This is a genomic window from Cylindrospermum stagnale PCC 7417 (assembly GCF_000317535.1).
GTDB classification, from domain to species: Bacteria; Cyanobacteriota; Cyanobacteriia; order Cyanobacteriales; family Nostocaceae; genus Cylindrospermum; species Cylindrospermum stagnale.
This window is the reverse complement of record NC_019757.1, coordinates 6,863,874-6,921,544: the sequence shown is the minus strand read 5'-3', so window position 1 is coordinate 6,921,544 and position 57,671 is coordinate 6,863,874. Positions and strand designations below refer to the sequence as shown.

The window sequence follows — 57,671 nt, the reverse complement described above, 5'->3', positions numbered from 1 at the left end:
GTTGATAAAAATCCAAAAATGACGTTTGCCTGTGGTGATAAACTTTCATTTAAAGATGCGGCAATAGACGAAATATAGTTAATCCAGGCTGTAGAAATACTGTTGGCAATCAGCCAACCGATGCTAGTGGCCAGCAACCACAGCCAACCGGATAAATATCGCCGCAGAATTAGGGCTTGATTGGCGGCGAAAATGACTGCAAACAGAATGTTGCTGAGATATCCAATCAACATCGCCGACTGGGCAGAATCTGGTGGTGACAAGCTGGCGAGAATGATTGTTTCTAAAGCTATACTAGCAATTCCACCTGTGACCCACCCCAGGACAGTGATGAAGGTAAACTGGATCAAGAACCGACGGCGCTGGGAGCGGGGGATGAAAAACTTGCCTGTATGAGGTATGTTTTGATCATCGGCGGTGGTGGGGGAACTGTTGGAGTCGGTTGACATATAAAGTTAGGTAAAGCTGCAACTAGCGCTTTTGAAGCCAGCCTCCTGAAAAAGCGTAATCTCAGAATGATAAGCTAAACAGTGGCATAAATTAAGTGACTTAGGATGAAGTGTTAAATGGGTGTTTCCTTAACGGCTCCTCATCTCCTGCGGGCTGCTCGTGGTGAAGTTGTAGATCGTCCCCCGGTATGGATGATGCGACAAGCGGGACGATATATGAAAGCTTACCGGGATTTAAGGGAGAAGTATCCTTCATTTCGCGATCGCTCGGAAATTCCAGAAGTAGCGATTGAAGTTTCCCTACAACCTTGGAGAGCTTTCCAGCCAGATGGAGTGATCTTATTTTCTGACATTGTCACTCCTTTGCCTGGTTTAGGCATTGACATGGACATTGCAGAAGGTAAAGGCCCGATTATTCACTCGCCCATTCGCACATCTGCACAAGTCGATCACCTGCATCCCTTAGATCCAGAAGCAGCCCTGCCGTTTATCAAAACAATTTTGCAGGCATTGCGTCAGGAAGTGGGCAATCAATCAACGGTGTTAGGCTTTGTGGGTGCGCCGTGGACATTGGCAGCTTATGCGGTGGAGGGTAAAGGATCGAAAACTTACTCGATCATCAAAAATATGGCATTCACAGAGCCAACGATGTTGCATCAGTTGTTAAGCAAATTGGCTGATGCGATCGCCATTTATATGCGCTATCAAATTGATTGTGGTGCTCAAGTTGTGCAAATGTTCGATTCTTGGGCAGGACAATTGAGTCCTCAAGATTATGATACCTTTGCTCTGCCTTACCAAAAAAGGGTTTTCCAGCAAGTCAAAGCAACTCATCCCGATACGCCTTTGATTTTGCTCGTTAGCGGTAGTGCAGGTGTGCTGGAGAGAATGGCACAATCCGGTGCGGATATCGTCACTGTAGATTGGTCAGTGGATATGGCAGATGCACGGGCGAGATTGGGTAAGGATGTTAAAGTCCAGGGAAATCTTGACCCAGGTGTGTTATTTGGTTCTAAAGATTTTATTCGCGATCGCATTTTGGATACGGTTCGCAAAGCCGGCAATTGGGGACACATCCTCAATCTCGGTCACGGTGTACTACCAGAAACACCAGAAGAAAATGTCGCTTTCTTCTTTGAAACAGCAAAAAAACTGAATGCACTTGTATAACCGAGTGTTTCCCCGCTTCTGTAGGGGCGGGGTTTCCCCGCCCTCTCTCTCTGTAGTTGTTAGTTTTTGCATTTACCTGAAACAGCAGCGTGAGGTGAGGAGTGTAGTCTGACCATATTTGAGCGTAGCGAAAACCGGAAAGACTACGACGAGACGAACAAAATATTTTGTCTTGGATAACACACCTATCAAAATATCTGTTACTATGAATATGTAAACACGGTAAGGTCGATACCATGTATAGAGCGATTAAAGTGAGAATTTATCCAACTGACGAGCAAGAGTCTTATCTATCTCAGTGTTTCGGTAACACTCGATGGTTGTGGAATTATATGCTTAATGCCACGACTACCGCTTATAAAGAAACAGGAAAAGGACTTTCTAAAGCAGCTATGGATAAGTTGCTTCCTCTTTTAAAAAAAGAATATGAATGGTTAGGACTTGCGTACAGTCAAGTATTGCAACGAGTAACATTCAACCTTTCTAGCGCGTTTGTTAATTTCTTTGAGGGGCGTGCTAAATTCCCTAACTTTAAATCTAAACATGGTTTGCAATCAATTCAGTATCCCCAAAACGTAAAACTAATACCACAGGACTCTGTTGTTAAGTTTCCCGGTAGTTTGGGATTAATGAAAACTGTGTTTCACAAAGAACTACCTGATGCAAAATTCACTACTGTAACAATATCCAAAAATGCAGACGGTAGATACTACGCTTCTATTCTTTTTAATCAAGCTGATAATCCAGTAGTGGCAATTAGAGACGCTATTGGAGTTGACTTAGGATTAAAGAATTTTGCTATAACTTCAGAAGGCTCAAAATATGACCTACCCAAAAAACAATTAGCAAAGTTAGAAAAGAATAGAAAACGCCAGCAGAAAAAGTTAGCTAAGAAGACAGATAAAACTTCTAACAAACGTCGTAAAGCCAAACGCTTAGTTGCAAAAGTCTCTAGCAAAATAGCTAGAGTTAGAGAGGATTTTCTGCACAAGCTATCTCGCAAAATAGCATACGAAAACCAAGTTATTTGTGTAGAAGATTTAGCAGTTAAAAATATGGTGAAGAACCATAACTTAGCAAAAGCTATCAGTGACCAGGGATGGGGGATGTTTCAAACCATGCTCAAATACAAAGCCGAGAAATTTGGTCATACCTATATTGAAATAGGTCGTTTCTTTCCATCTTCTCAACTTTGTAGCGAGACTCTACTACCAATCCCAATGCTGCAAAAAGGTTATGATTCATTGGGTGTAAGATTTGTAGATTGCCCTCACTGCCAGAAACAGCATGATAGAGACATCAACGCTGCAATAAATATTAGAAATGAAGGATTGCGAATTTTGGAGTTAGGGACTAGCTCTTCTGCCCTTGGAGGGGATGTAAGACCAAAGTCTTCGGGACGTAAAAAATCTACGAAGGTCGAGGCAATCCCTGTTGAATTGGGAAGCCTACACTGTACCGAAAGGTCAGTGTAGGTAGTTCACTCTCAACTAACAACCAAAATTTTAAACTTCTATGAACAAGAAACGAATTTTAGTAACCGGCGCAAGTGGCTGTATAGGTCACTATATAAGTGAAGCCTTAATTAAAAACACAGATCACGAATTGTATCTGTTAGTGAGAAACCCCAGTAAACTGCAAGTTGATACCCAAGCACGTCCTGGTATCCATGTTTTGCAGGGTGATATGCAAAAAATTAGTCAATTTGCCGAGTTATTGCCCACCATTGATACGGCAGTACTAACGGCAACATCTTGGGGCGGCGATGGTATATTTGATGTGAATGTCTTCAAAACTCTAGAGTTGCTGAGTCTGTTAAATCCAGATAAATGCGAACAGGTAATTTATTTTTCTACTGCTAGCGTTTTGGACCGCCACAACCAACTACTGAAAGAATCCGGGCAAATAGGTACAGATTATATCCGTACTAAATTCCATTGTTTACAGCAGTTAGATAAATTAGCGATCGCCCCGAAAATCACCACTGTATTTCCCACCCTAGTTTTAGGCGGCGATGACAAAAAGCCTTATTCTCATCTAACATCTGGTATTCCAGAAGTTACCAAATATATTAACTTGATTCGTTTTCTACAGGTGGACGGTAGTTTTCACTTTATCCACGGGCGAGATATTGCCACTGTAGTCGAATATTTAATTAATGAACCACCCAAAGAAGACGAACCACGCCGATTTGTTTTAGGTCAATCTGAGTTAAGTGTCAATCAAGCAGTAGAAGAAGTCTGCGCCTATTTGGGTAAAAGGATTTACTTTCGCATTCCCCTGTCTATCGCCTTAGCTAATGTGCTGATTAAAGTATTTCGCATTCAAATGGCTGCATGGGACAGGTTTTGTATGAACTATCGCCATTTTACTTACGACAATATTATCAATCCTGATAGTTTCGGCTTGCCAAATTACTGTGCAACCATGACCGATGTTTTGAAAATTAGCGGCGTCGAAACGGGTAATCCAAAAAATAAATGAGATATAGAACAGGCGGGACGCCTATTCTACGAAATATTTTCCGGCTTTAAGGCGCGACGGGCTAATTTGGCGTAAGTTTTGACTGTGGTGTAAGGCATCTCTAAATCATCGGCTATCACCTGCAATGATTCGCCCATATCCCGCCGTGCGAGGATGGTTGCCCATGTTGCAGCAATTTTATCAGTGCGATCGCCACCTGTCCGTTTTCGTTGTGCTGTAAATAGCGCCGTCAGTTGATCAATTCGTTCTCCCAGCATATTTGTCAGCAACTGACTGGATGTAGCAACTTCCGGTTTTACCAAGTCTAAGCGAGTTTGCCCTAGTCCAAAGGTGGTTTTGTGTCCCGTTCCACAATAGGGAGCGAGTTCTACCAAAGCATAAAACAACTGAGTAAATTCAGTATTAGCCAAAGCCGTTTTACTCAAACCACAGGAAACTGTCCCTGTAAACCCAGTCACTGAACCCCGTTTACCTGCTGCCACTTTCACAGATTCCAAGCGGTGCTGATGGATGATCACCCCTTCATCAATCCAGTTGAGAAATGCCTCTTGTTCTACAGCCATTCCCGAAAAATCATTCCAGCGTCGCAAGTAGCTGTGGAAAAGATTAACCGGAACGGGAAGCGGGAAATGATGACCTTTGCGACGAAAGCTAGTAGGTGAAACAAAGCTGAGACTAACGTTAGAATGTTTTGCTGTAGCTGAGTTCAACAGTTGAGCATAAGTGGTAGCTGGATGGGCAACACTCACCTTTGTTATCAGCAGCGGAGCATCTTTTAAGTCTAGGGTTTTTGGCAATTGGCTTAACCATTGACTGAGAAATTGCACCACTCTTTGAGAAAGTCCGTTAACGTGCCAGCGATAAATTTGGTTTGCTTGCAGTTGCAATTGTCTCCCACTGGGGAGGAGTTGACCTTCTAGTGAAGAAATATTAAAGGGTTTTTCTGATTCCCCATCATGGAGATAGGCGGAAAGGTCTGGGTTAAATTGCCGCACTTGGTCAAGAAACCAAGCATGGAGTCCAATTGTGTATTGAGAGTAAAGGGAACTGGAAGTAGTTGGCTGAAGGTCAAAAACCAATCCTACTAGCTCTGTGTCATCTGCCAATGTGGGCATAGAGGAAAAAGACTCTGATTTTGCCTTGGCTTTGCGACTGGTGGATGCAGCTGCTCTTGGCATCGCTGGATATTATATGATTTTGCCTATTTTACTCTATTTCCGTCCCCCATTGGAGATTATTTTTAATTAATTGGATAACTGTATTAGGGCTTATATCAGGTCTGTTTAAATACTTAGGATCTACCCACAGATCCTAACACCCCACCCCGCAAGCAGAGCTACCGTGTACACACAAGTTATCCGAAAAAACCTCACCCTGTCCTAACGGACATCCCTCTCCTTGCGAAGGAGAGGGACAGGTTTTGCTACGCAAAACCAGGGTGAGGTTTTGTTTCCCGTGTTCGCACAACCATAAATTTCATAGAGAGACTTGTGTGTACACGGGTAGGCAAGCAGTGAGGGGAAACAAAACGCAAAGGAAGGCGGGGTGGGTTTCTTTGCCTACGGCACGCTCCGCGAACGGGAATATAAAGTAATTTGCCGAACATGATATTACCCTCGTTCCAGGCTTTTTTAATGCGTCTCTTTACTACCCGTAGGGTGCGTTCCCTAACGCACCAATTAGCATTTTTAATCACTCAAACCATACGCCATATTCACTATTTCCTGTCCGTTAAGTCCTTAGTATGTTTGTGCAAAAATCTGGTAAATTTCTGTTTCAGTCCCCTTGCGGGGAATTAGTTAGCGGAAAGACTTGATGAAGTCTGCCCAGAGTGGCAGTCAGATTAGTTTCAGTCCCCTTGCGGGGAAGTAGTTAGCGGAAAGGTGGGTGGGTATCGCACCCTACTCTAGATTTACATGTTTCAGTCCCCTTGCGGGGAAGTAGTTAGCGGAAAGCTAAAGCTTTTTTGTATGCTGCTATTAAACAACATATAAAATGTTTCAGTCCCCTTGCGGGGAAGTAGTTAGCGGAAAGCACCAGCAATCCCATTCACCTTGTGAAAGATGATGGCTGTTTCAGTCCCCTTGCGGGGAATTAGTTAGCGGAAAGAGTATGGGCAGGGGGCGACTGCTGACCAAAAAAGGAGTTTCAGTCCCCTTGCGGGGAATTAGTTAGCGGAAAGCTATCATCAGATATGCCTTGACCGTATAGCTAAAGTTTCAGTCCCCTTGCGGGGAATTAGTTAGCGGAAAGCCTTTAAGCTCAGTAGCACCCGATGAGACTCTCTGCTGGTTTCAGTCCCCTTGCGGGGAATTAGTTAGCGGAAAGTTCTAAGTTGACTAAGTCCCTAACTTTTTCCCCAATATTGTTTCAGTCCCCTTGCGGGGAATTAGTTAGCGGAAAGGGCCAAGCCAGCACTAGCTATTGAAGTGGAATCAGAATGTTTCAGTCCCCTTGCGGGGAATTAGTTAGCGGAAAGTCCATATTCTCAGCCTTCGCAGTAGCTATAGATTGTTTCAGTCCCCTTGCGGGGAATTAGTTAGCGGAAAGATCGCCTGCGCCTCGACCAATCTACTAGGGTTAATCTGTTTCAGTCCCCTTGCGGGGAATTAGTTAGCGGAAAGTTATGCTGTATCCAAAGGTAAAAAAGCTGCTTTAGGTTTCAGTCCCCTTGCGGGGAATTAGTTAGCGGAAAGCGTAACGATAAATCCTGCCACCGTAGGCGCTATTAATGTTTCAGTCCCCTTGCGGGGAATTAGTTAGCGGAAAGGCGATCGCCCAGTCGTTTTCATCCTCACTAATAAGTTTCAGTCCCCTTGCGGGGAATTAGTTAGCGGAAAGGCAATCTGTTAAATCCGCGATCGCTACAATTGCTCCAAAGTTTCAGTCCCCTTGCGGGGAATTAGTTAGCGGAAAGGCGCGATCGCCTCAAACGGCTAGAAGGCGGATTGAGGCGTTTCAGTCCCCTTGCGGGGAATTAGTTAGCGGAAAGTGCAGAGTACGGCGACGTATTCCCTTCTAGAATCATTCGTTTCAGTCCCCTTGCGGGGAATTAGTTAGCGGAAAGTCCGCCCTCTGGAAACGAGACTAGAAGCAGACTCTAGAAAGGAATTTGGCAGACCTCAAAATACTGAACAAAAATTGAGTGCAAAACACTGCCAACCGAAACTATAGAAACCTTCAAGCTATTGAATTGTCAAGGTTCTGGCGATTTGGCGAACCCCCCAGGGTTTTTGCCCCCGCTGCGGTTTGCCAAAAAACTGCTGATGTAACTAAGTTTAACAGCCTATTTGTTACTTTACCAAAAAATTGGCTGGGAATAAGGACTAAAGTCCTTACTACGAACTTGTTAATTTTGCTGTGTTCATAGTTTTTCTGAATCTTGATAAAGCTGAAATTCGGCAGCGACATCAGCTGTAATACTTTGCCGCAAATCCCAAGGACTAAGCACTTCAGCCTTTGGACGCCATGCCCGTAAACGCATCATTACATTATTATCCCCATGTCGATAGTTCACCCGGTAGTAGGCATCTTCGTGAGAACGGGCTGCAAGAACTTTCAATAATGCCTGCTGTTGTGACAGTTGCGGTGTGTGCTGTCGAATCAGACGTTGTGCTTGCTGATAGGAAATTGCTGCAAAAGTTTCATGGCGAAAGGTATGCTGAATATAGCGGTCATGATACTGACGGTCAAATCTCAAAAGCATCAGTTGAGACTGTAAGTAAAAATCAAAACCCCAAGCTTTAGATAATTGCCCTTCAATTTCTTCTGGATTCGGTAAAGTTGCCTGATTGTAGCGCTGTTGTAGAATTTGGGGAATGGCAGTATTTGTCCACTTGATGGGGGTAATTTGTTGAATTCTGTCAAGACGATAATTATACCAATCAGTTTTTCTATCAGGACTTTGCCCAAAAGCACACAGGTAAACTGCACGTTGTACATAGTAGATGCAGACTGGGTAAACTAAAGATTCGACAACATTTCCTAACCTGGCGCTGTTGTAAGTTAGTTTGATGGGTGGGACTGGAGTTTGTCCCCAAATTTCTCTCAATTCGTGTTGCCAGTCCTCTACTTGATCTATAGTGGTGCGGGGGCTGACATAATCAAGTTTGAAAAAGAACCGCCGGACACCGCAGATTTCCTGGGAATGATTTTGGGCAATGCTTGCTAAGTCTTCTTGATTGAGAAAATTCAGTTCATAACTATTGAGATTGGTAGAGGTTAATGCTGGATTTGCAGAGATGGGACGAGATGGTAACTTTTTGACGCGGTGATATTTGTGCTGTCGATATTCCAGCCAACCTAGTTTTTCCAGAATTTCTAAATCTGCTTGCAAAGAACGACGAGTTACGCCAAACAACCGCTGCTGTAGTAGTGCGTCTAATTTTTGGGAGATATTAACATGAGTAAGAAGCGATCGCTTCCATTCTGACTCATTCAATCCCGTTTTGGCATCAAACAACCATGCAGCGGTAGTTTTGGCACAAAGGCAATTGGAATCATGCAAGTCAGGGATGGCTTCTCCTCTAGGATGATTTTGATCAAAGAAAGCATCTCTCCAATCGGCAAAAGTAAAGGAATCGTCAAGCACCAAGCGGGTTTCATCCGAACCATATAGCGATACCTTCGGTGAGCAAAGCTAACGCAACCATACCCACAAACGAATTGCCCGCAGCAGGTTTTGTTTAAGGCTACCGCGTGCTAACCATTGCAGCAATTCTACTTGGGGTACATCTAAAAAAATTTGCTCGGACACTTGCTGACACCATCTCTCTTAAAACTTGATACATATAGTTTCTCTTTGCCATTCTTTCCAAGGGGGTAAAAAAGATTTAAAAGCCCCCCTTTCCAAGGGGGGTTGGGGGGATCAAATTTGTTGCCACCTTAGAGGTAATTGGTATGAATCTAGTCTCACACCAGCATAAAACACATTGGAACTAGCTTCTTCCAGCACCGTGTATGATGTAACCATTGGTTGGAAGATAGCAGCAATGAGTACTTACAAAATCGAGTTAAAAGACGGAATATTACGGATTAATTTTGGCGAACCGGCGCAGAATGACCAAATTGTGAAGGATGCGGCGGCACGGTTGGAAGAAATGGCCCAGTCGGGAGAACTGGCTGGTGGCCAGCTATTGAAGATTAATGGGCCTGTTTCTATCCCCGTAGCATTTGTCTTGGCCCATAAGCTTGCTCATATATATGGTGCGATCGCCTTTTTTGACCCAAAATTAGGTAAATATGTGGTTTCTATTACTCATAATCCAGCGTATAAATTAGGGGACTTGCTTGATTAAATTCATCACCTCTTTTATTACTCTGGAGAGAGAAAATAAACAAAACTTTTGCCTGTCTCGCCAAAATTAATTTACTTTTTTCAAAGAAAAATAAAAGTCTTGATTTCAGAGACTTTTAGATTTTCATCTGACGAAAAAATAAAAGACGGTTAAGCAATAAAGCTGCAAGGTTGTTGCCCTCATTGGTTTTTATCCAGCGCCTTAATTTATGAGTACTTACCAGATAAATTTAGAGGGTGACATCTTAAAAGTAGGATTTGGCGCTACCCTAGCCACAGGTGATCAAATTGTCCGTGATGCAGACACAAGGCTAAATGAGATGATTGCTTCCGGGGAATTACCAGGTGGTACACTGATTAAAATCAACGGACGCACATCTGTGCTAGTTAGTCAAGTTTTAGCGGCTAAATTATCGAAGTTGTATGATGCGATCGCATTTTTTGACCCCAAGATTGGCGATAAAGGACTGGATAGGTACGTAGTCACTATTAGTAATAACCCTGAGTACAAAGTTGGGGATATTTTGGATGTAGTCCGGACAAAGCAGCAGTCAAATATCAAAGTTGTGCTGTGTGGATTTGCGAATACAGGTAAAACTTGTTTTCGGGATGGTTTAAAACAGGCGTTATTGCAGATTTCCCATGCACCAGAGTCTTATATCATCTCAGGTTGTCCAGATGGAGATGGTTCTTGGTATGGGGAAACTGCACGCCGCGATTTAGATTTAGCGCAGACATTAAAAGCGGAATACAAAGCCGGATTTACCCCTGAATTCGCGCAACTGAAAGCGCAGGAAGTCAAGGGAATTAATACACCAATATTTGTCTTTGATGTAGGTGGCAAAATTTCCCCAGAAAACCGTTTGATTATGGCTGAAGCCACTCACGCAGTGATTTTGGTGAAAAATAAAACTGAAATAGCACCTTGGCAAGAATTATGTGAGTCGTTGAATTTACAAATAGTAGCTATCATTTTTAGTGATTATCACGGAACACATGACGTGATACATTCAGAAATGTCCCCTCTTCAGGGAAGCGTTCACCGTTTGCAGCGAGGGGAGAATGTTGCAGAACGCTTAGTGGTACAGGCTTTGGCGCGGTTGTTGGTGGGGTTGTGTGGGGAGTAGATAGCCAAGAGTGTAAAGTAAAACCTGAGTATTTTAACAAACATAGTTATCTGGAAATTAAAACATGAGTAACCTAAACGATTACAAAGTTAAGCATCTTTTTTTACTGGTTGGTGAAAATCCTTTACCTAATTATATAGCTGCCAGAACTTTACTAGAAAATGATGGCACAGTTTAGCTAGTGTTTACACATTCTACAAAAGAGCAAAAAAAATGTATTGAAGAAGGATTAAAAAATCAAAATCACATAAAAGTGAATATTGTTCCTATTGATTTAGTTAAATATGAATCAAATGCTTATCATATTTGCGACCGAGTTCAAAAAAAAGTACCGAAGAATGACAGCGTTGGACTAAACTATACAGGTGGTACAAAGGCAATGGCCGTTCATGCCTATAGAGCAATTTATGAAAAAAGACCTGATGCTTTTTTTAGCTATCTTGATCCACGAAGCCTAAAAATATGTATTGATAGAGAAAACAACCAACCTCTTGAATTTGATGTTCCGCTTGAACTTTCTCTCAAAGAACTATTCAAGCTACATAACAATAATTATTGGCTTGATCATAAACCCCCTCTTTTTCAGGCATTTTTGCCAGACACAATAGCAGAAAATTTTGTTGAAATTTATTCAAATATAAATTTAGCAGAATCATGGAAGAAATGGCTGAAAGAAGAACTTCATTCCTTAACAAAAAAAGGCGAGTTTTGGAAAAGAGAAGAAGACCTCAAACAAATACAAACACGTGGTATTACGATTAAATATTTACCTCCAAAAATTAGAGACATACTTCGTACCGATTTATATGCATCTACCGATGAGCTTCGCCTTGACATAACTCAAAAAAGGGGGTTTAGCAGCCTAACACAAGTCTGTGAATGGTTAGATGGCACATGGCTAGAAAGTTATGTATTACAGCAAATCAAGAAAATTGAATATGACTTTAATATCAAACAAAGCGGTATGTCTTTTTATATTAAAGACCCTGAATATAAAAGAATAAATAAAATAACATGGGAAGACGAGCCGCGTTTTGAGTTTGATGTTGCTTTCATAATAGGGTATCAGCTATTTGCTATATCATGCACAACAAGTAAATCTCATAAGTTGTGTAAGCAAAAACTATTTGAAGCACATTTACGTGCTAGGCAATTAGGAGGTGATGAAGCACGAACAGCTTTAGTTTGTTGTTCTGACACACCAGGATATATTGAAGATGAAATAAAATTTTCTATACGTGACAAAAAAATTCGCGTATTTGGAAGAGAAGACTTAGCTAATCTTGCTGGCGGTATTGAAACCTGGATTAAGCTCAATAATCAGAAGGTAGGTGGATGAGTAAGTATATTGTAACAATACTAGATTCTACTGGCATTCAGTCCTATATTTTCACCAGTAATCGCTTACGAGAAAATATTGGCGCTTCTTATCTCGTAGAGCAGGCAACTGGTAATTGGGTAAAAGATAAATTAGAAGAATTAGGAGTTCCCAAACATAGGCAAAATGAACCTATAACCAATAGTGGCTTAATCGCAGAATTGGTTTATGCAGGTGGTGGAAATGCCATGCTGTTATTTAAATCAATGGAGGATGCAAAGCGGTTTACTCGTCATCTAAGCAGACACATTTTAGAATATGCGCCTGGAATAAATCTTGTAGCCGCACACAAGGAATTTGACTGGAATGAATTACTATATGATGTAGTTCAAAATCTGATGGATAATGAACTTGAACAACAGAAAAGAGCCAGAGTTCCTTCCGTGCCATTACTAGGATTAGGAATAACTGCATCCTGTAACTCAACTCAGTTAGTTGCTGTAAATACAAGCGCAGATTATATCCAAGCAGATGAAGAAGATATTTATCTTATTTCTTCGCAAACTCAAGCAAAATTAAAAGCTGTTTCTTCAAAACATGGAGAACCAGCAAATAAAGCTCTTAAGAAATATTTTGGTGATATCTTAATAGAAAAAAATCTTCAATTTCCCTATCGGATGGATCATTTAGGTAGAAGTCAACATGAAAGCAGTTACTATGCTGTAATTCATGCCGATGGAAATAGTATGGGTAAAAGATTTGAAGCTTGTGGTGAAGAAGGGAAGAAATGCAATCCACAAGATCCAAATCGAGGCTATATCGATTGTATGCGTAATCTTTCTAAAACTGTTAAAAAAGCTGGATTATCAGCAATGCAAACAGTAGTCCAAACCCTTGCCAACTCTATTGAAAATGGAGAACTTATGGGTAAGTTTTCCATCAAAGATAATTATCTGCCTTTCCGTCCTCTGGTGTATGGCGGCGATGACGTTACTTTTGTATGTGATGGTAGATTAGGTTTAGAGTTAGCAGCAATTTATCTAGAAGCATTTCAAGAACAGAAAGTTGCTGATTTCAAAGTTTTAACTGCTTGCGCTGGTGTATGTATTGTCAAATCCCATTATCCTTTTGCTAGAGCCTATGAAATGAGTGAGGCTTTATGCAGTAATGCCAAGAAATTTTTACGTAAACAAGAAGACAAGGAATTTTCGGCTATTGACTGGCATATTGCCTCTAGTGGTTTATTTGGTTCTGTTGGTGATATTCGTCAACGAGAATATCAAGTTGCAGAAGGTGATTTAACAATGCGACCTGTCATGATGCAAAATGAAACCAATCAATGGCGCACATGGTCTAATTTCAGAAATTTAGTTAAAAATTTTAATGAAGATAAAGAATGGAAAGGCCGTCGTAATAAAGTTATTGGATTACGAGAAAAGCTACGCGACGGACAAGAAGCAACTCGACAGTTTCTCAAAGCCTATAGGATAGATACTTTACCACCAGTTAAAGAAGTATCTGATGAAATTCAAACAAGTGGGTGGGTCAGCGATAGTGATTCGGAAAATGAACTACTACGATGTGGTTACTTTGATGCTATAGAAGCAATGGAATTTTACTTTCCCTTAAATAAAGGAGAATCAGGTGATTGTCTACAAACTGAAAATTAAACTATTGAGTGATACTACCTTTGGACGTGGAGATGGGGTAGCAGGTTTAGTTGACCAAGAAGTTGAACATGACGCTTATGGATTTCCTTATTTGCGAGGACGTACTTTAAAAGGTTTATTGAGTGAAGAATGCGATAACTTGATAGCTGTATTACCTGAGAATAGTCGCCAACATTGGGAACAAGTTGCTTGTCACTTATTCGGTAAGCCAGGAAGTATCCTCAATACTAATTCATATATGCACATTGGGGATGCTTGTTTACCAGAAGATTTGAGGAAAGTCATAGCGTATCAGATGAAAACAGATAACAACCTAACTAAAGTCGAGATTTTAGAATCCTTAACAACTATTCGCTGCCAAACTGCAATTGATATGAAAACAGGAACGCCAGATAGGAAAAGTTTGCGATCATCGCGTGTAATACTGCGCGAACTCAAATTTACTGCTCATCTAAGTTTTGACGTTCAACCCAATGATGATGCTTTAACGTTGTTATCAGTTGGTACTTTAGCTTTAAGGCGGGTAGGAAGTGGTAGAAATCGCGGACGTGGCCATGTGCAGTGCCAATTATTTGACTATACTAACCAAGAGATTATAGATAATTTTATACAGCATTTTATCTAATGAAAGAAGATAGAAAAATGAAAGCAATTACCTTTTTACTAAGAACTAAACAACCTATTTTAGCGACTTCATTTCAAGGTGATCCAAACAGTGATGTCTCCTATTCATACATTCCTGGAAGCATGATTCGGGGTGCATTGATTAGTCGGTATCTGAATAGTTATGGATTGCAAAATTCTGATATCTTAATTGATCCAAAAATTAGGGATTTGTTTTTTGACGATTCAACTCGTTACTTAAATGCATACATCAGTAGTCAAGAAGGAAAAAGGACATATCCTACATTACTTTCTTGGCGAAAAGAAAAAGGTGTGGAATTTAACAATGAATCTGATAGTAGGATGATATTTTATGACTTTAGTATAGCTAGACCTAAACTAGATTCACCGAAGACAGTAGGAGAAGCTTTTTGGGTTGAAGAAAGCGGATACACTACACTATATCACGTTGCTCGCAGAATTAACATTCACAACTTGCGCGATCGCTCCAAAGGTCGTTCCACAGAATCAGAAGGTGAAATCTTTCGCTACGATGCTATAGATGCAGGACAAACTTTTCAAGGAGTTATCTTGTGTGACGAAGCCAATGAAGAGATTATCTGCAACTTACTATCTCCCTCAGATATCTGGTTAGGGGGTTCTAGAAGTGCTGGTTATGGTCATGTGGAAATTTCACAAGTAAACTCCTGTGATTCTTGGAATGAAGTCGGGATTCCTTCAGAAAATAGGATTAGTGATAATATTCTGAAAGTTACCCTCCTCAGCGATTTAATTCTACGCGATGAATGGGGTCAATATGCTGCGATACCGCCAACTAACTTACTTTCTGAAGTACTAGAAATATACCTAGATAAGCCAAGAAGTGCTTACATGGATAGCATTTTTATAGGAGGTTTTAACCGCAAATGGGGTTTACCTATACCACAAGTACTAGCAGTTAAAGCAGGAAGCGTCTTTGTATATGAAAATGCTCAAATAAATCCAGAGAAAATAAATATTTTAGAAACAGAAGGTATAGGAGAAAGGAGAGAAGAAGGTTTTGGTAGGGTAGCTGTTAACTGGTGTACAGAAAAAAAAATTACAGCTAAAAAGCCACAAATTAAAGTAACCTTGACAAAACCTCAATTTAAAACTCCAGAATCTTGTGAGTTAGCACGCGAAATCGGAGAAAGAATCTTACGGCAAAAATTAGAACAATTACTCCTAACACAAATTGAACTGCATAGACTCCAAGTAAATCAAATGACTAATAGCCAGTTATCGCGATTAATAATAGTTGCGAGACAAGCATTAGATAAAAACAGTCGTGAACCCCTGGATAGTCTTTTCAGTCAACTGACTCAAAATGCCCGTAGCCAATATGAAGGAACTAAATTAGGAAACCAATCTTTAAAAAAAACAATTAAGCAGTGGTTAGATTCTCCAAGAAAATGGATGGGAACTGAAATACAAGACATTCTAATTGGTGACGAAAAGTGCAGTTTAAGTGACTCTCTAGCTATGGAATATACTCTACGTCTAATTATGGCAGTAGCTAAAAATGCAACTAAGGAGAAGGCTGATGAGCAATAAACGCTTAAAACGTAACCAACGTATTATCCTTGAACGCATTATCATCACAGGAACTCTAATATTAGATACCCCAACCTGTTTGGGTAATGGTGATGCAGATGGGTCTACAGATTTAATGTTACTGCGTGACAGCATTAGTTCTAAAGCACTTCTCACAGGTACGTCTATCGCTGGTGCATTACGGAACTATTTACACGAGTATCAATATGGTTATGGTCAAGATGAGAAACATCAAAATGACAACTTATCTACGTATCTATTTGGTGGAAGTCGCAAAGATAAAGATGGTGAACAAAGTCCTCTCATTATCCATGACTCGATTAGTAATGAAATTCCCCGCGTAGAACTCAGGGATGGAGTAAGAATTGATATTGCAACAGGGACAGCAAAAAATCAGGCAAAGTACGATTTGGAACTCTTGGCAGCAGGAACCGAATTCCCTCTTTATTTTGAGTTGTTAATTGAAGAAGGAAAAAATAAAAATCAACTACTTGAAGCTTTGGTTATTGCTTTACAAGGGCTAGAAAAGTCTGAAATTAATATTGGCATGAAAAAACGCCGAGGATTTGGTCGTTGTCATATTGAAAAATGGCAAATTTGGCAGTTTGATTTGAATGATTACAAACATAGGTTAGCTTGGTTAACTTTTGACAGAGATGATTGGAAAGAGAAGTACACTCAAGATATTTTAGCTATAGAAGGTAAAATTGTAGATATCTTTCAAGAAAAAATAAGATCAGACCAACGCCATCGGTTTCATCTGAAAGCTACTTTTAACTTAATTGGTTCTTTACTAATTCGTTCTGGTCAATTTTCTACAGAAACCGTACCAGATGTAGTACATATAAAATCACACCGTAATGGTAAGGTTGCATCAATTTTACCAGGAACAAGTTTTACGGGAGTTTTGCGGCATCGAGCAGAGAAAATAGTAAAAACGCTGGGAATTTCAACAACTTTTATTTATGACATATTTGGTATTTTCGAAGAAAATATTCAAGATGCTCAATCAAGTCGCTTAGTGGTAAATGAAACTGTAATTGAACAAGCAATCCCTTTAGTACAAAATCGAATAGCAATCGACCGCTTTACAGGTGGCGCATTACATGGTGCATTGTTTGACGAACAACCGATATTTGGCGGAAAGGAGACAATAGTTACTTTGGATTTAGAATTACGTCAACCGAATAATGCTGAAATTGGCTTACTGTTACTTTTACTAAAAGATTTATGGACAAGTGATTTACCAATTGGTGGTGAAAGCAGCATCGGAAGAGGGAGATTACAGGGAATTAAAGCAGAAATGAGACGATTTACACCAGATAACGGTGAAGATTATTGGCAAATCATTAAAGAGGAAGACAAGTTACAAATTAGTGATGTGAATAATTTAGAAAAATTTGTGGGTGATTTAAATAAAATAGTTAATCAGGTAGTAGCATGAATCAAAAATTATGTCAGACTATCTCTGTCGATGAGATTAGAGACGATGACCAAAGCACTCTAATAAATTGGTTGCAAAAAGAAGCTAAAGAATATCAATTTAAGTATCTTTTGGCTTATGCTGAGGATGGAATAATTTGGGGACATTTTGATGAAGACGAAAATTATAAAATAATTACTGCTGATATAGTTTTTCATAAAAATAATTTTGCTGTTGATTTTGCTAACCTTCGATTACTCACATTGCAACAGTGTCGAATATTTGGAGAGAACGGAGAAATTTTACTTTGGAAATCTCATAAAAATTGGCAAGCACGACTTATCAAAGATAATCCATCAATAGAATATATTCATGAAGAACAAATTCTTTGGGGAACTCAAATAGAGAAAGGTAAAAATGGAGAGGATGGTGAAAAGCATGGATTTACTTTACTTTCTGATGGTTCCCAAGGGCTAAAACACGCTGTTCCTTTAACTAGTTTAAGCAGTTATTTTAGTCCAACAGATAAAAAGAAGCTTTATCGTCCAGTCCGTTTAGTAATAAATCACTACATTAAATACGACGATGAAACAGGTATTGCCAGAATTTTTCTCAGTCGTCTTGTATCACTAAAAGCAAAAGCAGGAGTTAAATGATGACTATCAAACATATTCACCATGTACCGCAAGATAAGAAAGCAGTTGCACCATATAATTTTGTGGAACTTCCAGACCAAATAGTCAAAGCTGAACTAGAGGAAAATTGTAAGCTGCGTGATAATGATCGTTACTATCAGGATAGACATACTGGTAGAATACAATGCAATTTAAATACTTCTTCACCTCTATATATTCGCTGTGGACTAACACCAGAACAATTTAATTTTGTACAAGAACAACTTAGACAAGAAAGAGAAGTTAGTGATTATCCTGATTTTTTCTATAATCCAGTGACGAATAAACCTGAAATTGCAGGTAGTAGTTTACGAGGAATGTTCAGGACGCTGATAGAAATAATCAGTTTTAGCAAAATTGACAAAGTTTCTGATGCCCAAAAGTTTTTCTTTCGTGCGGTAGCTGCTGATAAAGATGACCCGCTTAAAGATGAATATATAAAGTATTTAGGAAATCAGGGTAAAAATGTAAAAGCTGGTTATTTTCAACAAAAAGGGGACAAATGGTTTGTACGTCCTGCCAAAAGTATTGATAATTATCCATTTGTTTGGGTCAAAGAGAAATCGGTTATTAATGCTAGGATTTCTGGATATATTCCTATCGAAAATATATCAGATTATAAACCTCAGTATTTTATTAATATAAGTTTTGAGGATATACAAACTAAAAATGGTCGTAAATTTGCTCAAAAGATAAGCTCTAATAGTCAGGATTATGATTACAATGGTGTTTTACTAACTAGCGGCAATATGCTGGAAGGTGCAACAAGACTGCCAGATGAAGTAAACCGTAAAAATCATTGCCTGATTAGAGAACCAAATCCTGATGCAGAATTAATACCAATTGATGACGATGCCATTCAAGATTATAAAAAATCATTAACACCTTTTCAGAAGCAAGAACCACCATTTGATCCAGAAATGGGTGTACTTAAACAGGGTCGTGCTATCTTTTATTGTCAACATCAACAAGGACAATCTATAAAATTATTTGGTCAAAGTCCTAATTTCCGTATTCCATATTATCCAAAAGGGCATATAAAGACAGCATCTGCTGTTGATTTTATTCCAGCAAATTTACGGGAATCTTCAATTATTGATATTGCAGATGCAATTTTTGGTTTTGTCAGATCAGAAAAACAAACTCAAGGAATTCAACAAAGTCGCGCTGGTAGAATTTTTATCAGCAACGCGGAATGTCAAACAGATAATAATGATATCTGGCTAGAAAATTATCCAATCACGCCTAAAATTCTTGCTAGTCCTAAACCGACAACATTTCAGCACTACTTAGTGCAATCAGAAAATACAAATGCTGTCAAGATAAATCTGAACCATTATGCTAGTGAGCCAACTAAAGATACTGTCATTCGTGGTCATAAACTTTATTGGCACAAGGGGAGTGAACCAGAAATTAAACATCTAAAACCAGATGAAGCTTCAGCTACTCAACTTACTCAAATAAAGCCAATTAAACCAGGAGTAAATTTTGAGTTCACTATTCATTTTGAAAACTTGAGTGATGTTGAACTGGGTGCTTTAATGTGGGTACTTGATATTGCTCAAGACAATAAATATCGGCTATCGTTGGGTATGGGTAAACCTTTGGGTATGGGTGCAATTAAAATTACCCATGAGCTTTATTTAAATCAACGCACAAATAGATACGCTCAATTATTTAGTGGTAATAACTGGAATCTTGCAGAAACAGTTCAACAAGCATCTAAGTACAAAGATGAATTTGAGAAATATATACTTACTCAACCTCAACTCACGAAAATTGGACAATTTAATAAAATTCCCAGAATTAAAATGTTGTTAGCTTTATTAACTTGGGAAGAAGATCCATCACAAGATTATTTGGAACAAACACGATACATGGAAATTGAGCGTGAACAAAAGCCTCGTCTTGGATATGACCACAATGAATATAAAGCAAGAAGAGTTTTACCCACACCTTTACAGGTGATTCAGGAAATTCTACCTATCCTAGAGTTTACAGAAGGTCAAATTATTGAAGGGACTGTAACCAACATTGAAAAGCAATCGGTACAAGATGGTAGAAGAACTAAATTAAAAACTACTATCACTTATGAAATTAAAGGTTCTGATTGTCCATCAAAAGAAGAAGTGAATAAACAAGAAGTTACCCTTTTTATAGGAGATATTGTCAAAGTAAAAATTGAAAAATTTCAAGGTACAAGTGTGAGGAGAGTAAAAAGGGTTGAATAATACTACTAATCGGTGCGTATCCTAAAACTATAGCCTCTGCATCAAACCAGCGCAGGCCATGACCCTAGCTTCAAACCAAACCAAGCCAAGCAGCGATTCCCCTTTGAACAATTTCTCAACTACGACTTTCCCGCACAAGGTCGCTAAGAACTGGTTAATGGCGAAATTGTGCGGATACTACCAACAAGACAGCAAGACAACAACGCAGACTTTATTGCCAAAAAATTTGATAGAGAGATGGCACGTCTCAATCTCAACTAGGCATTGCACCGAGATGTTGGTAAAAAACTGTTGTTTGTCCTTCACTCATGCTTGATTTATCGCTACCGATAACGGCTTTTTTGCTTTGGGTAGCAAATTATCAAACCCAGATAGGGCGAGACTTTTTAGAGCATTTTACTGTAAATTACCACGCATCTCGGCTCAATCCCTAATAGGTATTTGGAGCGCATTTTTGAGGTGATTTAATTACAGCATTGTTCAGGTAAATGAAGTACACGGGTAGGGGCACAACATTGTTGTGCCCCTACGATAATCTGTACTTTACCAAGTTGCAATCTGCTGTAAGTTTTAAATAAAAACTTTAGCTTTAAAACAAAACAACTTTACTAAAAAGTCAATTAGTCTTTATTTTTAGTTACAGTTAGATAACAATCAAAGTGTGAGGAGTGATACTATATGCGAGTCTTGCTGGTGTATCCGATATTTCCGAAAACCTTTTGGTCTTACGAAAAGATTTTGGCATTAGTCGATCGCAAGGTTTTGTTACCACCCTTGGGTTTAGTAACGGTGGCGGCGATTTTGCCCCAAGAATGGGAATTTAAGTTGGTCGATCGCAACATTCGCCCAGCAACAGAAGCAGAATGGGCTTGGGCAGATATAGTGATTTTCTCTGCCATGATTGTCCAGAAACAAGATTTACTCGACCAAATCAAAGAAGCGAAAAGACGCGGTAAGTTAGTGGCGCTGGGTGGCCCCTACCCCACCTCTACACCCCATGAAGTGGAAGCCGCTGGGGCAGATTTTCTGATTCTGGATGAAGGGGAACTGACTCTACCCATGTTTGTCGCAGCTGTTCAACGGGGAGAAACTTCTGGGACTTTCCGGGCTACAGAAAAACCTGATGTCACCAGCACACCTATACCCCGCTTTGATTTATTAGAGTTTGATGCTTATGACATGATGTCGGTGCAGTTTTCGCGGGGTTGTCCTTTCCAGTGCGAATTCTGTGACATTATCGTTCTCTACGGACGCAAACCACGTACTAAAACCCCAGCACAACTGTTAGCAGAGTTAGATTACCTCTATGAATTGGGTTGGCGGCGGGGTGTGTTTATGGTGGATGATAACTTTATTGGCAACAAGCGGAATGTTAAATTGTTGCTGAAAGAGTTAAAAGTCTGGGCGGAAGAACATCAATATCCTTTCAATTTTGACACTGAAGCTTCAATTGACTTGGCACAAGACCAAGAAATGATGGAGTTGATGGTTGATTGCGGCTTTAAAGCTGTGTTTTTGGGCATTGAAACACCAGATGAAGATAGTTTGCAATTGACGAAAAAGTTTCAAAATACCCGCAGTTCTTTAACTGAGTCGGTGGAAACTATTATTAGAACTGGGTTGCGCCCAATGGCTGGGTTTATTATTGGTTTTGATGGCGAAAAAGCCGGTGCAGGCGATCGCATCGTCCGCTTTGCAGAACTGGCTGCAATTCCCTCTACCACCTTCGCCATGTTGCAAGCGCTACCCAACACCGCTTTGTGGCATCGCCTGACAAAAGAAGGTAGATTGCGAGAAAATCAAGACGGCAACATCAACCAAACAACGTTGATGAACTTTGTCGCCACCCGTCCCCTAGAAGACATTGCGAGAGAATACGTTGAGGCATTTTGCGCTTTATACGATCCAATTGCATACTTAGATCGCACCTATCGCTGTTTCTTGATGTTGGGTTCCCCCAAATGGACAGCACCAGCTAAAAAGCCAGAGTGGATAGTTGTCAAAGCACTGCTAACTGTGATTTGGCGACAAGGTGTCATCCGGGAAACTCGCTGGAAATTCTGGCACCACTTGTTTAGCATTTTTAAGCGTAACCCCAAAGTACTTGAGCAATATATCTCTACTTGCGCCCACAACGAGCATTTTCTAGAGTATCGCCAAATTGTCCGCGATCAAATTGAAAGTCAGCTAGCTGAATATTTAGCGCAAGGGCCAGAAAAGCCTTATGTGCTGGTGAAAGAAAAAGCCGAGGCTGTAGTTAGTTAGAGTCAAAGGCGATGCCCAACCTAGGCATCGCCTACGCTTTTTGATTTAGTTTTCTAGGTAGCGATCGCCTATCAAGATTAGGAATCAAATTTTAAAAAGTGTTTAAAACTACAAATTTAAGTATTACTACGCAAGTACTAACACTTAAATTTTATGGAAAATTTAATAATCATTGCTCAATATAAGGTATATGTAAGGGTTGAAGTTAATCGAGTAAGCTTAATTGTGTCACAAGTTATCACCAAAGCTTTTGAAATCGAATGTTCTCCTAAGCAACTAATTTGGAGTGAAATCGCTCATCGAATTGGAGAACTGGGACTACCAGGAACACCAATCCGGCTGATATTAACAGCACTCAGAGAAAATAAGTTAGTATTTGAAAGCAGTTTTTTGGAAACAGATAGAAAACCTGTCTGGCCTTCCTTATTAAATATTCGTCCTCGTCAAATATCTTCGGCTAAACCTTTTGTCGCTGTTAGTATTATCCCGACAGGAGTCCGTGCGGAAATAGGAGGTTTTGCTGGTGATGCTACCCCAAGTGTTAATCTTTTAGCCAAAGCTTGTGATTATTTAGTTGTTAATCCCAATTCGGTTACAGCTTCTGACCTCTATTATGCTAGTGACAATGTTCTTTACCTAGAAGGAAATTTAATTTGCCATCTCTTGTTGGGGCATACTACTCTGATACCAGAAACTCGCACCAAAATTGGTGTGATTATTGAGAAAACCCAAGAGAAATTTTTGAACAATATCCTTAATGCCCTCAATGCTTTGAGAACTGTTGGAGGAATCAATATTGATCCTGTGGTGGTGACAGGTGGACAAGTGAGAACCAAATGCACTTATTCCCCCTACGGTCATGCCTCTGGAGAATTTGAGGGCATTGATGAGTTGATGAAGGCATTAGATATTGTTGCTCAGACAGACACTAATGCCGTTGCTTTTTCCACCACCCTCTTAGTTGAGGATGAAGTTCGACAGCAGTATTACAACAAAGAATCTATACCAAATCCCTGGGGAGGAGCAGAGGCAATTCTTACCCACATGACAACAAATTTTTATCCTTTTACTGCTGCCCATTCACCATTATTGCTAGATGAAGCTCATACCATGTTTGGGACTCTAGGCGACCCACGGGATGGTGCAGAGTTAATCTCTAGTTCATTTCTCTGTTCGACTTTGAGAGGATTAACCCACTCTCCACGTCTAGCAAAATTCGACACTCCATTGCCATCAGGATGTCAGGGAATTTCTGTAGAAAATGTCTCAGCAGTTGTGATGCCAGAGAGTTCGGTAGGCAATATTCCCTTCTTTGCCTCTCTTGAGCAAAATATTCCAGTTATTCTGGTTCGGGACAATTACACTCAGTATGAAGTAACTCCCTCCATTCTGGGAATTGACCATGAACGAAGAAAAATTTACTACGTGAATAGTTACATGGAAGCCTCTGGGTTACTCCTCGCTTTACGACATGGAATTGCCCCTGAAGCAACTACACGTCCAATACCCCCAATAGAGCCAATTTTTCTTTAAAATCGAATTTTTTCAGTCACTGCTAACACTTGTTAGCAAAACGCAAAACCGAGGGAGGGGAGCATCCCACTTGGGTAAATTTATTCCTGCGGAGAATAGCAAAGTCAGACTGGCTTGACTCAACAGGATTTTTACAATTTTGGGATGCTCTTAAACTTAGTAAATTAAAGGTCAAACAGCAGGCTTATGGAACCTATAGCGAGCGACATGGATGGCAAATTGTCCACTTATAAGATGATTGCATCTCATTCCCCAGAAATAAAAGTTCGGCTCCACACTCCTGCTCATCAAGGAGTTCGGGGAGTATCTGAATATTTTGGCGATCGCATCTATGCTTACGATTTACCCTTTTTTAACCGTGATAAATTTGACAATGTAGAAAAGCATATTTCTAGTTTGTATAAAACTAAACGTACATTTTTCATTACTGGAGGAGCCACCCAAGGAGTTTTAATTGCCTGTAGCATACTGGCAAGAAGACACCGCAAAGTTGCCATCGGTCTAAATAGTCACCTATCCATAATTCATGGATTTATCCTTTCGGAAACAGAACCATTTTTTATTCCGTCGCGTTCCTTCATGCCCACAGATGAAGAAGTTATTCAAGCATTAGAATCAGCAGATGGAGATGTGACTGCACTTTTTTTAACACATCCTAGCTATGATGGCATCACGACGGACTTAGGCAGGATTTCCCAATACTGCCGTAGTAGAAATATTGAGTTGATGATCGATGAAGCACATGGCACTCATTTTCCTTTCTTAGATGAAGAAAATTTATCAGCCTTGACATTAGAATGTGACTTAGTTGTTCATAGCCTGCACAAGTTTGTTGGTAGCCTTGTGCAAACAGCATTAATTCACTTACCGGAAGCTTCAGTGATTACCGAGGAAGAAACACTCACCGCCCTGGCATTGTTTGAAACCACATCAAGGAGTAATCTCCTATTATTAAGTATAGAAGAAGCGATTCAACTGGCTTTTGGAGATGAGAGAAAATCTATTTTTCACAAGGTGGCTGGCAATTGTGATCAATTGCGGTCTCTACTAGATAATTGGGGAAATACTTTAACTTATGATTCCCAGGTGTCCGATCCATTCAAACTTTTCCTGTATAGCGATCGCATTTCCGGTGATAATCTAGCTAAATTACTGTATGAAAGTGGTGTTTATTTTGAATATTTTGAGCCCAGAGGAGTACTACTAATTTTCTCATTTCAAAATACTGATGATGATTTTGTCCATGTAGCTAAGGTCTTGGCAGAAATTTACACAACTCTGGCTACTCAAGCTCCCAGAGAATTATTTGACGAACATATTTTAATTAGAACTCCGGTGATGCGGTGTTTACCGAGAGAGGCTTTTTTTGCATCCACAAGAAAAGAAGTTTATCTCCATGAAGCCAAAGGACTGGTGAGTTGTCAAAACATCAAAAAAATCCCCCCTTGCGTTCCGGTTTTGATCCCTGGCGAAGAAATCACTGACTGGCATCTCCAGACAATAGCACCAGATACCTTAGTTAAAGTCATGAGTTAAAGAAGTAGCGTTTAGGAGACAGTCTAATCTTAAGTTCCACTAAAGAGGTTGTTTGCATCTGGGGATTTATAACCGAGCAAATTGAAGAGCTAATAAACTGTACTCAATAAATTTACAATTGGAGCTTTATTCAGAGTGCTGATTATAACTAAGATTTTGAATTGTGAATTAAATTAGGACTTACGCATTGACAAAAATGGTAAATATGTTTATCGATTTTATTCATTGAAAGTCCTATAAATTGTGCTGGGCAGCACACTACGTGTAGGATGCGTAAAGAGACGCATCGAAAAAGCCTGAAAAAAGGGTAAATTTGTACAGTGCGTAAGTCCTATAAATGTATACTGTTGAATAATCTAATAGGAGTCCTAGATGAATGATAAATTACTTACTTATCAGATGATTTCGTCTCATGAATCATTAACAAAACTGAGGCTTCACACTCCTGCTCATCAAGGATATAGAGGAGAATCGGAACATTTTGACGAGCGCATTTATGGCTATGATTTACCGTTCTTTAACCGTGACGAATTTGACAATGTAGAAAAGTATATTTCTAGTCTATATAAAACAAAACGTACATTTTTTATTACTGGAGGAGCTACTCAAGGAATTTTAATTGCCTGTAGTCTATTGGCAAGAAAACATCGAAAAATTGCTATTGGTCTAAATAGCCACTTATCCATAATTCATGGATTTATCCTTTCGGGAACAGAACCATTTTTTATTCCATCTCGTTCCTTCATGCCCACAGATGAAGAAGTTATTCAAGCATTAGAAACAGCAGGTGAGGAGGTAACTGCACTTTTTTTAACCTATCCTAGCTACGATGGAAAAATAACTAACTTAGAGAAGATTGCCAAATATTGCCGAGGTAAAAATATTGAGTTCATGCTCGACGAAGCACATGGAACTCATTTTCCTTTCTTAGAAGCAAAAACATCAGCAGTGACATTAGAATGTGACTTGGTTGTTCATAGCCTGCACAAGTTTGTTGGTAGTCTTGTGCAAACAGCATTAATTCACTTACCGGAAGCTTCAGTGATTACCGAGGAAGAAGCACTCACCGCCCTGGCCTTGTTTGAAACCACATCAAGGAGTAATCTCCTATTATTAAGTATAGAAGAAGCTATTCAACTGGCTTTTGGAGATGAGAGAAAATCTATTTTTCACAAGGTGGCTGGCAATTGTGATCAATTGCGGTCTCTACTAGATAATTGGGGAAATACTTTAACTTATGATTCCCAGGTGTCCGATCCATTCAAACTTTTCCTGTATAGCGATCGCATTACAGGCGATAATCTAGTTAAATTACTGTATGAACGTGGTGTTGATGACGAATACTCTGATTCCAGAGGAGTACTACTAATTTTCTCATTTCAAAATACTGATGATGATTTTGTTCATGTAGCTAAAGTCTTGGAAGAAATTTACACAACTCTGGCTACTCAAGCTCCCAGAGAATTATTTGACGAGCATATTTTAATGAGAACTCCAGTAATGCGGTGTTTACCGAGAGAGGCTTTTTTTGCATCCACAAGAAAAGAAGTTTATCTCCAGGAAGCAAAAGGACTGGTGAGCTGTCAAAGCATCAAAAAAATCCCCCCTGGCACTCCGGTTTTGATACCTGGTGAAGAAATCACTGACTGGCATCTCCAGACAATAGCACCAGATACCTTAGTTGAGGTAGTGGGTTCTTCGGTTATTTCGATGGAAAAACCAGTTAAAAATCATTGAAAGCCTCATTCTGTAGGCATTTCATTTAAAACAGGAGCATAATTCTTTATCAGAGGGTTACTTATGAATGAGCATTTTAATGATTCAAAAATACTAGTTGCTCATCTAAAACAACAACTTGATAGCGCACAACTTCTTACCGAGACAGAACTGCATAAGTTATTAATCGAGTGGAATGACACTCAGCGTGATTATCCTCAAGATAAGTGTATTCATCAGCTATTCGCAGAGCAGGTGGAACGCACTCCAAAAGCTGTCGCTGTGGTTTTTGAAGGGAAACAGCTAACCTACCAAGAACTTAATGCCAGAGCCAATCAGCTAGCACATCACCTGCAAAGCCTGGGCGTTGGGCCAGAAGTGCTAGTGGGTATCTGCGTTGAACGCTCCCTAGAAATGATAGTGGGAGTTCTTGGTGTCCTTAAAGCAGGTGGTGCTTATGTTCCCTTAGACCGAGGGTATCCGTCTGAGCGCTTGGCTTATATGCTGGAAGACTCCTCTGTGCCAGTGCTGCTTACCCAGGCGCATCTGTCCGAGGAGTTTTCCCAATACTCTGCACATACCATCTGCTTGGATTCTGATTGGGTAAAAATTGCCCACCAGGTGAAGTCAAACCCCACGAGCGACGTGACGCCCGATAACCTAGCATATGTCATCTACACCTCTGGCTCAACTGGTCAGCCCAAGGGGGTTACTGTTCCTCACCGAGCAGTAAACCGCTTATTACTTAATACGAATTACATCAATTTACAATGCCAAGATGTAGTTGCTTTCGCGTCAAACTTTTCCTTCGATGCTGTCACTTTTGAGATTTGGGGAGCGCTACTTCACGGGGCGAAGCTCGTTGGGGTTTGCAAGGATGTGGTTCTTTCACCCAATGACTTTGCACAGTTTATTCAAAAGCAAGAAATCAGCGTGTTGTTTTTGACAACCGCCTTATTTAATCAAATGGCGAGTGTTGTTCCCTCGGCTTTCCGTTCGGTACACCACCTTCTATTTGGAGGAGAGGCGGTCGAGCCAAGGTGGGTCAAAGAAGTGCTGAAGAATGGACCACCTCAGCGAATGCTTCATGTTTATGGACCGACAGAAAGTACAACATTCGCCACCTGGTACTTGGTACAGGATGTCGCAGAAGGAGATACAACTATTCCCATAGGTCGCCCCATCTCCAATACGCGCTGTTTTCTGCTGGATGCTCAAAAGCAACCTGTCCCCATTGGTGTCCCTGGAGAACTGTACATCGATGGAGATGGGCTGGCACGGGGATACCTTAACCGTCCCGATTTAACTCTGGAGAAATTTATCCCCAACCCCTTGAGCAATGAACCAGGTTCTCGCCTCTACAAAACTGGTGATTTAGCCTGCTATCTACCTGATGGCAACATTGAATTTCTCGGACGTATCGACCATCAAGTAAAGATTCGCGGCTTCCGTATTGAACTGGGTGAAATTGAGGCAGCACTAACTCAACATCCAGACGTGCGGGAGGCTGTTGTGATAGTTAGAGAGGATATTCCAGGTGATAAGCGCCTAGTGGCCTATCTAGTGGAAAACCCACAAAGCAGCGTACTGTCTGAGCAAAAGCTAATACCGCTTCTCCGCAGTTTTTTACAAGCAAAACTGCCTGTGTATATGATACCTGATCGCTTTGTCATGTTGGATGCTTTACCCCTAACCCCTAATGGCAAAGTCGATCGCTCCTCGCTACCAGTGCCTGATGCTACTAGACCAGACCAAGCAGAAAATTTTGTCGCCCCTAGCAGTCCTACTGAAAAAATCCTAGCTGCTATTTGGTCTGAGGTTCTGGGACTGCAACAAGTAGGTATTAACGACAACTTCTTTGAATTGGGGGGACACTCGCTGCTTGCCACCTCTGTTGTCTCACGTATTGAGCAAGCCTTTTCTATCCAACTTCCTCTAGACTATCTATTTACGACACCTACGATAGCTTCAGTCAGTCAGTACATCGAAAATTCACGCCTAATTGAATCCAGGAGTATGGTGATTGACGCCCTTCCGCCTCTGGTACACGTCCCACGAGAGCAACATATACCCTTGTCTTCTGCACAAAAGTCTACATGGGAGTCAGTGGAGTTGAATCCAGACAGCTGCGGCTACAACTGCCCTATGATTCTACATTTTACTATCCCGCTCTCTGCCAATGTCTTGGAGCAAAGCATCAATGAGATTATCCGTAGACACGAAATTCTACGTACTAACTTTACTATTGTACAAGGTCAACCCCAGCAGGTCGTTGCTCCATCCCTTACCGTGCCTCTAGAGATACTAGATTTACAGCATCTACTTCCAGTAGAGCGAGATGCGGCGGCTCAAAGAATTTTTACTCAACAAGCCCGCCACAAATTTAATCTAGCATCTGGCTCTCTGATGAAGACAACCTTGCTGAAGTTGGCAAAAGAGAAGTATCAGCTATTAGTCACAATACACCACATAATTACAGATGGCTGGTCAATGGGAATCTGGCTTCAAGAGTTAGAAATTATCTATAGCGCCTTCTCCATTGGTAAGCCTTCACCCTTACCTGAAGAACCTATTCAGTATGGGGATTTCACCATCTGGGAGCAACAGTGGTTAAATGCAGGGTTACTGGCAAAGCAGCTTGCTTATTGGCAGAAAAAGCTGGCTAATATTCCCACACCACTCAATCTCCTACCTACTAAACAGCCACAGCAAACCACCAGCAGTCAATATGCATCTTTATATTCTCTAGAACTACCAGAGAGTCTGGGAATTGCAATCACATCTCTCAGCCGTTCCCAAGGAGTTACCAATTTTGTCATTATTTTGACAGCTCTAAAGATACTCTTATTTAAATTAAGTGGACAAACAGAAATTATAGTCACGGGGATAACGGCTAATCGCCGAACTCCAGTAGTTGAAAAAATGATGGGTTGCTTTTTTAATTGCCTTTATTTGTACTCCCACATTGATGACTCGCAAACAGGACAAACTCTTCTACAACAGGTTAAACAGACAGTTAGTGAAGCGATCGCTCATCAAGATATTCCTGTAAATAATGTGTTTAATAATATCAGCGGACTAAAATCGCTGCAAACCACATTTGTGAGTATGATTCCACCAGTTTCTGGGCAAGGTGAAATGTTTGATTCAGAACCCATAGCACTTGTAAATCAAGGTGAACTTTGGAATGAAGAGGAGAATCCGCTAGAAATTTATATTTATTCACCGGAAGCAGATTATTCAATTATGAAAATTTTAGCATATTACAGTACAAACTTATTTACATCTGAAAGCATAGAGCAGTTTTTTAGTGACTATCAAAATATTCTTCAGCGGCTTGTTGAAAATTTAGAAATAAAAATTTCTGAATTTGAGTTATTTTCAAAAAAATCTTAGTGTTACAAATTAAAAATTCTCATCAATTAAAACAGGGATTAATCGCCAATGAATAGTGAAAAAAATCAAATGTTATCAATTTTTGATAGATTACAAATTGACTCTAAATTAGAAAGTGTGAGCAAGATTTATAATAATGAGTCTATCTTATATGATGGTAGACATTACAATCTACTTTATGAGAATAATTACCTTGAACCCGATATACTAGTTCGTGACATTCCATTTTGGATGGATATGGCAAATCGTTATGGTGAGCCAATTTTAGAATTATGTTGTGGTAATGGTAGAATTTCCATTAGTTTAGCCGAAAAAGGTTGGCAGGTGACGGGGATTGATATTTCCGAATCTATGCTAGAAGAAGCTAGAAGAAAATGCTCTCAAGTAGAATGGATACAAGCTGATGTCCAAAACTTTGCCCTTGATAAGCAGTTCTCCCTGATAATAATTCCTTTCAACACCCTGGGACATCTTTCAGATTTACAATCAATTGAGAATTGCTTGAAATTGGTTCGTAAATATCTACAACCAGACGGCAGATTTATTATTGAACTAGAAAATTACTTGCGAGAAGATAACCTAGAATTCTTATTATCTAAAACTCGAAACTTATATTCAGTATATGAAGATCCAGATGGAAAAGGTACAGTCGTGGTAACTTATGAAAATGAATTACATTTGCCTCAACAGATATGGATTTGGAAGCTATTTTTTCAATTAACAGGACAAAAAAAAGAAATTATAGAAGAAATAAAATATCGGTTATATTTCCCAAAAGAGCTAGATATGCTGCTGAAGTATAACGGGTTTACAATCGAACATTGGTTTGGTGATTATGATCTAACACCTTTCACTTCGGAATCACCCCGACAAATATTAATTTGCCGTTCCTAATTATTTTGTTCATTTTGCTGGGGAGGCAACACTGATAACTAACAATCAAGATAAAATTATTGGTTTGTCTCCTAAAGGCTCCTGATTACAATCAACCCAAAAACTTATCAGATTTTTAAATAAGGATAGCCAGAATAGTTTCGTCCGAGATTATTAGGTCGAAACTTTGTGTAATAAATCCAAGAATCAGTTGCTAACTCTCCTAAGAACAAATAGGAAACTGATTTTACTACAGCGGATTTACTCATGTTTTGCATTCCCCCATTCTTTGGGATTAAAACAAATGTCTAACGCTAATCTTCCAGAAAAATTAACAACTTTTACGGCTTACCCACAGACAGAACAAGTTTGCCGAGATGAACTTATTCAGGCTACTCTTGAGATTGATTCATTCAAGCAGAATCGTCAGCGTTGCTCTTTATCTAGCTGTCACGGTATGTGCTGTCATCATGGAACTCACGTCAATCAAGAAACTGCTGAAGTTATTCAAAGAGTCGCTGAAGAAGAAGCAGAGTTTTTTAAGTCTCTTGGTCTTGACTTACCAAAAGAAGTAATTATCGATGATGAAGATTATGAAGACTTTCCGGTTGAAAAGTTGGAATGGAAAGGTCTATGTTCGATTAAGAAAACAGCAGTAAAGGAGAAAAATATTTCCAGTATTGTGAACGACTATCCAAGCCATTTCAAAAACACAGGATGTGTTTTTTTACTAGATGATTCTCGCTGCGGATTACAGGAGCTTTCCAAAGCAAAAGGATTACATCCCTGGCACTATAAACCATTCACCTGTTGGCTTTTCCCAATTCTGATTGCTCCAGGGGAGAATCAACCGGAAATAGTTTTACCCAGTCCCGAAACTGAACCTTGGTATTTTCCAGAGTATGGCTATGATGGTTTCTTCACAAAAGTGCTTTGTGGCAAACCTTCTGATAGTGGGCAACTAGGTTATGTTCTGTTGCAGGAAGAACTGAAGTTTTTGTCAGAAATTGTGGGTCGAAACTTTGGGCAAGAAATTCAAGATGCGATCGCTAACTCTGCTGAGAGTGATTAAGAAACTGATTTCAATACAGGAGCTTGATCCTCATCTGTGGCTTGACTCCTGTCTGCCGCTTCTTCACCCTCGCTAGTTTGGATAATCTCAGAAGTCGAAAGGTAAAAACGATAGATTAAAAACAGTGTGGCTAGTGTGATTCCTATCGTTAACCCTGACCACAAGCCGATAGATCCCCAATTGAGATGGAAGCAAAGCAGGTAGCCGCAAGTCATACCAACACCCCACTGAAACAGGATGTTAATCAATAAAGGTAAGCGGGTGTCTTGGATGCCCAGCAACGTCCCTAAAGCAATCAGGTTAAGTCCCAAAGCTATGAGAAAAAGTGAGGCAATTCTCAACAAGGGGATTGCAGACCTGATTGCTAGGATATTATCTGAATTACTGGCATCTAAATAGATGGTGGCAATCTGCTCTGGAAATAGACATATAGCAACGGCAATCAGGCTCATTGCTGCTACACCGATGGTAATTGCTGCAAATCCTGCCTTCTTTGCACCAGCGGGGTCATTCTGACCCATCATTTGTCCAACTCGCGTCATGGTAGCGTAAGAGATCGCTGTCGGCACAATCAAAGATACTTCTAGAGTTTGCACGACAATTTCATTGGCTGCTAGCAAGGTTGTTCCCATATAGCCACTCAGCAAGGCAATCAGGGTAAATAAGATCAATGAGGAGGCGTATTCCAATCCAAGGGGCCAGCCATTTTGCCAAAGTTCGGCAAACACCTGTTTATTGAACTGTAGAGAAGCAAATAGTTTGTATTCTTTAAACCAAGGATGGAAACCAATTACGGCGGCAGCAGCTAGGAAATTCACCCAGTAGACAAAGGTACCAGCCCAACCAATCCCCGCTAATCCTAAAGGTGGCAAGCCTAATTTACCAAAGATTAAAAGGTAGTTAGCGAGAATATTCAGGGGAATGCTAGTTAGGGCGATCGCACTAATAAGTTGGGGGCGATTGACGGCAGTAGCAACCTCCTTAAGGATAAAGAACCCCACTGCCGCCGGTAAACTCCAAACAATGGCTTTTAAATAAGTATTAGCTAGGGCTACCGTGTTTTCCTCTTGACCCGATAGCATCAAAATCGAGTCCAGATGCCAAGTGAGCAACATCATTGGTAAAGACAGAGCAACCACCAGCCAAAGTCCTTGAGCGAAGATTTGGCGAATGCGCTCTGTGTTGCCGGCGCCAAAGGCTTCGGCTGCTAGGGGACTGGCTCCTTCTATAACCCCCATACATATGAGTGTGAGGGTGTAGAAGGTGATGACACCCAAAGCGCCGGCAGCGAGGGATTGAATGCCCAAGAATCCCATCATGACGGTATTTACAAAACCAACAGCCGCCTCGGCGAGCTGAATGCCCCCCAAAGGAACTGCTAAATGTAGGGTAGCAAAAACTTCTGATAGAAATTTTGAAGGCGATCGCATCGAATCAACTGCTCCTGAATTAGATTGGGAGTATCTCTAATCTCACTGTATCAATATATTAAGATTCCCCAAATCAAAAGCGGTAGCTAGAATACCGGAATGTAGCGATGGCTTGATTTGTTACCTAAAACTGCCAATTTAGTTGTACCCCGTAGATAAAAGCAAAGGATATACTAAAAGATTAGCGACTGATCTACTTCAACAAGTATTAAATAGCAACATCCATAAGTAGGTGGGCGTTAAAAAATATAAGAAGGTAATAACACCCAGAGCGCCACCAGCGAGGCGTTCAATACCTAAGAATCCCATCATGACTGTATTTACAAAACTCACAGATGCTTCGGATAACTGAATACCCCCCAAAGGCACTGCTAATTGCAAGGTGGCACGAACCTCTGAGAGAAATTTGGATGGCGATCGCATTAAGTCAACTGCTCCTGAATTGTATTGAGAGTATATCTCTTATCTCAGTGTATCAAGACATTCAATTCCCCAAATAGCCAGCACTAGCTTAAATGCCACAATGGAGCCATCGCTTAATTTTTTACACTTCCTTAACTAAAATTGCCAATTCACTTGTACCCCGACAATATCCACTTCGCTTTCAACTTTCCCTTTAATAATTTCCCTTTTCCACCCCCGTAATTTGGGAAACTAACTCTGAGGCTTGATTAATTAACTCAGTATCAATATCAATTTGATAATTGCCTTGATTTAAAACACCCATAACAACTTTTGCTAAATCTGCATTACCTTTCCTCGCACCTAAACCATTAATCGCGCATTCAATTTGCCTGACACCGCAATTTAAAGCTATAAGCGAATTATCTACCGCCATACCTAAATCATCATGGCAATGTACAGAAACAATAGCTTGATCAATATTTGGCACGCGATTAAAAATCATTTGCAGAAGTTGGGAAAATTCTGCTGGTGAAGACAAACCCAAACTATCGGGAATACTAATCGTATTAGCACCGCTTTTAGTTGCCGTTTCAATAGCTTGACACAAAAAATCTGGCTGACTTCTGGGTGCATCAAAAGCACTCCACTCTACATCATCACAGTAATTGCGTGCTAGAGAAACACTATCTTTAATTATTGATAATATTTGCTCTTCACCGAGTCTCGACTGATTTTTAATATTTACCGGAGTGTAAGTATGAATTCTGCCTCTAGCCGCTGGTTTAATTGCTTCAGCAACACTAATTATTTCATTTTTCTGTGAACTTGCTAATCCACAAATAGTAGAATTTTTAATTATTTTCGAGATATTAAAAACTTCCTCAAAATCTTTTTGCGAATTCCCCGGATAACCAACCTCAATAATATCTACTCCCATTTTTTCAAGTAGTTGGGAGATGGTAATTTTTTGTTGTAGATTCATTTTGACATCAGGCGTAAGTTCTCCGTCACGCATGGTGGTGTCAAAAACTATCACTTTAGTCATTTGTCAAGTATGGTTTAATTGCCGCTGACTAAGCTTTCTTGATACATTATTTCCTGAAACTGAATCATATCTTTTTGCGGATCGGAGAGGCCGACTTTCACTAATAATTGTTCGCCCAAATTCACAGAACGCTTGAAGGTCATCGGCAACTGCAAGCCGATATCTTCTAACAGAATTAGTGCCAAGTTGCTATCTTCTCGCAACCACATCAAGACTGTAATCTGCCAAACTTGCTCTGGATGACGGCGCAAATACTCTAAAGCATAATATCTATTAGTTTGCCGTTCCACCATTGTCACCTCTTGGGTCGTAGAGGTGACATTCATCATCACTTCTTTGAGTTGTTCGGCGGAGAAGGGTAAAATTTCGCCCCGCAAGTGGGCTTTTAGTTGAAAGTGGGTAAGTAAGTCACTGTAACGACGAATGGGGGAAGTTGCTTGGGTATAGGTAGCCAAGCCTAAACCAGCATGGCGCACAGGCGTAATGCTCATTTCACTTTTGGGCATACAACGACGCATGGCGCAGGCGCGGACGAATCCGGCTGGAAGTAGAAGCAATTCTTCGTCTGGGGGTAATTCTGGTTGTGGTTGACCACGAAATGGTAGGGGGATATTATGAGTTTGACCATAACGGGCCGCTACTTCACCAGCCAAAATCATCATTTCTGCTACCAACTGCCGCGATGAGGAATCATCTAAAATGTCAATGCTGATCTCGCCATCTTTGACTTTGATCATTGCCTCTGGCATATTGATGCTGATGGCACCTTGGTGATATCGCCAAGATTTGCGCTGTTTTGCCCAATTTGCGATCGCCTCTATTTCTGGTTCAGCCTCCACTCCTAACTCCAGCATCTCATCTACATCTTCGTAGGTGAGACGATAAGTGGGCTTAATCAGGCTGGGATGAATGCTGTAATCTGCTACTGCCCCAGTTGTTTCTAAAACGATTCCAAAGCTCAGGGCGCAAGAAATCCTTCCTTGTACCAAGCTCATGGGACCAGTAGCCAATACCTCCGGGAACATGGGAATCATCCCTGTCGGCAAATAAACTGTACTTCCGCGCTTTCTGGCTTCTAAGTCTAATTCATCTTCCGGTACTAACCACCGGGTAGGATCGGCAATATGCACCCACAGGCGTTGCCGTCCATCCGAGAGTAATTCCCAACTTAGACCATCATCTATTTCTGTAGTGCTTTCGTCATCAATTGTGTACACCTTCAGGTGAGTCAAATCCAGACGATTTGCATCTAAGTCAGTTGGCGGAAAATCCAAACGCTGTTGCGCCACTTCTAATACCTTATGAGGAAACTGAACCGGAATTGAAGAACGACGCAGGAACAAGTTTTCATGGGGACTCCACCAACCTAAGTCGATCAACAGTTGAAAGGCTGCCTGGGGAGTTGCCGAACGTCCCAGCATGGTCATAGTTTCCAATACTGGAGCACCTGGAGGATAGGCACGAGCCAAAGAATCGTAATTTACCCCCATCCGCACGATGTCCGCCATTAGCGCTGCATATTTTTCCAGTCCTTCTAAACGCTGGCGGTCGTGTCGCTGCCATTCTACTGCTTCACCCTTGAGCGCCTGTTCTACGCGAGCTAAAAATTCCTGCTGTCCCTTAGCTTTGAGTGACTCTACTTCGATCTGGTGTTGACGTTCTGCCACTTGAGCAGCAGTTCTCGGCTCGTAGGCCTCTCCTTTTTGCTTGAAATAGAGTTTGTCCTCTGATAACAAGCAATAGGCGGCGTAAGAATGGGGCGCGGCCGATTCCGAATACAACAGATTCGCCATTTGGGATGGAGTGACTGTTTCCCCATCCTCCACCAATAATTCCCAAGCAACTTCCAAACTAGATGGATCTAAGTAAGGCTGAACCTGCTGCAAAAAGCTGGCAATCTCAGATGGCTTGTAGGTTTGTCCGTTAACTGTGTAGGTAATTTGTCTAGGCGCGAGGCTGTGGGACTGACCGCGTTCATCTACCACAAACCAACGGGTCTTGCCGTCTGGACGGTCTACTACGCCCAGACGACGATCGCCTTGAACCCTAAATTCAACTAGCGTCCCCTTCTCCACAACTCTCGCTACTTACTAATTTTAGATTTTAGCTTTTAGATTTTGGATTAGATAACTGGCATTTAATCCCTAATCTGATGATTGATTTGAAATTTGGGAGGTTATTATACACTCCCTTCTAGTCAAAGTTGAGATTTTGGACTTAAAGCCAACGTTTAATTCTATACAAACGCCACTTTTTTTGGATCATCTAAAATCCTTTCATCCAAAATCCAAAATTGATTTAGCCTTCTGCATTGATAAATGGCAACAAAGCCACAATCCGGGAGCGTTTAATTGCTAATGTCAATTCTCGCTGTTGCTGAGATGTCAGCCCCGTAATCCTACGTGGCAGAATCTTACCACGCTCGGTGATAAACTTACGCAACAAATCAACATCTTTATAATCAATTGGTTCTCCTGGCTTGATTGGAGACAAGCGACGACGGTAGTAACTCATTTTTACTTGATTTCCTTGTGAACAGTATGTTTGTTGCAGTGGGTGCAGAACTTGCTTAGTTCTAGGCGGTTCGTGGTGTTGCGACGGTTCTTGGTGCTGGTGTAGCGGGAAACGCCAGCAGAACGCTTGTCTGGGTTAGTACGACACTCGGTGCATTCTAGTGTCACTATTATGCGGGCACCTTTACTCTTAGCCATAATCTTACAAACTGTAAAGCTGGGAGAGAATTAACACAAATGCCTATCTTCTCACATTTCGCTGCAATTTTTCAACTAATCGCTTAACTTTTAAATCTAGCGAATAGCCACGCCGCGACGAAACTATGATAGTCCTAGCATAGCGATCGTGCAAAGCCTGCCGCATGAGAGAGTCTGATAAGGCAGAACCACAGTCAATTGCTAGGGGAAGTAGTAGCAGTATAGCAGTGGGATTGGCAATAATGGTGCTGAGGGTAATTGACGCCATCAGGGCACTAAAGCAAATAATCGCCTCTCGCATCAATAATGACTGCAATTGAGGAATTCTGCCCACCACTTGCCCATTGTTAACTTCTAGCACTTTCAAGTCAAAGGCCCAACGCCCTAAACTCTGTCCCTGATTGTTGTACACCACTAGCACTCGCAACACTAGCCAAGCGATGATAAATACCAAGATTTGCACAAACTGAATCCCTGGGGTACCGCTGTTAAAGACGGCGCTGATTAACCAAGCACCAAGGAAATCTAGCCCGAATGCCATTCCTCGTCTGGCAATTTCTGCCTTGGGATAGTGTTTTTGAGGAACTTTGACGATGGTCATACTAAAAACAGGTATTTTTATTTAGGGGTTGGGGATTAATTCTTGCCCCTACTTTAAATTTTAAAGTTATACCTTGGGTGATAGTAGCGGGTAATTATATCAGGCTGTTTATTTTGGCTAATTTCCGGTAATGTCAGCAGGTAGAGAATCAATTACATTTTTGTATACATCACTTGCTAATTTGTCTGCTTTCTTTAGTTCTCCAGGAGTTGGATTAAAATCTTCCGTTGATTCCATCGGATATCGATATGTCTGGTTATACTGACTCAGGTATCCTGCTTCTTTTAGTACAGCCGCCAATTCTGGCTTAAATGTGGAAGCTAATCTGACTAAGGTGTTTATGTTATGTGTATCTCCTGGATTTGTATCATGTAAAACTAAAAACCCTTTTAGTGCTTTTTCTGCTGCTTGTTGGCAATGGTAAATTGCGATATCTGGTAGTTCTTGGGCTAATTTTTGTGCTGCTGTTAAATCACGTTGGGACTTTTTCAACCAGAATTGAACCAGTGTCCGCTTTGCCTTGTCCATATAGTAACTTTCCTTGTTCCACAATTTTTCTGGTGAGGGAAGCTGGAACGCTTTTAAATGTTTCTACATCAGTTCTGGTTTTGATGAGAATATCGGCATCAACCAGCAAATCATTAAGAGCATTTATTGCTCTAACTCCCCACTCTATCCGGTCAAACCCTGGAATGTTATCTGGCAATATTATACACAAATCTATATCACTATACTGGTGAGGTGTGCCCCAAGCATAGGAACCAAACAAGATGATTTCTTCAGGGTTGAGTGAAGCTATTAATCGACGAGTGATTTCGGCTATTAGTTCGTTGGTGATTGGTGTCATTTTGCAATCATCAGAAGTTGTTAATGCTCCAACTATCTGTAATTATATTCTAGGGTGGTTCTAGATTTTATCAACCCTAACGACTAGAAGTCGCGGCTACAAGAACTTTCGCGAAGCGTCCCGTAGGGATAGTCCGCCTGCGCGGACTAAGGACATAAAAATTATTGTAGGCGTTGAAAAAATGAAATAGTCCTGTTATTTTATGTAGGTTGGTTTGAGCAGAGCGTTCGCGTAGCGTGCCGGAGGCATAACCCAACATTTAGTAAATGGAGTCAAAGAGGTATTCTAGTCATAAAGTTAGTTACACCTTGCAGCATTAACTCAACTTGTTCTTTAGTGTATTCTCCGTATTGACCATGAGCCGCTTTATTTCTTAAATCTAGCCATGTTGTTACACTCTTTTGGTCAAGTTTATTATAGATATTTGCTTTTACTAAGTCGGCATTCATTGCATCAGCTTTTTTAGGAACTAAGTCACCTCTGCCGTTTGTGTATTCTATGTCAATGCTATTCTTATTACACAGTTTCCTCAAGTGTTCTTCTAAAGTGCTGCCTATCATGACTGCGGCAGGATCTTTGTATCCCTCAGATAATAGGTATGATGCCATTTCTAGGAAATCACTAAAAATATCTGCCGATACTAATGCTTCTATCTTCTTAAGATAACCACGTTCAATATCTGTCTTAGCAGCATTTAAAACTGCTAATCCCCTCTTGATTCGTTTTGGTATAGAATCTCGCAAACTCCTTCGATCTTCACAATTTTTCACAAATAGCTTGTATTGAGAGCTATCTTCTCCAAAAATACTTAACAAAAATGAATGAGCTAAAGTTCCCATTCATAAAAACGATTTGTATCTTGAATGAATTCAACAGTACCTAAATCTGTTCTGCCTTGATGTTTGGTTGCCAACAACTGATATCCAAAATCAATAAGGTATTGGACTCTTTCTCTTATTTCTTCTTCCATAAAAATAAATTATCACATTCTGGTAGCATAAGTATTATATATTTAAAGTATTCAATTTACCAAGTATTTCTGAAGTAATTCAAAACCATAAACCCGGAGTTATTCACTATGTTTTTAGTCAACGATGCAGAGCAAATTATTTTAAATTCGGTGCAGCCGTTGGATAAAGAACTGGATGTTGAAGTTGTTGATTTATTGAATGCAAATAATCGCATTTTAGCAAATCCTGTGATTAGTCCTTTGGATTTTCCTCATTGGGATAATTCGGCGATGGATGGGTTTGCGGTGCGTTATGAAGATGTGCAAAACTCTAGTGCTGAACAACCGACGGTTTTGGAAATTGTTGAAGAGATTCCCGCAGGATGTCAGCCTAAATCTACTATTCAAAGAGGGCAAGCGGCGCGGATTTTTACGGGTGCGGTAATGCCAAAAGGGGCGGATACTGTGGTGATGCAGGAGAGAACAAGGCGGGAGGAAAATCGGGTTTTGATTCTCGCTGCACCGAAATTAAAAGATTTTGTGAGACATAAGGCAGCTTTTTACAAAGCGGGTACAGAACTTTTACCTGGGGGAATTCGGTTGAATGCGCCGGAAATTGCTGTTTTAGCGGCGGCACAATGTTCTCAAGTAAGTGTTTTCCGGCGTCCACGGGTGGCGATTTTGTCAACGGGTGATGAGTTGGTAACGCCGGAACAACCGCTGCAACCTGGGCAAATTGTAGATTCTAATCAGTATGCTTTGGCGGCTTTGGTAAGGGAATCTGGGGCGGAGGCGTTATTGTTAGGAATTGTGAAGGATGAACCGACGGCTTTGCGGGATGCGATCGCCTATGCCATAGCAAATGCTGATGTGGTAATCTCGTCCGGTGGGGTTTCTGTGGGGGAATATGACTATGTTGAGCAAATTCTCGCGTCACTAGGTGCAACAAAACACATTCGTTCTGTGGCGATGAAGCCAGGAAAACCCCTCACATTCGCTACTTTCCCCAATCCCAACTCCTCACTCTATTTTGGTTTACCTGGTAATCCTGCTGCTGTGTTGGTGACTTTCTGGCGATTTGTGCAACCGACGATTAAAAAGCTTTCTGGAGTGGCTGAAGGGTGGGAAGCGGCGTTTGTGAAGGTGCGATCTCGTTCTGAGTTGCGATCGGATGGCAAGCGGGAAACTTATATTTGGGGTAAATTACATTTAATTGATGGAGTTTACGAATTTTCACCAGCCGCTGGTAGTCAAAGTTCTGGCAACTTAATTAATTCAACTCAAACTAATGCCTTAGCTGTTTTACCAGTGGGTAAAACATTGATTTCTCCAGGAGAGGAAGTGCAAGTTTTGCCGGTTCAGTAGTTTGTAGGACTTAAAGGACAGAAATTAGTAAATATGAGGTATGGTTTGTCCGCTGAAAAGTCCCCTAGATTGTGCTGGGCAGCACCCTACAGGCTGGTTGCGCCGAAACGTGTAAAATAATACATATTGTTTGCTACAGACACAATTGTTAGAAAAAATACTAAATTAAAACAGTGCAACCGATCTGAAAAATGGCAATGAGAACGGAATAAAATCGGTTGCTGTTGAAAAATAGTTATCAGGGATGGATGGGATGAAGAGATTCAGCTTTTATATGATTTTGTTGCCTGGGTTGTTTTTAGGAATAGGAAGCGCTAGCGCCAAGTCACTACCTGTTAATCGGATACATTCAAATTTATCTGCTAATCAAAAGCTAATGCCTCAGCTACCACCTGCCAAAGTATGGGTGATTAATCAGAATAAACAGGCACAGCGACAAGAGTTTTTTTGGGTAGTTAAGGATATTAAAAAGGTAGAACAGCAACCATTTTTGTTAGTTGCAAAAACGACGACTAATGCCAAGAAAAAGCCTGATGATACTGTGAAACCAGAAAAAAAAGATGAGTTTACAGCTTTTGATGAAGTGGTGAAAGATACTCAAAAACAGGAGGGGATATTTACCCTTTATCGCCATAAAGAGAAGAATAAAATATATCTAGAAATTAAGCCAGAACAACTAAATAAAAATTACTTAGCTACGGCGAACTTAGAATCAGGAATTGGCGAAGGTGGTATTTACAGCGGTGTGCCTTTGCAAAACTTTTTATTTTATTTCCAGCGAATGGATGACAAGTTACAGTTTGTTGTCCGTAATGTGAATTTTCGGACGCGGGAAGGAGATCCGCAAGTGCGATCGCTTGCCCGATCCTTTAGTGACTCTGTCCTCTACGCGATTCCCATAAAAAGTATTCATTCAGAACGTAAAAGCATTGTGATTGATTTGGGTGATTTGCTATTGACAGACTTGGCTGGATTAGCTACAGGGTTGGGATTATCTGCTAGCCCAGAACAGTCTTATTTTGGAAATGCAAAAGTTTTTCCAGGAAACTTGGAACTTGAGTCGGTTTTTAATTTTGCTAATAGTAGCAAAAGCCGTGATAGTGAAGCTACAAATTTTGGGACTTTGCCTGACAGCCGTGGCTTTACTCTGCGCGTTCACTACAGTCTTTCTCAACTGCCAGACAATAATTATCAACCGCGTTTAGCTGACGAACGCGTGGGTTATTTTATCACTGCTTATCAGGATTTATCCAAAGACGAGCGCGGCGATCCATTTGTTCGCTATGTTAATCGCTGGAATTTAGAAAAACAAGATCCAAAAGCAGCAATTTCTCTTCCCAAAAAACCAATCGTTTTCTGGATTGATAACGCTGTACCTTTTGAGTACCGTGATGCAATTAAAGAAGGGGTGTTGATGTGGAACAAAGCCTTTTTACGGGCGGGATTCAAGGATGCAATTGAAGTTAAGCAAATGCCGGATAACGCCACATGGGACTCAGCTGATATCCGCTACAACACAATTCGCTGGATTAATACAGTAGATGGATTTTTTGCCTTGGGGCCATCCCGCGTTAACCCATTGACTGGGGAAATTTTGGATGCAGATATTCTTGTAGATGGTAGTTTTGTTCGGGTACTAAAGAATGAGTATCGCAAAATCGTCCAACCTAATCAAACACAATCCCGCACTTCTCTATCGGCATTGATGGAAAATCGCCTGCTTTGTGCCAATGGTTTAGATGCAAATAATAATGGCAGTTCTCAGCAATCTCCTGGAAAAAACAAGTTATTTGGCAGTTTATCCAAAATGGCGAGTGAGTACGATTTGTGCTATGGGATGGAAGCTGCTAACCAGTTTGCCTTTGGTTCACTGGCGATGTCACTGTTGCCAAACACCGTTCCCAGTCAGGAACAGGTAAAAGATTATATCCATCAATATTTACGTTTAATTATTGCTCATGAAGTTGGACATACTCTAGGTTTACGCCACAATTTTCGTGGTAGTACTCTACTACCACCAGAGGAGATGAACAATCAGGAGATCACTCACACTAAAGGTTTGACGGCATCGGTGATGGATTACATTCCGCCGAATATTGCCCCTAAAGGTATTAAGCAGGGAGATTATTTTCCACGGATGGTGGGGCCTTATGATGATTGGGCGATTCAGTATGGCTACATACCAACTCAAGCAAAAAGTCCTATAGCTGAAAAGCCGATTTTAGAGGAAATTGCCAGGCAATCTGACAAGCCGGAGTTGAGTTATTCGACTGATGAGGATGTATATGATCTTGATCCAACTGCTGCTGCTTGGGATAATAGCGGTAATGTGCTGCTTTATTCGCAGTGGCAATTGGATAATTCTCGGCTGATTTGGGAGCGTCTTCAAAAGAGTTACCCAAGTGCTGGCGAGAGTTACAGCGATGTGAGTGAACGCTTTATCACTGTCTTAAATAACTATTTTCAGCAGATTTTTTACACTAGCAAATACATTGGAGGGCAGTCTTTTTACCGAGTTCATGGTGGTGAAAGCGAAAACCGATTACCATTTGCATCGGTGCCGGTTGAACAACAACGGCAGGCGTTAGCGACGCTGCAAAAGTATGTGTTTGCAGAGGATGCGCTGAATTTTTCACCAGAACTGCTGAATAAATTAGCGCCTTCTCGTTGGCGACATTGGGGGAGTAGTCCTCAGGTTGGGCGTTTGGATTTTCCGATTCATGATTTGGTGTTGTTTATGCAAGGTGCTGTTTTGCGAGAGTTGCTTTCAAGCGATCGCCTTTCTCGCCTCAAGGATATTGAACTCAAAAGCCAGCCAGGTAATGCTTTGAGCCTACCTGAGTTGTTTAATACTTTGCACCAGGGAGTTTGGACGGAAGTACTAAAACCAAAGGGTCAATCATTGAAGATTTCTAGTTTGCGGCGGGGTTTACAGCGGCAATATCTCGATATTTTGATGGCTATGGTGTTAAGAAAAGAAAATGTCCCGGAAGATGCCCGCACTTTGGCTTGGTATAAACTCAAGCAATTGGATAAACAGTTAAAGCGGGTGGGTTCTGGGGATGAATACACCAAGGCGCATTTGTTGGAAAGTGGCGATCGCATCGAGAAAACCTTAAACGCCCCATTGCAAGGTGGTTGACAATAATTCAGGTAGGAAAAATTATTTTCCTACCTGAACCAATCGGCAGGCATGGATCTGCATTCAGGCTGCCGTGCGTATATCGTTTACGCCACCACCAGGCTCTTATCCAGTTGTTTGGATTCGATGTTACCCGGCCCGGATGCGATCGCCGTACCCTTGAAGAATTCGGGGTTGGCTTCGGTGTAAAACTTGTAGGGATTGGCGAATACATAGGACTTGAAGTCGGCTTCGGTCAGGACGCCTTCTTTCACAAGATCCCAGCTTTCAGCCAAGGGGGAGGTGAGGTCTGGCACATCCCAGTGACCAACATCCGAGGAATAGATCGCGTTGATTTTGACACCCAACGGATTGGCTTTGTCGTTGAATGCCGCAGCGATCGTCCGATCATCAGACTCGGAACCAAAGAAGAAACTATTCACCCAGCGATCGCGAATGTCCTCATTTGTTTCAATACCAGCCGCTGCAAAATCCTCCAGTTCGCTGCCAATGGGTGCGCGGCTATAACGGCTGAATGAAGCTCCCAGCACACTCTTAGTCAACTCATCCGGGTCGAGGGAATGCCCTTGAGTAATTTCCGCTCCGTAGCGCTCAAATATCTCAAACAGCTCCTGGGAATTCGTCAGCGCTGGATTGTAGTTTTGCAGCGCCTTCAAATTGCGCTTGGAGAAGCGATCCACCAGATGAATGTAGACGTTGGCACCCCAAGCTGCACCACCTTCCAGCATAGCTACTCGCAATTGCGGAAAACGCTTGGTTACACCGCCGAAGAACAACGCCTTAGCAAACGCTTCCGACCCATCGGCGAAGTGACCGATATGGTTGTTCATGTAGTTACTGATCGAGGAGCGTCCAGTCCAACCCTGACTGCCGTAATGGGTGGTGACGGGTACGCCCAATTCAACAACCTTGGCCCAGAAGGGATCATAGTCGTATTCACTATCCAGCCCGTAAAAGTCGATATAACTCGCATACTTGGCGATTTCGGGGAATTTATCCGCTGGATACTTATCAGCGATCGCTTTGATCGGGCGTTTCACACCGCCAGTGATATTAATTACTTTTAAACCCAGGGTTTTGACCGCAAACTCTAGCTCCTCAATACCTTCTTGCGGATTGGTCAAGGGGATTCCAGCCACCGGTGTTAAGCGATCGCTATATTTCCGGTAAATATCAGCATGATAGTGATTAACCGCACGTTGCAGTGCCTGACGGTTCTCTGGACTTGCTCCAGCCGGCGCCAAAACATTGTTCGGAAACAGCACCGAATAGTCTGACCCCTGCTCCGCCTGACGCTCATAGAGCAGTTCAGGGAGGGTATAAGTAGCAAGATCCAAAGTGTTGCGGGTAACTCTAGCCCACCAAGGCGAGCGAATTGTCCGGTTGTAATGACGTTCTTCAGGGGTTTGTTGATACCAGTCTTTACCCTCGCTCTTGGAGTTGAGACGGGAGGCTTCCGTCTTGCGTAATTCGTCTACGAGTTTGGCGCCGCCGTAATTGGCGATGTAATCCTCAAAGGCCGGGGTAAAATCATTGGTGTGAACGTCGGTGTCGATTACCGGATAATCAAGGCTTGCTCTAATTGCGGCGGAGGGCGAAGTCTTCAAACGGCTATATTTACTCATGTTTTTTTCCTTCAAAAAATTACAGGGTTTTTCCAGCATCCAATGCTGCCGATTAGTTTGGATCTCAAGTTTTTGACGAAGTTTTTCAAGTTCTGTAGGGTGGTGATCTACAGAAGGTGTGTTTTAAAAGGTATGGCTTCAGCATCCGTGAAAGATTCATTGACGCCACCGCCAAGCTCTTGTTGTGCTCATATGCTTTTTTGTTTTCTAGAGTGTGCTCGCTTCATGTCTGCTTAAAGCACAGTTTGTGCAGACATGAAAATTCATTAGACACAGCAGTGAAAATTAAATATGCATGATGCAGAACCCTTGTAGGGACGTTGCATGACTTGTCTCTAGATTCTTTGCCACAATAGGTCTATTTATACCAACGCCAATCTCTGCTCAACTTGTTTGGCAGCAAAACGATTGCCCGGACGAAGCAGTCCAAGGTTTTCACGCAGGGTACTACCTTCGTATTCGGTACGGAACAGTCCGCGTTTTTGGAGGACGGGAACGACTAGATTAACGAAGTCTTCCAACCCTGTGGGGAGAATTGGCGGCATGATATTAAAGCCGTCTGCCGCACCGTTGTTGAACCATTCTTCTAGTTGGTCGGCAATGGTTTCAGGTGTACCAAGTATGGTGCGGTGACCTCGGGCAGTAGCAAGAGAGAGATACAACTGGCGCAGTGTGAGAGTGCCACGAGTAGCTAGATCTCTGACCAGTTTGAGACGACTCTTGTTGGTGTTGGTGTCGCTGGGCAGTTCCGGAGACAGATCATCCAGGGAATATTTCGACAGATCTACACCCTTGTAATAGTTCTTTAAAATCCCCCAAGCCACATCGGGATGAATCAAAGATTGCAGGAATTCGTACTTTTCTTGAGCTTCTTGTTCGGTACGACCAATGATTGGGAAAGCGCCAGGCATAATTTTTAGATCTTCTGGAGAACGCCCATACTTAGCCAGTCTACCTTTGACATCAGCATAAAATTCCTGGGCATCGGCTAGGGTTTGATTGGCGGTGAAAATCACCTCGGCAGTGCGCGCTGCCAAGTCCCTTCCGGATTCGGAGGCTCCAGCCTGAACGATTACCGGGTAGCCTTGGGGCGGACGACCGACGTTCAAAGGGCCTTTTACAGAAAAATGTTTGCCCTGGTGGTTAAGTGTATGCAGTTTATCCGGGTCGAAATAGACACCAGATTCTTTGTCCCGGATGAAGGCATCGTCTTCCCAGCTATCCCACAGTCCTTTCACTACTTCCACGAACTCTTCAGCCCGTTCATAACGCTGGCTGTGTTCTGGGTGATGGTCAAGGCCAAAATTAGCTGCGGCGTTCTCATTGCCTGTGGTGACTACATTCCACCCTGCTCGACCCTTACTCAAGTAGTCCAGGGAGGCAAACTTACGTGCTAGGGTGTAGGGCTGTTCATAGGTGGTTGAGGCGGTGGAAATAAAGCCAATGTTTTGGGTTACAGAGGACAAGGCCGAGAAGAGGGTGACTGGCTCGAAATGGACTATTTTACCGTTGCGATGCTGAGATCCGGTCGCGTCGCCCCAGACTCCTGGGCTATCGGCAAGGAAAACTGCATCGAATAAGCCGCGTTGGGCGGTCTGGGTAATTTCCTTGTAATGCTCGAAATTCAGTCCAGCATCTGCTTGTGTATCAGGGTGACGCCAAGCGGAGACATGATGTCCGGTGGCTTGAATGAATGCACCTAAACGAAATTTGCGTGTTTGGCTCATATGTTTTTTTCTATAGTGCGTTAGCAGAGCTTACGGTCGGTATCGCTGATTTGCGTCCCCGTAAAGCTTTGAGGTACTCGTGTCAGGCACTCAGGCATTCACCTCTTGCTAGACACTGAATGTAATAATGAAATGCTCTTCTAGCAACCAAACTTGCGCTTCAGTTGCCGATTAATTGCCCTACAAGGAATGAAAGAACTGAACTGTTAGTAAGATTAAGACCACAGCAGAACTAGGAATGCTGCTGTTTGGCGATCGCATTACTACAAATTTATGTAGCCATTTGACTCAACACATAGAGCTTACACAAAATGGATACAAAAAAGATGTACTGGCCAACACAATTTTTGAAATACTAATTATTAGTTTTTCTAACATTAAGTATTGCAAACTAATTGGTGACTGAGTATATAGTCAGCTGTAGTTTGGGTGTAAAATTTAGCGATCGCGCGGAGTGCTCCTTGATGAAGCGATGGGAAAGGAGGCCCGCAGAAAGCGATCGCTAATAACTATTTTCGGTTTATTAGCAGGTGGCAGTTATCGTCCTGTACTACCACAACATTCCGACCAAATACTTGTGATGATGTAGAGACGTTTCCTAAACCATCTCTACATCACCAAAAATCAACTAACTACTCAATGCCTTGAGGAATCGCTGCAAACCCTTGAATAAACTGGGCTTTTTCGCGGGTGTGGCGTCTGTTGCCGTTTGCTGTTGTCCCTTGAGGAGGAGGATATCTAACTCATCACCAGATGGTCTTTTGGGCAATTCGGCAATTCTTTGATATTCGTCGTTTGTTTCTACCCATACTTCCCACTGTCCAGGGTAGCTGCGAAAAACGGCGGTTTCATCATCTACGGGACGGAGGTAATAGCAAGATTCAATGGTACTGATGAACCGTCGTCGGGTTTCTCTGGCTGTATAACCAATTCCCACCACTCCAGAATCCTCCAGACGGGGATTTAAAAAGACTACGGGGCGATCGCCGATTATTTCACACAGCTTTTCTAGTTGCGGTACTTCTACGGATGTGGGGGCAATAAAGAGGAAAATTTCATCCTCTGGCTGAATTTTTGATTGTAAAGAAGCAGTTCTACCTGTACCGATATCCACAATCGAAAATGCTGCATCTGCCCAATCGCGACGGGCAAGGGCGGCACCACCAGCATCGGCAAAGAACACCTTTAAGCGGGAATCATATTCGGCAAACACTGGTAAAAATTGTTCTGCCACTGGCAAGATTTTGAGTTCTGGGAAGAGAAAATCAATTTGGATGCGTTTACAGCCATCTGCAAGGGCAGCTTGGGTTGCTTCGCGAGATTGTGCGATCGCATCTTCGAGAGTTTTGGGTAATTCAGCCATATTACAGGTGCAGAGTGGAGAGTTATCGACTAATGACTTGGTGGGTTGTGAATCAGCGAAGCGTGAAATCGGGATAACTGCAAAAGTCAACCCTCTATCATACAACGAAAAATTTAACAAATAACGAAATATGATAAAACTTGCTAATACAGTCGGTTTTTACAGCCATTTTCACGTATTTTAAACCATGCTTTTGATTTCTCTAGAGTACATGGAGTGTCTGGAGCATGAGACAAAAAAAATGTGGTTTATTTACCTGAAAATAGCTGTAAAAATGTGTGATTACGTTTTGCAGAATTATTTAATAATCGATAGATGCCATCTGCCCTTAACAAACTTCTGGCATCCAAACTTAATCTATTGGTTTTCTTTGGAAACCGGAAGCTCCACCAGTAGTAAACCAGTATTCCCATTTACCCCCAGAAGCGGTTGACCAATTATTGAGGTCAAATTTTCCACTTCCTTCTCGTGTCCCGCAAATTCTATAAACTTTCACAGCTTGTCCATTATTATTCCAAATTAAAGGCAAATCCAGTTGAATTTGTTCTGGTAATGCACCATTAGTTTGCAGAAAATAGGCATCTTGCCCTTCAGTTGAGCCATTACCAAACACCTGAGCAATTCCCTTGTCATCAATGGCAACAAATGCACCTTCTTCTAAACCAATGGCATAAGATTTAAGTTGATTATTGTTTTCATGAACAACTCTAGCCAGAAACCCAAAAATTCTGCCATATCTTGGTTCTGGATTGCTGCCGCTAATTCTGTCTAAATGCGTGTCAGTAATCACGTGTTTGAGAATTGGGACTTGAATAAAATCACTGTAATAAATATTTTTTGTATTTTTGTGAAAGGGATTATTCAAAATCTCTGAACTCAGCACACCTTTATGGGCAGGTGCATAATAATAATCTCCGAGAATTGCCATACCCGCGCTGGTTCCAGCAACAGGAACTTTTTTTTCATTAATTAAGTAATTAATTGCATCCTCTACCCCTGTTCCTTCCCAATAATCTTCATACTCATTCTGATCACCACCACGGATAAATAGAGCTTCAGCATCGCGGATGTATTGGATAATCCGTGGATTATTGGCTGCATCTTCGCTGTCGATAGAAAGTTCAGCAGCGGAACTGACAAAATCACCAAAATTATCACAAATGAATTCAGCCTGTCTACCAATTCCACCAGAACCAAGAACTAAATAATCTCCCTGTTCTGCATTTTTGAGAAACCATCGAGTTGCGGGTTTTTCTCCAGATGCATCACCTTCAGCACCACCAATCAACAGAATGCCAGGAATTGGTCTAGAATCGGTTCTATTAACAGTTCCGCATTCACGACTATAGTCATAGTTCTCACTATCTTCGGCTCTTACTTCCGGGTGTCCAAATTTTTTAGTCATAAATAACACTTTTGCTTTTATCTAGATACAAGATTTGGGCTGGAATCTCCACCCATTGCAGTATTAAAAATAAAAGCTAGGTTATTATCTACCATGAGACTGAGATTATATTTTGGTTTACCACAAAAACCATAATTATGTCTTTAGTATGAGTACAGAAACGTAATTAGTTACATTCCCAGAATGTCTGATCAAAAGCCCACATTACTAGAATTGGGGTTTTTGACATTAATCTTTTCCCCTAGCTTGTTGCTTCTTGCAGTGCCATTTGTAAGCAAGATGTAAATTTATGAACGTTCTCAAATTTTACAACTGATTCACCACCTACATAAGTTCGGCTGGCTTTTTCATCAGCTTGACCAACATTAATTAAAACCTGTAAGCTAAAGCTACCTTGATTATCTGAAAGGACTATCCCTGACAAAGCTTGAATCTGAAAGTTAAGTTCGGAAGTTACGAAAGTATAACAGTCAACTTCAGGGTTTTTCTTTAGGTTAGTTATATGTTGCTCGAAATATTCTATCAATCTGTACAAATTTTCGATTGAAATCGAGTGAGCAGGAGTTTTTAATGAAACCGTACCCAGGAGTGGATTCAATACAAACATAATTATAATTCCGATATTATCCTGAGTGTAATTTAGACTGCTTAGATAGAAAACAACTTGATATCCATCGGCTTCAAGAACACATTTTCTTTGCATAGCTCTCATTCAAAGAATAAAATAACCTTGAAATTTTACTTAGATAGATTTGCAGTATTCCTTACTAAAGGTTAGAATTACAATCATCCTTATCTCCAATTCTCCAGGAGAAAAATTATTTAAATTAACTTTGTTTATGGCAAGTTTTTTTGTGAATTTCATTTCGTCTGAGATTGGCTAAACGGCAAATTTAGCTTGATTTGGCATGACAAAATCTATTAAGATTATAGAGTAAATAGTTGTTTAATAATGGCAGTATAATATTCATAAATCTGCTGTTTGTAGCAGACAAAAATGACCTTATCAAGCGTAGTGTTTTGCTCCAAAAACAACCTAGCTTCGCTAATTGCAATTTTTGCTGCTTTTTCTATTGGGAAGCCATAGGCTCCAGTACTAATTGATGGAAATGCTATGGTTTTAATGTTGTATGGTTCTACAAATGCAAAACAGTTGCGATAGCACTGAGCTAGTATTTTGTGTTCTTCATAAGTACCACCTTCCCACACTGGGCCAACAGTGTGAATAACCCACTTTGCCGGAAGACAGTAACCCTTCGTAATTTTAGCTTGTCCTTCCTCACAGCCTTCTAGTTTTAGACACTCTTCTTCTAGTCCTAATCCAGTATTACGGTGAATAGCTCCACTGACACCACCACCAGCAATTAGTGCCTCATTTGCAGCATTAACTATCGCATCTACTTTTTGCTGTGTAATATCTCCCTCTATAATTTCCATTCGTTCACGCATCAAATTATTATTCCTCCTATACTCATTGAGTCTATATATTATGGATTTTTCTACTGGTTCATAAACAATTTTATTTTTTTGATTTTGTAAAGGTTTAATATGTTTGATTTGACCTGAGACAATAAACAATGGAATTGGCTCTGGGTCAAAAGCAGAACAGGTTCCATCTGGACGAAAGTGAAGGCAGTATTGACATCCTTTATATTCAATCATCTAACTACTTCAATTTTGATAACTACTACTTGTTTAGGGGTAAGGTTATATTACATTTTTCTACTTAAAAATTCATCCAATAATTCAAAAAAGTCCTTGAGGGCTTCTTGTTCATCAATTGAATGAAAAAGAATTATCTTGTCCCATGATTGAGGAGAATGGATATCAAATCTTGCCTGCACCCATTCTTGAAATTGTAAAAAGTCTTGTTCTTGAGTCGTGAGCGGTACACCTGCTTCCCGACGGGCATAATTGTATCCTTTCAATAACATATAAAGTCGAGTAATTGATGATGTACCTAAGTACATTCCAGGACGCTGCCTAAGTCGTTTTAGAAAAGCATATAAATCTTCGTCCCAAATTGGATTATGGGAATAATTATAATCAGCAATGTCAAGTCTTCTCTCGGCTTGAAATTCGGCAAAGAGGTCAAAAAACTTATAAAAAGCGCTGCGTTCATTGCCACTATAATATAGAATTACTGCTGCCCATGAGTGTGAGGTTTTTAGTTCCAATTTTTCTGGTATCCACTTTTGAAACCATATAATTTCTATATCTAATAGTTCCAAACCCATGTAGTTTCGAGCCAGTAAGTATCCATGCAAAAATGCATCAAGACAGGTAATAGAAGGTTTACCTAAATAGTGATTGGGATTTTCCTTGATTTGCTGTAATAAAATTGTTAGTAGAGACATAATATTTAATATTAATTATTGAGTATCCGTGTTTAATGAATAAGTTTATTATCATACTTTTAAAGTATTCCCTTCACTCAATGATTGATTGATAAGACTGACGTCACTGACATATTATTCTAAGTTTGTAGTGAGGACTTTAGTCCTCTCTTCGAGAGGCTACGCGAACAAAATAAGGGCTGAAGCCCTTACTACAAACAAGAAATTTTTATTTTTTGTGACACGCAGCTTTAGTCCTGATTGAGTCAAAGTTGCGGTTGGCCGTAGCGCAGCCGTCAATTTGTCATAGGCGATCGCATAAATTGATGATACTGTTTACTAAGAATTTAATAACCTGCAACTTGAGTTAGTTAGTAAGAGCTAAGATGGGAGCGTATTTAATCTCAACTTGCAAACTTACCAAATCGAGTATTAGTTAAGATTGCACCATCAAATACAGCATCTTCAGTTTCTGCTCCGAACAAAACAGCATTAGTCAAATCTGCTTGAGAAAAATTTGCCCTGACTAGGTTTGCGCCAGTTAAAGCAGAGCCTGCTAAACTAGCATTAGACAGGTCAGCACCTGCGAGGTTGGCTCTCACCATTAGGCAACCCTCGAAATTTGCTCCACACAATTTAGCTCCCGATAAATCTGCATGATTCAGTTGTGCGCCTCTAAAATCTGCATACTCTAAACTTGCACCTCGAAGCTCAACAAAATCTAGTGTGGTTTCCCTAAAATTTACATTATTAAGCTCTAGACCACTTAAAGGGGCCCCTTGCAGATCCCGTCGATTTAACACATCCTCTACATCTGATAAAGTTAATAGAAATGAAGTCCAAGGCTGTTGTAATCGAATTGCTGATAAGACCTTTTCTAATATAGCCTTACCTGCTGGTGAATGCCATCTCTGCTTAAGGGATAGCATTAGTTCTTTTGTTTCTTCCAACATAGATGACTCCTTTGCTTTGTTGCTACGTTCAATATGATATCTATGGAATCCAACTTCCCGGCGTAGATCGCGTGAATTCCACGCAATAGCACACATTTTTATCAACTAGCTAGGATTCAACTGTAAACCAATTAAAGCTATACCCTTTGGACCAGTGACTGATATAACTACTGTGCCATCATCTGGATTTAAAACTTTAACTTCTCTGGGATTTAACAACCATTCATTGGTAAAAACATCTTGGCGGTAGCCATTTTCATCTAAAATCAGGCTTTTTTCAATTTTATTGCCTTTCCACCATTTAGCACTATCGTAGGCAAATGTCAGCGTGCGATCGCCATCTACAGCAACTACTGTCATTTTCGGCAATACCAGTTTTTTCGGCTTTTTCAAGTGTCTGCTGTCGTATTTAATGGGAACCCATCTCGATGTTCCATCACTTATACAAACTTCAGACCAGTTATCATCTACAGGTAAATTTATAAATGCTTCACCAGTAGTTGTCAAACCTGCATTTTCTATTTCTAACTGAGACTCACCTTTAGTATTGTCATGATAGGACAAAGTATTATGAGTTCTAGTTAAAAGTATTTTGTCAGTAAATTTAATAATTTTTCCAGCTATTTTATCAGCCAGGAAAAGCACTATTGAACTCTTTTTACCATTGGGTTCCAAACATTCTATGTTTCCTGGTTTATCATAATTTATTCTACAAAGATTTTGCCCTTGTGCAGAAGAATTGTTAAATCCGTCCCAAGGGTAGGGTCCCTTGACTTCACCATCTGCGCTCACAAACGAGGCTGTTTTTTCAAAGTCAACTAACCAAACAGCATCTTTGTCAGCACTCACCATATCTGTACCACGATTTTTGATGGAGCGAATTGGTTTTCCATTAGCATCATAATTTACTAATGTTCCATGAAAATTTACCCACATTCTGCCATCTTTACGAGTACTCAATGAGACTGGAGCTTCTGGTAGTTGTAACAGGTTTAAATTTTCTCCCAGGCGCACCACAACTCCTGTCTGCCGATAATTACCCAGTGACATTATGCCAGCTATTCCCCCCGAACTAGCAAAAAGTTCGAGGAAAGGTCGCGTTGGTTTATGTTTTGGACCTGGTGCACCAGCATTGGTGAAAGAACCACCTGGATATGGCTGTAATTCTTCTACTACTTTCAGTGGTACAGGATTATTCCACTCTAAAAGCGCGATTTTCCAGATTTTTACTTTTGGACATTTTTTGTTACTTACTAATGGTTCTGGTTCTATAAGTAGTGGAAAGATTTGAGAGGATGCTTGTGAGGAATTTTTGCATCCTTCCAGCAAAATCAGGCATAAAAAAAATGTTACTGGCAACCAGATGGTTTGCCATCTATATTTGGCTATTAATTCCATTTAAATTTTTTATATAGATTCAACATTTCTGCTGTAGCATCACTTTTTGTGGCAATTGTGTTAAGGATTCCAGCGTAATCCAATCAGGACTATTCCAGTTGGACCAGATGCAGATAGAACTACTGTTCCATCTGAACTTTTTGCATTTTCAAGATGGCTGTTAGGATTAAATATCCATGCGTGAGGAAAGATACGGTTGCGGAAGTTATTTTCATCGACCACAAAGCGTTCCTCAATCTTATCTCCCTTGTACCACAGGGCTAAATCATAGTTATAAACAAGTGTTCTTTGTTTATCAATAGCCATGACGTAAAGCCGTCCAGATAGATTCATGCCTGCGATTGGTGAAAAACCATAGCTAATTGGCACCCATCGAGAAGAGCCGTCACTAATACACACTTCAGTCCACTGGTCGTTAGTTTTTACTGAGACAAAAACATCTCCTGTAGTTGTTATACCTGCATTGGCAATCTCCAGTTTTGATTTAACTCCTGTTATTAGATCCTGATATATAATCAAATCTCTTCCACTCACAGTCCACAACTTTTGATTTGTCCATTGGAGGATTTGTCCACCTGGTGGTTCGGATAAGGATAGAGAAAAAAATCGCTGTTTACCATCAGGTTCCAAACACTTTATGCGGGCTGGATTAGCAGATTTTAATTGACATAAGCTTTGTCCGTGCCCAGAGTAATTGTTAAGTCCATCCCAAGGATAAGGCCCTTTGACATTTCCATCTGCATCAACAAACTGAGCTTTTTTGTCAGCACTGATCAACCAAATTGCATCTTGTTCAACACTGATAAAGTTAGTACTGATAGTTTTAATTGTGCGTACTTGTTTACCATCAGCATTATAAAGCCCTGTCGTTCCTTTGGAATCAACCCACAGCCCACCGTCTTTACGAGTGCCCAGAGACAGGGGTGGGTTTGGGAGTTGTATCAATTTTGGATTCTTTCCTAATCGCACGACCACAGATGTAGTCTGCGAAGCAGTTTCCAAGGAACCAGCTATCCCTCCAGGGCTAACAAAAGGATTGAGGAAAGGCCGTACTGGCATTTTTTTAGGACCTGGATAAGCATTATAGTTGAAAGCACCACTAACAGAAGGCTGCCATTCTTCTACCTCTAGCTTGATTAGGTCATCCCACTTTAGAAAAGCTATTTGCCACAATTTAACCTGCGGACACTTTTTGTTACTAATTGGTGGTTTTTCTATTGGCACAGATTGCCCTAATGTTCCACTTAGAATTCCGATAATGGTGCATATCCCCAGCGCAATTAACAACCACAAAAATCGCTTATATCTTTTTACTAGTTCCATTCTTCCTTTTTAGTTTCATTTATGACCTTGGTAATCGGTTCTCCAACTAGTACATAGATTGTAGGGTGCGTCAGACTAGATATATCTGGCAAATAAACAGATTTTTGACATCTGACGCACCCTACAAAGCCATGCCAGTTGCGTAAGTCCTGTAGTTAACATAATTTGGGTTATTCTTACCAAACTACTTACTCTTCATATTCACCTAAACAGTAATAATCAACATCGATTTCTGCATTTAGCTCAAGGGCAGACTTAATAATTTCTTTCTTAAAGTGAAATACTGGCCCTTGTGCATCATAACAATAGATGACACAAGAAATTTCGGCATAGTATTGAGGACAAATCTCTACCAGTTTTTCCCAACTAGGTTTAAGTCTTGCCAGCACATCTTTAATATGACTTTCTAAATCGGCTGATTTTTCTAGTTGAGATTCTAATACCCAACCATTCTTTTGACGAAGTAAAATACTTTTTTCAATTACATCTCCAATTTTCCAGGTTTTTGTAGGTAAAATTCCTAAAATTCTAGTAATTTCGTCGGGTTCAGAGTCAAACCCAGTTAGTGTAAAAGCTGCGAAAATTTCATGTTCCATATCAACACATTTATCTCCCAT

General features: G+C 40.9%; 48 protein-coding genes and 1 CRISPR repeat array (2 of these 49 cut by a window edge). Of the genes, 22 read left to right on the top strand and 26 right to left on the bottom strand.

The features are described from left to right. Positions 1-449, bottom strand: partial view of a hypothetical protein gene (locus tag CYLST_RS29385; protein WP_015211378.1) — the 5' portion only. The gene continues 301 nt to the left of window position 1, outside the view; 449 of the gene's 750 nt are visible here — the first part of the coding sequence; it begins with the start codon at positions 447-449; the stop codon falls past the left edge of the window. 117 nt (positions 450-566) lie between these two features. On the opposite strand from CYLST_RS29385, the gene hemE reads away from it, so the two are divergent. From hemE to CYLST_RS29370, 3 genes are all read left to right on the top strand, one after another. Next, on the top strand, positions 567-1,619 hold the full coding sequence (gene hemE, locus CYLST_RS29380; protein WP_015211377.1) for a uroporphyrinogen decarboxylase: 1,053 nt from the start codon (positions 567-569) through the stop codon (positions 1,617-1,619). A 236-nt stretch (positions 1,620-1,855) separates the two neighbouring features. Further along, positions 1,856-3,094, top strand: a complete 1,239-nt coding sequence (locus CYLST_RS29375) for an RNA-guided endonuclease InsQ/TnpB family protein (protein ID WP_015211376.1) — start codon at positions 1,856-1,858, stop codon at positions 3,092-3,094. A 40-nt stretch (positions 3,095-3,134) separates the two neighbouring features. Then, entirely contained in the window at positions 3,135-4,103 is a 969-nt protein-coding gene (locus CYLST_RS29370) for an NAD-dependent epimerase/dehydratase family protein (protein ID WP_015211375.1), read from the top strand. A gap of 26 nt (positions 4,104-4,129) precedes the next feature. Here the strand turns inward: CYLST_RS29370 and cas6 are convergent, their stop codons facing one another. Then, positions 4,130-5,281: a CRISPR-associated endoribonuclease Cas6 gene (cas6, locus tag CYLST_RS29365; RefSeq protein ID WP_015211374.1), complete on the bottom strand. Its 1,152-nt coding sequence runs from the start codon at positions 5,279-5,281 to the stop codon at positions 4,130-4,132. 595 nt (positions 5,282-5,876) lie between these two features. Next, a CRISPR array of direct repeats spans positions 5,877-7,170; the repeat unit is 37 nt; unit sequence GTTTCAGTCCCCTTGCGGGGAATTAGTTAGCGGAAAG. A 297-nt stretch (positions 7,171-7,467) separates the two neighbouring features. Beyond that, positions 7,468-8,694, bottom strand: a complete 1,227-nt coding sequence (locus tag CYLST_RS29355) for a TIGR03985 family CRISPR-associated protein (protein ID WP_015211373.1) — start codon at positions 8,692-8,694, stop codon at positions 7,468-7,470. A gap of 400 nt (positions 8,695-9,094) precedes the next feature. Between CYLST_RS29355 and CYLST_RS29350 the strand changes: the two genes are divergently transcribed. The 16 genes from CYLST_RS29350 to CYLST_RS29275 all read left to right on the top strand — a co-directional run bounded on the left by CYLST_RS29350 (position 9,095) and on the right by CYLST_RS29275 (position 32,429). Then, the gene (locus CYLST_RS29350) at positions 9,095-9,400 is read left to right on the top strand and encodes a CRISPR-associated protein Csx3 (RefSeq protein ID WP_015211372.1); all 306 of its coding nucleotides are present in this window, start codon (positions 9,095-9,097) and stop codon (positions 9,398-9,400) included. Between the two features lie 208 nt (positions 9,401-9,608). Then, complete coding sequence (locus CYLST_RS29345) at positions 9,609-10,526, top strand: hypothetical protein (RefSeq protein WP_015211371.1); 918 nt, start codon at positions 9,609-9,611, stop codon at positions 10,524-10,526. A gap of 181 nt (positions 10,527-10,707) precedes the next feature. Beyond that, positions 10,708-11,865 (top strand): Card1-like endonuclease domain-containing protein, encoded by a 1,158-nt coding sequence (locus CYLST_RS29340; protein ID WP_015211369.1) that lies wholly within the window; start codon positions 10,708-10,710, stop codon positions 11,863-11,865. After that, entirely contained in the window at positions 11,862-13,514 is a 1,653-nt protein-coding gene (locus CYLST_RS29335) for a Cas10/Cmr2 second palm domain-containing protein (protein WP_015211368.1), read from the top strand. Before CYLST_RS29340 ends, CYLST_RS29335 begins: the two co-directional genes overlap by 4 nt. Continuing rightward, entirely contained in the window at positions 13,489-14,139 is a 651-nt protein-coding gene (locus CYLST_RS29330; protein WP_015211367.1) for an RAMP superfamily CRISPR-associated protein, read from the top strand. Before CYLST_RS29335 ends, CYLST_RS29330 begins: the two co-directional genes overlap by 26 nt. 17 nt (positions 14,140-14,156) lie before the next feature. Next, positions 14,157-15,710, top strand: coding sequence for an RAMP superfamily CRISPR-associated protein (locus CYLST_RS29325; RefSeq protein WP_041234016.1), 1,554 nt, complete (start codon positions 14,157-14,159; stop codon positions 15,708-15,710). Then, positions 15,700-17,154 (top strand): RAMP superfamily CRISPR-associated protein, encoded by a 1,455-nt coding sequence (locus tag CYLST_RS29320; RefSeq protein ID WP_015211365.1) that lies wholly within the window; start codon positions 15,700-15,702, stop codon positions 17,152-17,154. The genes CYLST_RS29325 and CYLST_RS29320 overlap by 11 nt, the downstream gene beginning before the upstream one ends. After that, positions 17,151-17,789: a type III-D CRISPR-associated protein Csx19 gene (csx19, locus tag CYLST_RS29315; RefSeq protein ID WP_015211364.1), complete on the top strand. Its 639-nt coding sequence runs from the start codon at positions 17,151-17,153 to the stop codon at positions 17,787-17,789. Before CYLST_RS29320 ends, csx19 begins: the two co-directional genes overlap by 4 nt. Further along, on the top strand, positions 17,786-20,038 hold the full coding sequence (locus tag CYLST_RS29310) for a TIGR03986 family type III CRISPR-associated RAMP protein (RefSeq protein ID WP_245587447.1): 2,253 nt from the start codon (positions 17,786-17,788) through the stop codon (positions 20,036-20,038). The genes csx19 and CYLST_RS29310 overlap by 4 nt, the downstream gene beginning before the upstream one ends. 678 nt (positions 20,039-20,716) lie before the next feature. Beyond that, on the top strand, positions 20,717-22,303 hold the full coding sequence (locus CYLST_RS29305; RefSeq protein WP_015211362.1) for a B12-binding domain-containing radical SAM protein: 1,587 nt from the start codon (positions 20,717-20,719) through the stop codon (positions 22,301-22,303). 153 nt (positions 22,304-22,456) lie between these two features. Next, positions 22,457-23,836: a DUF3326 domain-containing protein gene (locus CYLST_RS29300; RefSeq protein ID WP_015211361.1), complete on the top strand. Its 1,380-nt coding sequence runs from the start codon at positions 22,457-22,459 to the stop codon at positions 23,834-23,836. A gap of 186 nt (positions 23,837-24,022) precedes the next feature. Further along, positions 24,023-25,372, top strand: a complete 1,350-nt coding sequence (locus tag CYLST_RS29295) for an aminotransferase class I/II-fold pyridoxal phosphate-dependent enzyme (protein WP_015211360.1) — start codon at positions 24,023-24,025, stop codon at positions 25,370-25,372. Positions 25,373-25,744: 372 nt separating this feature from the next. Beyond that, positions 25,745-27,109, top strand: a complete 1,365-nt coding sequence (locus CYLST_RS29290) for an aminotransferase class I/II-fold pyridoxal phosphate-dependent enzyme (RefSeq protein ID WP_015211359.1) — start codon at positions 25,745-25,747, stop codon at positions 27,107-27,109. A gap of 63 nt (positions 27,110-27,172) precedes the next feature. After that, positions 27,173-30,484 (top strand): non-ribosomal peptide synthetase, encoded by a 3,312-nt coding sequence (locus CYLST_RS29285; RefSeq protein WP_015211358.1) that lies wholly within the window; start codon positions 27,173-27,175, stop codon positions 30,482-30,484. A 48-nt stretch (positions 30,485-30,532) separates the two neighbouring features. Beyond that, a complete protein-coding gene (locus CYLST_RS29280) occupies positions 30,533-31,378 on the top strand; it encodes a class I SAM-dependent methyltransferase (RefSeq protein WP_015211357.1) in 846 nt (281 codons plus the stop codon). Between the two features lie 283 nt (positions 31,379-31,661). Beyond that, the gene (locus tag CYLST_RS29275; RefSeq protein ID WP_015211355.1) at positions 31,662-32,429 is read left to right on the top strand and encodes a DUF3109 family protein; all 768 of its coding nucleotides are present in this window, start codon (positions 31,662-31,664) and stop codon (positions 32,427-32,429) included. Here the strand turns inward: CYLST_RS29275 and CYLST_RS29270 are convergent. From CYLST_RS29270 to CYLST_RS34935, 11 genes are all read right to left on the bottom strand, one after another. Next, positions 32,426-33,859, bottom strand: a complete 1,434-nt coding sequence (locus tag CYLST_RS29270; protein ID WP_015211354.1) for an MATE family efflux transporter — start codon at positions 33,857-33,859, stop codon at positions 32,426-32,428. The two genes, CYLST_RS29275 and CYLST_RS29270, sit on opposite strands and share 4 nt — an antisense overlap. Before the next feature lie 198 nt (positions 33,860-34,057). Then, a complete protein-coding gene (locus CYLST_RS29265) occupies positions 34,058-34,282 on the bottom strand; it encodes a hypothetical protein (RefSeq protein WP_015211353.1) in 225 nt (74 codons plus the stop codon). 193 nt (positions 34,283-34,475) lie between these two features. Then, complete coding sequence (locus tag CYLST_RS29260) at positions 34,476-35,309, bottom strand: beta/alpha barrel domain-containing protein (RefSeq protein ID WP_015211352.1); 834 nt, start codon at positions 35,307-35,309, stop codon at positions 34,476-34,478. 14 nt (positions 35,310-35,323) lie between these two features. After that, positions 35,324-37,384, bottom strand: a complete 2,061-nt coding sequence (locus CYLST_RS29255; RefSeq protein WP_015211351.1) for a ribonuclease catalytic domain-containing protein — start codon at positions 37,382-37,384, stop codon at positions 35,324-35,326. A gap of 223 nt (positions 37,385-37,607) precedes the next feature. Continuing rightward, positions 37,608-37,823 carry a 30S ribosomal protein S18 gene (gene rpsR / locus CYLST_RS29250; RefSeq protein WP_015211350.1) on the bottom strand — a complete coding sequence of 72 codons (216 nt, stop codon included), beginning with the start codon at positions 37,821-37,823 and terminating at the stop codon, positions 37,608-37,610. Positions 37,824-37,825: 2 nt separating this feature from the next. Continuing rightward, entirely contained in the window at positions 37,826-38,020 is a 195-nt protein-coding gene (gene rpmG, locus CYLST_RS33830; RefSeq protein ID WP_015211349.1) for a 50S ribosomal protein L33, read from the bottom strand. Positions 38,021-38,063: 43 nt separating this feature from the next. Next, the gene (locus tag CYLST_RS29245) at positions 38,064-38,621 is read right to left on the bottom strand and encodes an RDD family protein (protein ID WP_015211348.1); all 558 of its coding nucleotides are present in this window, start codon (positions 38,619-38,621) and stop codon (positions 38,064-38,066) included. 117 nt (positions 38,622-38,738) lie between these two features. Next, positions 38,739-39,149: a HEPN domain-containing protein gene (locus CYLST_RS29240; protein ID WP_015211347.1), complete on the bottom strand. Its 411-nt coding sequence runs from the start codon at positions 39,147-39,149 to the stop codon at positions 38,739-38,741. Further along, on the bottom strand, positions 39,094-39,468 hold the full coding sequence (locus CYLST_RS29235; protein WP_015211346.1) for a nucleotidyltransferase domain-containing protein: 375 nt from the start codon (positions 39,466-39,468) through the stop codon (positions 39,094-39,096). Before CYLST_RS29235 ends, CYLST_RS29240 begins: the two co-directional genes overlap by 56 nt. A 272-nt stretch (positions 39,469-39,740) precedes the next feature. Then, entirely contained in the window at positions 39,741-40,307 is a 567-nt protein-coding gene (locus tag CYLST_RS29230; RefSeq protein ID WP_051056163.1) for a DUF4145 domain-containing protein, read from the bottom strand. Continuing rightward, the gene (locus CYLST_RS34935) at positions 40,295-40,438 is read right to left on the bottom strand and encodes a hypothetical protein (protein ID WP_157162653.1); all 144 of its coding nucleotides are present in this window, start codon (positions 40,436-40,438) and stop codon (positions 40,295-40,297) included. Before CYLST_RS34935 ends, CYLST_RS29230 begins: the two co-directional genes overlap by 13 nt. Before the next feature lie 108 nt (positions 40,439-40,546). On the opposite strand from CYLST_RS34935, the gene CYLST_RS29225 reads away from it, so the two are divergent. Together CYLST_RS29225 and CYLST_RS29220 are read left to right on the top strand one after the other, a co-directional pair. Further along, the gene (locus tag CYLST_RS29225; RefSeq protein WP_015211344.1) at positions 40,547-41,782 is read left to right on the top strand and encodes a molybdopterin molybdotransferase MoeA; all 1,236 of its coding nucleotides are present in this window, start codon (positions 40,547-40,549) and stop codon (positions 41,780-41,782) included. Positions 41,783-42,035: 253 nt separating this feature from the next. After that, a complete protein-coding gene (locus CYLST_RS29220; RefSeq protein WP_041234009.1) occupies positions 42,036-44,924 on the top strand; it encodes a zinc-dependent metalloprotease in 2,889 nt (962 codons plus the stop codon). An 86-nt stretch (positions 44,925-45,010) separates the two neighbouring features. On the opposite strand, the gene CYLST_RS29215 is transcribed toward CYLST_RS29220, so the two are convergent. Then, a complete protein-coding gene (locus CYLST_RS29215; protein ID WP_015211342.1) occupies positions 45,011-46,549 on the bottom strand; it encodes an amidohydrolase family protein in 1,539 nt (512 codons plus the stop codon). Positions 46,550-46,911: 362 nt separating this feature from the next. Further along, a complete protein-coding gene (locus CYLST_RS29210) occupies positions 46,912-48,276 on the bottom strand; it encodes an LLM class flavin-dependent oxidoreductase (protein WP_015211341.1) in 1,365 nt (454 codons plus the stop codon). Positions 48,277-48,730: 454 nt separating this feature from the next. Here CYLST_RS29210 and CYLST_RS36445 point away from each other — a divergent pair, with 454 nt between their 5' ends. Continuing rightward, a complete protein-coding gene (locus CYLST_RS36445) occupies positions 48,731-48,865 on the top strand; it encodes a hypothetical protein (protein WP_281172802.1) in 135 nt (44 codons plus the stop codon). 39 nt (positions 48,866-48,904) lie between these two features. On the opposite strand, the gene CYLST_RS29205 is transcribed toward CYLST_RS36445, so the two are convergent. The 10 genes from CYLST_RS29205 to CYLST_RS29155 all read right to left on the bottom strand — a co-directional run. Then, a complete protein-coding gene (locus CYLST_RS29205; RefSeq protein ID WP_015211340.1) occupies positions 48,905-49,639 on the bottom strand; it encodes a DUF1995 family protein in 735 nt (244 codons plus the stop codon). 352 nt (positions 49,640-49,991) lie between these two features. Next, entirely contained in the window at positions 49,992-51,044 is a 1,053-nt protein-coding gene (locus CYLST_RS29200) for a cyanophycinase (RefSeq protein ID WP_015211339.1), read from the bottom strand. A 241-nt stretch (positions 51,045-51,285) separates the two neighbouring features. Next, a complete protein-coding gene (locus CYLST_RS29195) occupies positions 51,286-51,651 on the bottom strand; it encodes a hypothetical protein (RefSeq protein ID WP_172642169.1) in 366 nt (121 codons plus the stop codon). A 320-nt stretch (positions 51,652-51,971) separates the two neighbouring features. Continuing rightward, on the bottom strand, positions 51,972-52,706 hold the full coding sequence (locus CYLST_RS29190; protein ID WP_015211337.1) for an O-acetyl-ADP-ribose deacetylase: 735 nt from the start codon (positions 52,704-52,706) through the stop codon (positions 51,972-51,974). 50 nt (positions 52,707-52,756) lie between these two features. Continuing rightward, positions 52,757-53,401 carry a hypothetical protein gene (locus CYLST_RS32865; RefSeq protein WP_015211336.1) on the bottom strand — a complete coding sequence of 215 codons (645 nt, stop codon included), beginning with the start codon at positions 53,399-53,401 and terminating at the stop codon, positions 52,757-52,759. 383 nt (positions 53,402-53,784) lie between these two features. Beyond that, a complete protein-coding gene (locus CYLST_RS29175; RefSeq protein ID WP_015211335.1) occupies positions 53,785-54,333 on the bottom strand; it encodes a pentapeptide repeat-containing protein in 549 nt (182 codons plus the stop codon). Positions 54,334-54,438: 105 nt separating this feature from the next. Further along, positions 54,439-55,731 (bottom strand): hypothetical protein, encoded by a 1,293-nt coding sequence (locus CYLST_RS29170; protein ID WP_015211334.1) that lies wholly within the window; start codon positions 55,729-55,731, stop codon positions 54,439-54,441. 60 nt (positions 55,732-55,791) lie between these two features. Continuing rightward, complete coding sequence (locus CYLST_RS29165) at positions 55,792-57,054, bottom strand: hypothetical protein (protein WP_015211333.1); 1,263 nt, start codon at positions 57,052-57,054, stop codon at positions 55,792-55,794. A 188-nt stretch (positions 57,055-57,242) separates the two neighbouring features. Then, complete coding sequence (locus CYLST_RS29160) at positions 57,243-57,650, bottom strand: DUF4279 domain-containing protein (protein WP_041234005.1); 408 nt, start codon at positions 57,648-57,650, stop codon at positions 57,243-57,245. Between the two features lie 20 nt (positions 57,651-57,670). Next, a protein-coding gene (locus CYLST_RS29155) for a DUF4279 domain-containing protein (RefSeq protein ID WP_041234004.1) crosses the window boundary here: on the bottom strand, position 57,671 shows a 1-nt sliver of it. It continues 404 nt past the right edge of the window; only 1 of the gene's 405 nt is visible here; its start codon lies off the right edge, out of view — the gene reads right to left on this strand; its stop codon straddles the right edge of the window (only 1 of its three bases is visible, at position 57,671).

Coding starts and splice junctions, on each gene's coding strand:
- hemE (WP_015211377.1), top strand. CDS start 567: ATGGGTGTTTCCTTAACGGCTCCTCATCTCCTGCGGGCTGCTCGTGGT.
- CYLST_RS29375 (WP_015211376.1), top strand. CDS start 1,856: ATGTATAGAGCGATTAAAGTGAGAATTTATCCAACTGACGAGCAAGAG.
- CYLST_RS29370 (WP_015211375.1), top strand. CDS start 3,135: ATGAACAAGAAACGAATTTTAGTAACCGGCGCAAGTGGCTGTATAGGT.
- cas6 (WP_015211374.1), bottom strand. CDS start 5,281: ATGCCAAGAGCAGCTGCATCCACCAGTCGCAAAGCCAAGGCAAAATCA.
- CYLST_RS29350 (WP_015211372.1), top strand. CDS start 9,095: ATGAGTACTTACAAAATCGAGTTAAAAGACGGAATATTACGGATTAAT.
- CYLST_RS29345 (WP_015211371.1), top strand. CDS start 9,609: ATGAGTACTTACCAGATAAATTTAGAGGGTGACATCTTAAAAGTAGGA.
- CYLST_RS29335 (WP_015211368.1), top strand. CDS start 11,862: ATGAGTAAGTATATTGTAACAATACTAGATTCTACTGGCATTCAGTCC.
- CYLST_RS29325 (WP_041234016.1), top strand. CDS start 14,157: ATGAAAGCAATTACCTTTTTACTAAGAACTAAACAACCTATTTTAGCG.
- CYLST_RS29320 (WP_015211365.1), top strand. CDS start 15,700: ATGAGCAATAAACGCTTAAAACGTAACCAACGTATTATCCTTGAACGC.
- csx19 (WP_015211364.1), top strand. CDS start 17,151: ATGAATCAAAAATTATGTCAGACTATCTCTGTCGATGAGATTAGAGAC.
- CYLST_RS29310 (WP_245587447.1), top strand. CDS start 17,786: ATGATGACTATCAAACATATTCACCATGTACCGCAAGATAAGAAAGCA.
- CYLST_RS29305 (WP_015211362.1), top strand. CDS start 20,717: ATGCGAGTCTTGCTGGTGTATCCGATATTTCCGAAAACCTTTTGGTCT.
- CYLST_RS29300 (WP_015211361.1), top strand. CDS start 22,457: ATGGAAAATTTAATAATCATTGCTCAATATAAGGTATATGTAAGGGTT.
- CYLST_RS29295 (WP_015211360.1), top strand. CDS start 24,023: ATGGAACCTATAGCGAGCGACATGGATGGCAAATTGTCCACTTATAAG.
- CYLST_RS29290 (WP_015211359.1), top strand. CDS start 25,745: ATGAATGATAAATTACTTACTTATCAGATGATTTCGTCTCATGAATCA.
- CYLST_RS29285 (WP_015211358.1), top strand. CDS start 27,173: ATGAATGAGCATTTTAATGATTCAAAAATACTAGTTGCTCATCTAAAA.
- CYLST_RS29280 (WP_015211357.1), top strand. CDS start 30,533: ATGAATAGTGAAAAAAATCAAATGTTATCAATTTTTGATAGATTACAA.
- CYLST_RS29275 (WP_015211355.1), top strand. CDS start 31,662: ATGTCTAACGCTAATCTTCCAGAAAAATTAACAACTTTTACGGCTTAC.
- CYLST_RS29270 (WP_015211354.1), bottom strand. CDS start 33,859: ATGCGATCGCCTTCAAAATTTCTATCAGAAGTTTTTGCTACCCTACAT.
- CYLST_RS29265 (WP_015211353.1), bottom strand. CDS start 34,282: ATGCGATCGCCATCCAAATTTCTCTCAGAGGTTCGTGCCACCTTGCAA.
- CYLST_RS29260 (WP_015211352.1), bottom strand. CDS start 35,309: ATGACTAAAGTGATAGTTTTTGACACCACCATGCGTGACGGAGAACTT.
- rpsR (WP_015211350.1), bottom strand. CDS start 37,823: ATGAGTTACTACCGTCGTCGCTTGTCTCCAATCAAGCCAGGAGAACCA.
- rpmG (WP_015211349.1), bottom strand. CDS start 38,020: ATGGCTAAGAGTAAAGGTGCCCGCATAATAGTGACACTAGAATGCACC.
- CYLST_RS29245 (WP_015211348.1), bottom strand. CDS start 38,621: ATGACCATCGTCAAAGTTCCTCAAAAACACTATCCCAAGGCAGAAATT.
- CYLST_RS29240 (WP_015211347.1), bottom strand. CDS start 39,149: ATGGACAAGGCAAAGCGGACACTGGTTCAATTCTGGTTGAAAAAGTCC.
- CYLST_RS29235 (WP_015211346.1), bottom strand. CDS start 39,468: ATGACACCAATCACCAACGAACTAATAGCCGAAATCACTCGTCGATTA.
- CYLST_RS29230 (WP_051056163.1), bottom strand. CDS start 40,307: ATGGGAACTTTAGCTCATTCATTTTTGTTAAGTATTTTTGGAGAAGAT.
- CYLST_RS34935 (WP_157162653.1), bottom strand. CDS start 40,438: ATGGAAGAAGAAATAAGAGAAAGAGTCCAATACCTTATTGATTTTGGA.
- CYLST_RS29225 (WP_015211344.1), top strand. CDS start 40,547: ATGTTTTTAGTCAACGATGCAGAGCAAATTATTTTAAATTCGGTGCAG.
- CYLST_RS29220 (WP_041234009.1), top strand. CDS start 42,036: ATGAAGAGATTCAGCTTTTATATGATTTTGTTGCCTGGGTTGTTTTTA.
- CYLST_RS29215 (WP_015211342.1), bottom strand. CDS start 46,549: ATGAGTAAATATAGCCGTTTGAAGACTTCGCCCTCCGCCGCAATTAGA.
- CYLST_RS29210 (WP_015211341.1), bottom strand. CDS start 48,276: ATGAGCCAAACACGCAAATTTCGTTTAGGTGCATTCATTCAAGCCACC.
- CYLST_RS29205 (WP_015211340.1), bottom strand. CDS start 49,639: ATGGCTGAATTACCCAAAACTCTCGAAGATGCGATCGCACAATCTCGC.
- CYLST_RS29200 (WP_015211339.1), bottom strand. CDS start 51,044: ATGACTAAAAAATTTGGACACCCGGAAGTAAGAGCCGAAGATAGTGAG.
- CYLST_RS29195 (WP_172642169.1), bottom strand. CDS start 51,651: ATGTTTGTATTGAATCCACTCCTGGGTACGGTTTCATTAAAAACTCCT.
- CYLST_RS29190 (WP_015211337.1), bottom strand. CDS start 52,706: ATGATTGAATATAAAGGATGTCAATACTGCCTTCACTTTCGTCCAGAT.
- CYLST_RS32865 (WP_015211336.1), bottom strand. CDS start 53,401: ATGTCTCTACTAACAATTTTATTACAGCAAATCAAGGAAAATCCCAAT.
- CYLST_RS29175 (WP_015211335.1), bottom strand. CDS start 54,333: ATGTTGGAAGAAACAAAAGAACTAATGCTATCCCTTAAGCAGAGATGG.
- CYLST_RS29170 (WP_015211334.1), bottom strand. CDS start 55,731: ATGGAATTAATAGCCAAATATAGATGGCAAACCATCTGGTTGCCAGTA.
- CYLST_RS29165 (WP_015211333.1), bottom strand. CDS start 57,054: ATGGAACTAGTAAAAAGATATAAGCGATTTTTGTGGTTGTTAATTGCG.
- CYLST_RS29160 (WP_041234005.1), bottom strand. CDS start 57,650: ATGGAACATGAAATTTTCGCAGCTTTTACACTAACTGGGTTTGACTCT.